Below are 55,880 nucleotides of genomic sequence, written 5' to 3'. Positions count from 1 at the left end.
CTCCGCCTGGTAATGCGGGCCGAATGAGCCGTGGTTCTCCACGATGAACGTGTCGTAGACGTTCCGGGCGGTGTTCCGCGCCACCGGAACGCCGTCCACGCGGGCCGGGTTGGCCAGGTCGGCCTCCGGCAGGCCGGCCTCGTTGCGCGACCAGGCGCCGTAACCGACGGCCCACTCGGCGCGCCGCCGGTCGTCCGGGGCCCAGGCCAGCGCGGGGGCCAGCGCCTGGGCGTAGATGCCCATCTCCTCCAGCTTGGTGTCGCCGACGTGTCCGCCCGCCGGACCGTTCGGCGTCCAGGATCCGGAGGCGGGGTCGTCCCCGGTGCCCAGGGCGTGCGTGTACGCGGCCTGCTCCCGGACGATCGTGTCGACCAGGGAGCGGGTCTGCGCGTCCAGTTCGTCCCACAGCAGCCGGGCGGCCAGCACGAAGTACGACTGGAACGTGGTGTCGAAGAACAGGGTGCGGCCCCACTGCGTGCCGCCGGTCAGCCGGTTGGAGGCGGCGAAGTGCCGCAGCGTCGCCAGGGTCCGCCGCCTGAGGGTGTCCCGGTCCACGCCGGCGAGCTCGGCGTCGTAGCTGCCCCGGGTCAGCAGCACGGCGTGGCCGAGCACCACCGCGAAACCGAAGGACTTGTCGGTGTAGATGCCCCGGGCCTCGTCCCACTGCGTCTCGGACCAGCGGGTGTGCCGCAGCAGGACCCGGTAGTACGTGGCGGCGACCACGTCCTCCGGGGCGCTCTCACCCGCTGTTCCATGAGGGGGCGCCGCTGCAGGCAGGGCACCTGCGCCCAGTGGCAGGGATACCGCGGCTCCGGATGCACCGAGGATCTGGAGCAGACGGCGGCGGCCGAGGGGCAGGGAGGTCGGGCCCATGATGGTTCTCCTCTGACGGGCTCTCGCGGCGGTCCTGGGGCAGGCGTACGCGTCGTGCGACGGACCCGCGTTGGACAACGTTGTCAATGGTTGAGGGCCACCCTTGGCCGGACGACTGCCTTCCGTCAAGGGAAAACGCACGATCGAGCGGAGAAAGGGCGGCGGTGGGGTGTGGGACGTTTTCGGTCGCGCCCGTTTCATCGGCAGTGAGTCCGCCGCCTCTGACGGGAGCGGAACGTCGTGGACCCGGCCGCACCGGGCGATGCGCGCCGGTGTGCCGGAAACCGCTGCCACCCGGATCAGAAGCCCCGGAAAACGCCCTCGTCGGCGGCGTTGACGAAGTCCTCCCAATCCATGTTGGCGAGGGAGATGTTGTTCTCGATCGACCAGAGCTCCGCGGCTATGACGCGCAGTTCGCCGTGCTCCTGCTTCGTCTCGCCGTCCTCGTCCTCGTCCTCGTCATAGTCGTCGTCCTCATCCCCGTCGAAGGGCAGGACGGCCAGCAGTGGCATCTCCGGCCCGGTGAGGGCGGTCGTGTCGGCCACGATCAGCAGATCGCCCCGGGCGCGGGCCACCGAGACGGCCTGTTCGGTCGTCAGGTCGCTGTAGGCGACATCGTCCACCACGTGGACGTTCGCGAGGAAGCCGTTCTTGTTCGGCGTGGTGACGGCCGTGAGCAGGGCTTGCCAAGCGGCCTGGTCGGAATGGTCGGTACGGATCAGCAGGGTTTCGTCCGTGTCCGGCAGGTTCTTCATGGGACTTCTCTCTCGGTGAGCGTGTTCCTCGGAGGGGTGGGCTGTCCGGCCCGGGAACGCGCCTCCGCCGGAAACGCTATCTGCCGGGTCTGACACGAGACCCTGCCGCCGGCCGCCGGTTCCCCGTCCCCGTCCCCGTCCCCGTCCCCGAGAAACTGCCCGATCGGCCTACGAGTTGCCGTCACGGACCACGCTCACCCCGGTGACGAGGCCAGGGTGGAGGCCGCTCGCGAAGGGGGACCAACTCCTCGTGCCCTTTACGCGCGCGGCGCATCCCCTGCCGCTCGGGGTCCCGCTGTGGTGACAGGTCAGATCATGCCCAGGGGTACGTACGGGTGTCCCGTCTCACTCCGGGGCGAGACGGGACACCCGTACGCGGTCGGCCGCTCCCGGCGGGGGCGTGCGGGCGCGCCGCGCTTTTCCGGAGCCCCGCGACGCCCGGGCCCCGTGTGGCGGGGTCCTCGCACAGCTCTTCGGGCGCCGGCGCTTCCGCCGCCGCTGCGCGCCCGGGCCGGGGCAGGTGTTCGTTCCCTCGGCGCCACCTCACCGGGCGAGGTGACGCACGGCGGCCCGGGTGTTCAGCGTCCGGCCAGCGCGACGAGGACAGTGGCCGCCAGTGCCGCCCGCTCGACCATGCCGGACACGGAGGTGTTCTCCGATCGGGCGTGAGCGCCGCTGCCGACCGCGCCGATGCCGTCCAGGACGGGGATACCGGCCGCGGCAAGGAAGTTGCCGTCGCTCGCTCCTCCGACCGATGCCTCGGAGAGGCCGAACCCGAGCAGTTCCGCGCACGCGGTGGCGAGGTCCGCGAACTCCGCTACCTGGGCGCTGCGTTCGAAGACGGGGCGGTTCCAGTCTCCCGTGACCTCCAGCCGGGTACGGGTGTCGGCGGGGCGCAGACCGGCGAGGGCGCGCGTGATGCGCTGCCGTTCGGCGTCGGACGCCACGCGTATGTCGAGGTGGGCGCGGGCCCGGCCGGCGGTGACGTTGCTGCGGGTCCCGCCCTCGATGACCCCGACGTTGACGGAGGTGCCCGCCTCGTGGTCGCGCAGCCGGTTCACGTGCAGGATCTGCTGGGCGAGTTCGTCGACCGCGCTGGCGCCGGCGGTGGGGTCGAGTCCGGCGTGGGCCTCGGTCCCGGTGACGGTGAGGGTGAACAGGCCGACGCCCTTGCGGGCGGTTTTGATGGACCCGTCGGCCGCCGCTTCGAAGACCATGGCGAGCCGGGAACCGGCTGCCGCCTCGACGACGGCCTCGTGGGAGGCGTGGCTGCCGGTCTCCTCGTCGCCGTTGAGGACGAGCGTGCAGGCGGGCCGGGGCAGGCCGAGCTCGTCGAGCGCGCGCAGGGCCCATACCGCCTGGACGAGGCCGGCCTTCATGTCGAAGACGCCGGGGCCGGTGATGCGGTCGTGCTCCCGGCGGAAGGGCCAGGTGTCCAGCGTGCCGGTCGGCCAGACGGTGTCGTAGTGTCCCACGAGCGTGACCGCGCGGCTGTCGGCCGTGGTCGCGCCGCGGACGGGGTAGCGGCGGACGAGGATGTCTCCGGCGTCGGCGCGCGGGAGGATCTCTTCGTCCTCCGGAGTGCCCAGCCGCCGGTCGAGCCAGTCGCGCAGCCAGGCGAGGCAGTCGGTCAGGGCGTCCAGGTCGTCGCTGGAGCTGCCTTGCGCGGTGTAGGCGGCGAGGTCGGTGACCATCTCCTCGCGGTGGTCGTCGAGCCAGCGCTGTACGGCTGCGGCCTGGCTGCGCGCAGGCAGCTGCGGGTGGTCGGGCTGCTGGACGAGGCGGTCGAGTGCGTCGAGCCGGGCCTCGGACATGGTGTGCGGTGCGCACTCCAGTTCGCGCAGTCCGTCCAGGACGGCCCGGAGGCGGATCGTGGGCAGTCCTTCGCCGGCGGCCTGGGTGATGACGTCGGCGTAGTGGGTGGTGACCTCGACGGGCCGGTGGCGTACGGCCAGGTCGCGCCAGATGCCGCTGCGGTCCTTGGTCTGGGTGCGCAGCCAGGCGGTGAGGCGGTCGAAGGCGGTGTCGCGTGCCGCGGGGACCGCTCCGTGCCGGAAGGGCTCGGGGTCGAAGGCGTCGAACGCCTCGAGTGTGACGCCGCGCCGCTCGGCCACGGCGAAGATCTCCTCGGCGAGCCCGGCCATGGACGGACGGTGGCGGTCGATGAGGTCGGCCATGGGTGCGTCGGTGAGGGCGGTGGCGGCGAGCATGGCGCCGAAGCCGGCCTTGGCCCACAGGTGGCCCTCGACGTTGTCGTCGGCCCGGGCGGGGCCCCAGCTCTGCAGGTCGGCGACGAGGTCACGGACGCGGTCGCTGACCGGGGCGCCCCACTCGCCGATGACCAGGGCGCCCGCGCCGCCGTCCTGGACCACGCCCGGTTCGACGACGTCGGCGAAGATGTTGACGAAGGCGGCGACGGTGCGTTCAGGGCCGACGAGTGAGGCGATCAGGTCCTCGTTGAAGCCGTTCTGCACGGAGACGACGTAGCCGTCCGGGGCCAGTCGGGGGGCTATCCACTCGACGGCGCTGCGGGTGGCCTGGGCCTTCACCGCGAGCAGGACCCGGTCGAGTGGGCCCGCGTCGTACTCCTCCGGTGTGGCGGCCCGCACGGGGACGCTCGTTCGCTTGTCACCGCGGGCGACGACGAGTCCGTGCGCCCGGATGGCGTCGACGTGGGCGCGGTCGGTGTCGATGACGGTGACCGGGTGGCCCCTGCGGGACAGGGCGTGGGCGAGGGTGCCGCCGATGGCACCCGCTCCGACGACGGTGTAGGCGGCGCGTTCGGGGCTCTGGTCGTTCATCGGGTGTGTTCCTCCGTCGTGGTGCCGACCGCGATGGCGCGGGTGTCGTCGGTCTGCCATATGCGGGGCAGGTGGTGGGCTCCGGTGCTCGACCCGCCGTCGACGCGGAGGACTTCCCCGGTGATCCAGGACGCCTCGGGGCCGGCGATCCAGCACACGGCGCGGGCGATGTCCTGCGGTGCGCCGGGGCGTCCCAGCGGGTTGACGCCGATGGCTCGGGCGTACTCCGCGGAGACCGGGTTGCAGTCGCTGTCGACGAGGACGAAGCCGGGGCTGACCGCATTGACGCGGATGCCGTGGCCGCCCAGTTCCAGGGCCGCCGCCCGGGTTGCCATCTCCAGGGCTGCCTTGGAGCTGGCGTAGGGGCCCCCGCCGGGTCGTGAGCGTTGGGCCGAGCCGGAGGAGATGTTGACGACGGCGCCCGGGCGGTGTTCGGCCATGGCGCGGCGGGCGAAGGCGGCGGTCGTCAGGACGGGGGCGCGCAGATTCACCGCGAACAGCCTGTCCCAGGAGGCCGTGTCGACGTCGGCCATGTCCAGGGACGGGTACAGTCCCGCCGCGTTGACCAGGATGTCCACGGGGCCGAGAGCCGACCAGGCCCGGTCGACCAGGGCTGCCGGGGCTTCGGGGTCCGCCAGGTCGGCGGTCCGGACGGCGGTGGGCACGTCGCAGCGGGCGGCCGTCGATTCGAGCGCGGTGAGGTCGCGGTCGGCGAGGGTCAGGGTGGCCCCCCGGGCGGCGAACGCCTCGGCGATGGCGCTGCCGATGCCGCCGGCCGCGCCGGTGATGAGTACGTGCGGCATCAGTTGAACTCCTTGTCCTTGGTCTCGGGCATCGTGAGGTAGACGACCAGGGAGATGAGGGAGGCGGCCGACACGTACACCCAGAGCAGGTCGCTGTGGCCGCTCTCGTGCATCCAGGTGGTGACGTAGGGGGCGGTGCCGCCGAAGACGGCGACCGCGAGCGCGTAGGGCAGGGCGATGCCGGTGGCGCGCACCTCGGGCGGGAACTGCTCGGCCATGACGACGGCGCAGTTGGCGGAGTAGCCGAGAATCAGCAGCATGCCCACGAGCTGGACGAGGAACAGGCTGAGGAAGCTGTTGCCGAGCAGGTGCAGCAGCGGCCAGGCCAGCACCACGAAGCCGGCGGCGAACCCCGCCATCGTCGGCTTGCGCCCGAGGCGGTCCGAGAGCAGTCCGGCGAAGGGCAACGCGACCACGAAGACGATCAGGCACAGGGTCTGCGAGAGCAGTGCGGTCTTGAGCGGGATGCCGGTGGTCAGATTGGCGTACGTAGGGAGGTAGTTGACCCAGATGTAGTAGGTGAGGGTGCCTGCGATCGTGATGCCGGTGACCCGCAGTGTGGCGGCCGGGTGCTCGACGAACATGGCCTTGACGGGGTTGGTGCGGGTGCGTCCGCTGCTCCGGGCCTCGGCGAAGGAATCGGTGTCCTCGACGGAGACGCGCAGCCACAGGCCGACCAGTCCCAGCAGTCCCCCGAAGATGAAGGCGACGCGCCATCCCCAGGAGTGCAGGGCGTCGTCGCTGAGAACGGACGTGGTCAGGGTGCCCAGCAGCGAGGCGATCAGGACGCCGCCGGCAACCGACACCTGCTGCCAGGATCCGGCGAAGGCACGTCGCCCCCGGGCGGCGGACTCGACGAGGAAGGCGGAGGAGGAGCCGAATTCGCCTCCGGCGGAGAATCCCTGGACAAGCCGGGCGACCAGCAGGAGGAGCGGTGAGAACACGCCGATGTGCTCGTAGGAGGGGGTGATGGCGATGATGAAGCCGGCCCCCGCCATCAGGGCGACGGTGAGCGTCATGCCCTTCTTGCGGCCGCGCCGGTCGGCGTAGGCGCCGAGGACCGCCGCGCCGACGGGGCGCATGACGAACCCGACGGCGAACACCGCGAGGGTGGACAGCAGCGCCACCGCGCCGTTGCCCTTCGGGAAGAACTCATCCGCGATGATCTTCGCGAAGATCGAGTAGAGCGCCCAGTCCACCCATTCGACGGTGTTGCCGATGGTGCCGGCGACGATGGCTTTGCGCTGGGCACTGTTGAGTTTCGTCGGGGCGGTCGTGCTGTCCTCGTCCCTGCTCGGGCCGGCGGGCATGACAGATCCGGTGTTCATCAGGGGTGCTCCGGGGCGTCAGGGGCGGGGCTGGAGGGGGAGGTGTCGTCCAGGCAGGTGCGTGCGGCGTCGCAGAGTTGCGCGTGGGTGGCGAACCAGACGTCGCGGTGCGAGCCGATGTGGTCGAGCAGTTCACGCAGTACGACCAGGCGTGAGCGGTGGCCGATGACGTGCGGGTGCAGCGTGAGCTGGAAGACGCCGCCGTCGCGGTAGGCCGCGTCGAACTCGTCCCGCCAGATCTCGCCCACGTCGCGGGGGCGGCTGTGCGGGCGGACCGATCCGTAACGGTCCATCGTGAAGTACGGCGCGTCGTCCCGGATCCAGTCGACGGGGATCTCGACGAGGCCGGTGGGCCGGCCGTGGGCGACGATCTCGTAGGGCTCGTCGTCGGCCATCAGCGAGGAGTCGTAGGCGAATCCGAGGTCGAGCATGATGTCGAGGGTGGACTCGGAGAAGTCCCACGAGGGGGTCCTGATGCCGACGGGGCGCTGTCCGGTGAGCGTGGTGAGCGTGTCCAGGGCGCGTGCGGTCAACTCGCGCTCGTCGTCACGTCCCAGGAGCATGTTGCGTTCGTGGATCCAGCCGTGGACGGCGAGTTCGTGCCCGTCCCGGGTGTAGGAGCGGGCCTCCTCGGGGTGCAGGAGGGCGGAGACGGCCGGCATGAAGAACGTGGCCGGCACGCTGTATCGGGCCAGCAGGTCCAGGATGCGCGGAGCGCCGGCCCGGGCACCGTACTCGCCCTGGGCCAGCCGCCCCGGGCTCGTCTCGCCGTCGCGCAGCGGGATCGTCTCGTGGTCGGAGTCGAATGACAGGGCCACGGCGACACGGGCTCCGCCGGGCCAGCGGTCCGGGGTGAGGCGCCGTCCGGCGCGCACGGAGTCCACGTGCCCGCGCCATGTGGACTCGGGCCACTGCCAGCTGCCTGCGGACAGGTCGAGGTCTTCTGAGGGCATGACGACTCCACGGAGGGATGAGGGCTGGGGTAAGGGGATGTTCAGGTGTGCGGCAGGCGACGGTGTGCGAGCGCCCCGGGCCCGTGATTTCAGGTGGGGCGGACCATCCGGTGCCAGGAGTACTTCATGGTGACGAGATGCAGCGTCACGTCGGAGGCGAGGAGCCCGGGCAGGGCGCCGATGACTTCCCTGGTGTAGGGGAAGAGATCCGCACGGCGGGGCAGCACCACGTGCCCGACCAGGTTGAAGCGACCGGTCGACGCGCTGACGAACTTCGTTCCCGGGTGCTTGGCGAGCTGTCTGCCCGCGGCGTCGAGCCGGTCTGGCTCGATGGAGAGCCAGACCATGAACTCCGCGTCGAAGCCGAGGAGTGAGGGTTCGACGAGCGTGCGGAACTGGAGGATGCCGCGGGAGATGAGCCGGTCCATGGCGCGCGCGACGCTGGACTGCGCGTGCTTCAGCCGCCGGGCCAGCGCACTGACCTGGATCCGGCCGTCCTCCCGCAGGGCTGCGGCGATCTCGTGCTCCAGCAGGGTAAGCGCTTGTGGCGCACGGTCCCTGCCGGGGTCGCAGAAGGGCGACACCGGGTCCGGCCTCAGGTCGGCGACCGCCGCGGGGGGCAGCAGCCCGGTGTCCCACATCCCCGCCGTGGTGAACGCCCGGATGACGGGGACCGCCTCGGTGCTCGTGATGAGGTCCGCTGCGGGAAGGTCGGTGAACAGCATCCGCATCATCTCCTCGTTGTCACGGGCAACGAAGTCGACGATCAGGTCGGCGGCACCGGTGACCACCGCCACGAAGCGGACGTCGGGGCTCTCGGCGAAACGGGCCGCGGCCTCCAGCCCGCGCCCGGGCCTGGCCTGCACCCGGACCAGCATGGAGGAGCCCTCCCGCGTGCGGTCCAGCTCCAGGGTGCCGGTGACCCGCGCCAGCCCCCGCTCGCGCATAGCCGTGTACCGGCGCTGCGCGGTGGTCTCGCTGGCGCCGACCCACCGGGCGACCGCACTCCACGGCGCACGGCCGTTGAGCTGGAGTGCCGCGATGACGCGGCGGTCCAGCTCGTCGACGGTGTCCGAGAGTGCTTCCTGGGTCATGCCACGAAGCTAACCAGTGGTTTTCGGCCCGTCAATGGCGAAATCCTGCATCTGCGCTGGTCATCGCAGTGCAATCCGGCGCGGCCGATCGCGAGCTGACGCAGGAGGGACGGTTGCGGCGCTCACGTGTGGAGGAACGTGGACGAAGGATTTCGCCACGGCCCGGCGACCGGCCCACGTGAACGCGCAGAACCCGCCCGTTCTCCGGGCGGAGGCACGTCGCCCGTGGTTTTCCGCCGACACGGACGGCGGCACCGCGGCGATTCGCTCCTCTGCACCAGGTGCAGGCCTGCGAGCTGCGACGTCGTGGATCCGACGAGGTGGAGGCCTGCGGCTTCCGACCCATGCGGTACGGCGGTGGGTACGCCGGACGGGTCCGAGTTTCTTGCACGAGGCGATCCCTGCGGCTGGATCGTGTTCCAGGCCGGCCATGATCCGCTCTTGGTCATTCCTTCGTGGAGTACACGGGGGTCGGTCGCACGAACCCCTCTCCAAACAGTGGCAGGGCCTGGCCACTCGCTATGACAAGACCGCCACCATCTACCTCGCAGCTCTCGCCCTGGCAGGCATCTCCGTCCGGTCAGCAACGTGATCCGGAGGAAACGGCTTAGCGTCCTGCCTGTACCCGGACCACCCGATCGCCCGCGTCACCGGCCCGTCTCCGCCCGACTGGTGGCATACAGAGGCCGAGGCCGCGTTACGGGTGGCGGGAGATCAGATGGTCCTGGTCCGCACCATTGACGCAGTCATGCCTCCCCCGCATTATTTTGGGAGCGCTCCCACACCGCCGCACCGAAAGCACCCCACCGACCACACCGGGCGTCCCGTCGGCCGACGCGGCGCTCGCCCGAGGAGGACGTTCATGCCGCTCGCACACCTCCCTCGCACCAGTTGGTTAGGCCGGCCGTCCCGCGCAGTCGGAAGAACAGTGGGCAGACGCCCCGCAGCCGCGCTCGTCTGCGCCCTATCCACGGTCGCCGCCCTCGCAGCCGCTCCCCCGGCGCCCGCCGCGACCGGCCGGACCGCCGCGGCTCAGGCCTCCATGGCGACGACCGCCGACGAGGCGTCGACCGTCGAGGTTTCCGTCAACGCGGGGGTGGGCCTCGGCACCATCGACGCGGCGGCGTTCGGCGTCAACCACGCGCTCTGGGACTCGCACATGAACGACCCCGAGGTGACCGGCCTGTTGGGCGAGGCGGGCGTCGGCGTGATGCGCTACCCAGGCGGCTCCTACGGCGACATCTACCACTGGAAGGACCACACCGCGCCCGGCGGTTACGTAGCGCCCCACACCACTTTCGACGAGTTCATGAGCAGCGTACGCACCTCCGGCTCCCAGCCGATGATCATCGCCAACTACGGCACCGGCACACCGCAGGAGGCCGCCGACTGGGTCCGGTACGCCAACGTCACCCGCAGCTACGGGGCGAAGTACTGGGAGATTGGCAACGAGATCTACGGCAACGGCCACTACGGCAGCGGCTGGGAGGCCGACGAGCACCCGGACAAAAGCCCCCGTGAGTACGCCCGCAACGTCCTCTCCTACGCGGAGGCGATGAAAGCGGTCGATCCGACGATCAAGATCGGCGCCGTGCTGACCACGCCGGGCGACTGGCCGGACGGCATCGTCGGCGCTGGGGACTCGGCCGACTGGAACCACACCGTGCTTTCCACGGTCGCCGGGGCGATCGACTTCGCCATCGTGCACTCCTACCCGGGCGGCGCCAACGCCGACGAGGCCCTGGACCGGACCGCCCGGCTGCCCGGACAGCTCCGCGAGGTCCGCCGGCAGATCGACCGGTACGCCGGAGAACGCTCGTCGAAGATCGGCATCGCGCTCACCGAGGTCAACTCCAACGTTCAGATGAACAGCCGGCCCAACGGCCTGTTCGCCGCGGACACCTACATGACGGCGCTGGAGAACGGCGTCTTCAACGTCGACTGGTGGAACGTCCACAACGGGCCCACCAAAGTGGAGACGGTAGACGGTGACACCGACTTCAACGACTTCGGCCTTCTCTCCAGCGGCGGCTGCGTCGACGACGTCTGCCAGCCGGCCGTGAACACGCCGTTCCACCCGTACTTCGGCATCAAGTCGCTGACCAAGCTGGGTCGTCCCGGTGACACGATGGTCGCCTCCTCCACCGACAGCGACCAGGTCTCCGCGCACGCCGTGCACCGCGTGGACGGCACGTTGAGCGTGATGCTGATCAACAAAGACCCGCTGAACTCCCACACCGCGGACATCAGCTATGCCGGATACACGCCCACTGCCCAGGCGCCGGTCATGCACCGCTACGGCCGCGGCGACACCGATGTCACCCGCGTGGCCGCCACCGCCGGGGGCGACCCGGTGCTGCCGCCGTACTCGATCACCACGATCACCGTCGCCCCGCACGCCGCTGCGGCCTCGGTCGGCGCGCCCGGCGCACCGAAGACCACCGCCGTGGGCAGCTCGACCGCCACGGTGAGCTGGGCAGCCCCCGCGAACGGCAAGGCGGTGCGCTACGAGGTGTATGAACGCCTGGGCTCCAACGCCCAGTTGCTCGCCACCTCGACCTCCACCTCGGCAACGCTGCACAACCTGCCGCCGGGCTCCGAGCACACGGTCAACGTCCTCGCCCGGGACGCCGAAGGCCGCCTCTCGCGCCCCTCAGAGCCGCTGACCTTCGCCACCACGGCTCCGCGCGACAGCAGCTGTCTGGTCAACTACCGGGTGGACAGCGGATGGGGCAACGGATTCGTCGCCACCGTCACGGTCTCCAACGTAGGTGACTCCCCGATCGACGGCTGGACCCTGGACTTCACCTGGCCGTCCACCGGCCAGACCGTGCAGAGCTTCTGGAACGCGAACGTCACCAGTTCGGGCACGCGCGTACATGTGACCGACAACGGCGCCAACGCCAAGCTGGCTCCGCGTAGCGGCTCCACCGCCACCTTCGGCTTCGTCGGAGCCAACGACGGCGCCAACCCCACCCCGACGACGTTCACCCTCAACGGCACGGTCTGCCGCACCTCCTGATCCACCGCCCGCGGCCCGGCTCGGCCTTCCGGCCGGCTGGGCTGCAGGGGTGCGGGATGCGGGCGCGCCGGGTCAGATCGCCGTCGCCCACGGAATGCAGGATCGGTGGACTGCTCCGCCATCATCGTCATTCTCTGGCGTGGTCTCCGTGCTGCTCTTTGCGATCAAGGGGCTCTTGGACCAGGTCCCCGATGTGATCGACCGGTCAGTCGGCGGTCGGCGCCCCAGGCCAGGGGCTCGCGTTCTCGCACGGAAGACCCGAGGGGGTGCCCGCGGGCAGGAAGCGTTTGCGCTCCTCTTCGGTGTAATCACGCCCGGCCGAGGAGCAGAGGTGGGGGAACCAGTTCGCGCGAAGTAGGTCGTAGGTTTGCCGCCAGCCCTTGGCGTAGGCGACCAGGCGGTCTTCGTGGACGACCGCTGTCCGCCTGATGTCGAGCACGGTGGGGAAGGCGCCGATGTGACGGCCCGTTCGAGTCGCCCACAGGTCGTAGCCGTCGGCGGATTCCGTGATCGCTGTGCCGTCCGAGGCCAGAGCGATCACGTTGTCCAGGTGGTCCACGGCCATGGGGTGTCCGGTGGTTTTCTGCTGGTTCACCGACCACCGGCGGACGGTGCCGTCCGCGCTCTGCACCAACAGACTTCGCCCGTCGGCCGAGAAGATTGCCGTCGGAGCTGATCTCGGAGCGTACGTCGCCGGTGCGCGTCCCGCGCAGTGCGTAGGACCCGGGAGAGCCGTCCATTGCCCCTGTCACAACGGAGAGCACGACGGGCGCGGCGCCCGCCGGCTTGGACCACACCACCAGGGTGCGACCGTCCGGTGTGGCGTCAAGACGCGTTGCCCGCCCCGGCCAGAGGTCGACGTGACTGGCGCGCAGGTACTCCCCGGTGACATGGCTGTGCAGCAGCGCTTCCTGTGCCTGTGGGGTGTCGTCTGCGTTCCAGGCAGCCAGGGGGCCAGCTGGATCGAGCTCCCTGGATCATGGTGTGCCCTGTCGCTGGACTCGTCGGCGAGTGCGCGGGATGCGAGGGTGCGCAGTTGTCGTTCGGCCGTCTGGCTGCTGTCGAGTGCCATATTGGCGAGCACGCCGGTGCCTACCAAGAGAGCCAGAAGTGTTGCTACCAGCGCCCGCCAGCGCCGGAGTGCCCGCCGTGCGAACCTTCGGCTTGCACCGATGTACGCACGCTCGAGTGCGGTGATCTCGGTAGGTCGGTGGTCGGCTTGCTCGACGGCCACCTCGAGCACGCTGCCACGCAGCAGGGCGCCCGTCTCCTCACCCGCCTCTTTCCAGCGTGCCAGGTCTCGGCGCAGTTCCTCCTGCCAGGACCGGAATTTGCGGCTGTCGTCCAGCCAACCTCCCAGCCGCGGCCAGTGGCGGGTCAGGGCCTCCTGCGCGAGGTCCACGATCTCCGTGCCCCCATCGGTGCGGCCGAAGACAATCAGCTTTCCGGGTGAGAGACGGCGTGCGAGCGCCAACGCGGCGGGGTTCATGTCCGTAACCGGTGCGGGACGCCGGGTATAGCCGCCTTGGTCTGCCGGGCGTGCCAGCTGGACGAAGAGCGCCTGCGCGAGGGGGATTTCCTCTTCCCGGACCACGGCACGAAAGGAATCCTCCGCATACCCGGCAAGAGCGCCGGCAATTCCGCCGAAGTCCTGGTAGGCGCCGTGGGTCAGCATTGACCGCTCGCGCTGGTCCCACAGACGGGTCAGTGCGAACTCCACGAGGGGCATGCGGCCCGGCTCATCCGCCGCGTCACGCACGATCCGGTCGGCGAGTCCGTGCTCCACCCACAGTCCGGGCACCGCGTCCACGGGCCGGGTAATCGCGTCTCGCAGGTCGTCGGGGCCGAGCGGGGCGAGGAACATGACCGCGTCGCTGAGCGCAGAGGAGGTCGCGGCCGTCATCAGGGCGCCGATGGAGTCGTGGCGCGCCGTGACTACTGCCCGGGGGACGGAGCCGGACTCCCCGTCCACGGTGCCGCACAGGTGAATCTGCAGGTGAAACAGCCTTCGGGCGGCGTCCGGTGCGACACCGGCGTACTCCTCCATCTGGTCTACGACAAAGAGGTGGCCGGCCCGGCCGCCCGTGAGGAACGAGAGGGATGGGCGTCCTCTGCTTCTGCTCGATATGGACGGCCCTCTGAATCCGTACCGAGCAGCACCGCACGAGCGGCCCGCGGGGTACAGCACGCACCGCATGCGCCCGGCCGGATGGGAGAACCCGTGGGACAAGCCCTTGCGGGTCTGGCTCAACCACGACCACGGAGCGGACCTGGATGCCCGAGGACCAGAAGCCGGGTATGAAGCAGGCCCGGGGCATGCTGAACGAGTACAAGAAGACGTGGGCGAAGCGGACCACGGTGCGTAAGGCGCCCCCTATCACGGACGAACTACTGCGGGCTATGGCCGCCACGTGCGACCTGCGGGGCGCCGCGACCGATGCATGCTCCTCCTTGGCCGGGGGGCCCTCAACCGCAGGATCCAGGTCGCCGATCTGTCCATCGCCGACGTCGCGGTCGACGACGACTTCGTCACCCCTGGACATCCGGTCCTCCATGACCGACCAGGAGGCCAAGGGGCGAGCCCACCGGCATCCCGCCGACCACGACCCGCTCCTCGACCCAGTCGCGGCCGTGAGGAACTGCCTCACAGGCCTCCACGCCCTCGGCATCCGCGAAGGCGCGCTCTTCCGGGCCCTCACCTCCCGCGGCACCCTCCAGAACCGGGTCGTCGCAAAGGAACGCGGCGACTACGTCACCGGGGACGCCGTCAACGACTGGGTCCGAAGCTATGCCTGCCAGGGCCGACCGGGCCGTTGAGGAACGCCCATATCGCTTGCATGTCAGGCCGACCGCCGCCAGCGGCGTCCGTACGTACCGGACTTCCCGTCCCAACACCTTGCTCGGCGACGCCGCCATCTGCTCGGGGTGAGAGCATCACCGGCCAGCTCGATTCCAGCGCGAACTGACCTACGACGGACTGCGCGCCGCCGATGTCGTGGGCAGCAAGGGCGGGCGCCGCCCCGCGGTGGCGGCCGCGAAGACCGCCGACGTACGCGCCGCGCACCTGGGCGGCCGGTCCATCGCCGCCCAGGTACGCGGCCACCACGTCAGCCGCGGCGCCATCTGCACGGCCGTCGGCGACCTCCTGCCCTACCACACCGCCAGCGTTGAAAACGCGCTCGCCCCGGAACTTCCGGTCACCCTCGATATGCCGGGCACGGTCGCCGACTGCCTCCGCATCACCGAGCTGGAGCCCGCCGAGCGTGCCGCGCTCGACCAGGGGACGACCGTACGACGCGGCCAGGGCTACACCCTGCGGACGGCACCGTCTCCCCCGTACACCGAGGGCTCCTCGCCCGCTGCCAGCCGCTCGATGGCGGCCAGGGGCCTCCCCGCGGTCCCTCTCGAGCTCCGCGGTCGTGCAGTGCGCATGGTCGCCGAGGTGCGCGACGACTACCCGAACGAGACGGCCGATTTGCAGGCGGTGACCGAGAAGCTCCGCATCGGCTCCCGCGAGGCGCTGCGGAACCGGCTGAAGCAGCACGAGATCGAAGCGGGCAGGCGCCCGGGCACGACATCAGAGGCGCGTCGAGCCGATCTGCCGGCTGTATCAGTCCGAAAGATGCCGGACGGAGTGATGTGCGCTTAGATTGTGGAAGGTCCGATCAAAGGACGGGAAGACCGGTGTGGTGTGCATCCCCACCCGGCACGCGGAGTCCCCTATCAGGTGGCCTCTACAGCAGTCAGTCGACCCCAGGCTCAAGCCCTCCTCCGTAGGGAACGAGGAATCGCTATGAACTCCGTACGCATTCGTACCGTTGCCATCACAGTGGCAGCGGCGCTCAGCCTCCCTCTGTCGCTTGGCATAGTGACGGCCCAGGCATCGTCCTCCGACTCGTCGCCGAGTGCCACCAACGCAGCGTCGCCGTCAGCAAGCGAGCAACCCTTCGGTCCAGGCTGTTCCAGCCTGCCGCAGAGCGGCAACGGAAGTGCCGCACAGATGGCGCACGAGAACGTCACCACCGCGGTGAACAACAACCCCAACCTGTCCATGCTGGCCGACGCCATCAAGAAGACCGACCTGGCGAACACCCTGAAGGGCCTCAAGGGCAGCACTGTATTCGCACCCACCAACGACGCGTTCAACAAGCTCGGCACCGCCAAGAGGGACGCGATTCTCAACGACAGTGCTCAGCTCAAGAAGGTGCTGACCTACCACGTGGTCGAGAACAAGAAAATCACCAAGGCGGAACTGCCCCACGGCACGTTCACCACGCTTGAAGGCAGCACCCTCACCACCTCCGGCTCAGGTGACTCCTTCAAGGTCAACGGCAGTGTGCCGATCGCCTGCGGCAACATCCCCACGCAGAACGCGGCCGTATACATCGTCGACGGTGTTCTTGTCCCGCCGACTGCCACTCCGTCGACATCGCCATCCGCATAGGTCCTGCTCGGTGCTCGGCCGCTACCGCTTCACCGCCTCCACCCCGGCCGCCGGCGGACCTGGACCCGTCGGCATCTGATCGACGGCATACGGTGGCGGACGCGGACCCGGGCGCCCTGGCGTGACCTGCCGGAACGCTACGGGCCGTGGCCCCGCCGAAAGGGAGCCCGCGGCTCGGGTCTTCCGGCAGCGATCGCACCTTCCGGTTCCCCGAGAACCCAGCCCGCTGGTGACCTTGTGTGATCGCCGGAGACGTATGGGGTCCATGCTCCGCAGGTCTCGCTACGGAGCCTGGTGGTGGTCGATACCGTCGATCATGTTCGACACCGAACTGACAGGCGCCCTGGCACCATGGATTGGTGCCCGCTCCCTTCGAATGTCCTGTCATCAGGCAGCGGAACCTGGCCGTGTTGCTGCTCGGCCTGGCAGGCAACCCCTCCGCACCCCCAGAGGCTCTTGTTCGCCTCGCGGCGGCGAACATCGATCGAAACGAGCTCGCACGGCGCCGTGACCTGCCCGCGCAGGCCGCGGTGATCCTTGCCGACGACAAGGATGCGAACCTGCGGTCGGAGCTGGCTGCGAATCCGAATCTCCCCGCCGAGGTCCAAATCGTCCTCGCCCGAGACGTCGACGCGCAGGTGCGTGGTCGGCTGGCTGAAGGTGCCGAGTACTTCACCACCGTCGGCGTGCACGCACGTCGCTTCCCGGGGCCGTTGTCAGACGACGTCTACGAACTACTGGCCCGAGACCCGGAGCCGAAGGTCCGCCGTGCCCTGGCGTTCAACCGCCACCTACCAGACGACATTCGGGCCAGGATGCTCGACGACGACGATGCGCGAACGGCCGCCATCGCCGCCGCCGAGTGGAACCCTGCGCCGACCGCCCGGATCAGCGAACTGCTTTCGCGGGCCACGGGAGCCTTCGGCCGGGAGCTGCTCTTGCTTCGTCTGGACGGTCCGCTTCCCGCCGAGGCCGCCCGTGGCATGCTCGCCGACATCGACTCCTCCACAGATCCGGCGAACAGCGCGGGTCTCCTGCGACAGATCGCCGCGACCGCGGCCCTGGACGCCGACCTGACCGGCCGCTTCCTGACGGACCCGCCGCTGCGCGCCGCGGTTGCAGCCAATCCGACACTGGACCCCGAGCATGTCGCCGCTCTGGCACACCATCCCGACAACCAGGTCCGCGCTGCAGTCGTCGCACGCCGCGGCCTCGATCCGGCGCTACGGGAATCGGTATCGGTCGAGTACGACGACCGCAGCAGCGGCAACGCCGTCGAGTGGCTGCTGGCCGAAGACATGTCCGAACCCGATCAGCTCGCCTTCGCGCGAAGCCGTCATCAAGTCTTCCGGAAGACGCTGGCCATGCGCACCGATCTGTCTGACGAGGCCGTCGGGATCCTCTCCGCCGACGAGAGCTTCGCCGTGCGACTGTTCGTGTGCGAACGCCAGCCGAACGCACCCGGCTGGCTGCTGGCACACATTGCTGCCGGCTGGAAGAGCTACAGCCGCTGGGACATGCTCGCCCACAAGAACTTCCCCGCCGATGCCGCCACTGCCCTGGCCCGCTCCGACGACCCGCATGACCGGGTCGTCGCCGCAGCACATCCCGGGCTTCCGTTCGAAACGATCGAGGCGTTGCTGGCCGACGACACCGACTACGTGCGACGTCGAGCAGCGACCAACCCGTCGCTCCCAACCGACCGGCTGATGACTCTCCTCGAGGCCGACGAGCCGGCCGTCGTCTCCGGGGCAGCCGCGAATCGGACGCTCCTCGTCGTGACGATGCACCAGGTGCTCGATCAAGCCCGGCTGTGAGGATGTGACGCCTGTTGACGGGTGTGGTCTACTCGTGGGCCCTCGTATTCAACTGTCGTCACGTCCCCCGAGAAACCGCCGAAGTTCTCCGCCATCACTGCACTCGACCAACTCCTCGACAGGCTGGGCGCGGCACGGCCCATGGGCGTCAGCTGCACATGGTCTGTGGCGAGCTGGACCGGGCGCTGGAGCGAGGCGCGCTGCCGGTCAGTGCCGGCTGCGCGAACGTCTGCCCACGGTCGGCTCCGTACCAAGAATCAGCTCGCGTCGGCCCAGGTGTGGGTGGCCCAGTACTCGAAGCTCGTCCAGGGGATCTCTGGGTGAGCATCGTGCAGTGCGGGGATGTCGACCCGGTATCCGGGGCCGTTGAGGAACGTCCACATCGCGTGCATGTCAGGATTGCCGACCGCAGCCAGCGGTGTCCGTACGTGGTGGACTTCCCGTCCCAGCGCCTTGCTGAGCGACGCCGCCATGTGCTCGGGGGTGGGAGCATCGCTGGCCAGCTCGATGCGCTGCCCCACGTAAGGAGCGGGGTTGAGCATGACTTCCGCCGCGAACGCACCGAGGTCGGTACGGGCGAGCTGCTGCAGAGGCCGGTCCGGAGGCAGCGGCAGGTCGAGAGATCCGTGCAGGATGCGCTCCTGGCCACCCAGCGCGTTGTCGAAGAAGTAGGTCGGCCCAAGGACCGTGTAAGGCACGTCCCCGGAGGCCAGGTCTGCCTCGATTCGCGCCTTGCTCTCGAAGTGCGGTACCCCGCTGTCCTGGTCGGCTCCTGCCACGGAACTGAACACAAGGTGCCCGATGCGCGCCCGCGTCGCGGACGACAGGATCGCGCGCCCCTGGCCCACCTCCGCCTCCAGCCCCGCCTCGAAGGGGGTGGTGAACGCGAAGACACTGGCCACTCCGCGCATGGCCGCGACAAGGGAGTCCTCATCGCTCAGCGAACCTGCCACCACTTCGACACCACGTCCGGCCAGTTCACGCGCTGCTCCACGTTCCGGATCACGGACCATGACCCGGATCCGGGCCCCACCGCCCAGCAACGCGTCCGTCACGGCCCTGCCCTGACCGCCGGTTGCCGCCAGTACCAGTACCGGTGCGTCGACCATCGAAGCCTCCCTCTCTCATCGGTATCTGCGCAGCCCGTCAGCGGGCCCAAGGCAATGATCAGCCGCGATCGACCGCATGCGCTTCAGGGACGCACCGAAGGGCCGAAAGAGTGCGCTGTCAGGCATGTGATGTACGCCCGCAGTCATACGACCCCTCTGCTGCGGACCCGATCCGCCGGTAGATCGGCTCTCAGGTACCGGTGCGCTGCACCGGATGAACAGGTTACGCAGTCCGCAGCTGGCTGAAGCGGCGTCGTAGGCAAAGGGGACGAACAGGCTTCTGGGTCAGGGCCCGGGTCTGCGGCGCCCTCGGCGAGACGCCGTAGAAGAGCGTTTGCACGGCATGCTGCAGCAGGCCGCCCGTCGTTGTCTGTCCGGCGCTGGCGGAGCCTGTCAGCGCCGTTGGCTACTCGCGTGCGTCGATGATGCCGGTGAGGGCGCGTAGGCCCGCGACGATTTCAGAGGCATCGGGAGCCTGGTCGGGGTCGGTGAGCCACTGCGTCATCAGGCCGGTGAAAAGGGCCATCTGCGCTGCGCCGAGCCTACGGACGGCGGTGTCGCCGACCTCGTCCTCGGGTGTTCCGAGCAGAAGCGCGGCCAGCCCTTGGCGGCCCAGGGCCTGACTGCCGGCCAGGTAGCGGCGCAGATCAACGACCTCGGCTACGCAGGCCGCGACCACTTCGACCACGTCACCGACTACCTCGCCGTGTACCGCCCCGACCTGGCCCGGCGCATCGAAGACCTCTACGCGGGATTGAAGCCGGCGGCCGGGACACAGGCGGGACCGTGGGTGACCGGCCAGCTGACCAAGGGACTGCCGGCGCGCCGGGCCGAGGCCGACCGGGCCGACGCCACCCTTGCCCTGCTCCGTGACCACGGCCGCCCCCGCATGGCCAACCGCGACACGGAGTGGGGCACTCCTGGGCCCTGCAGAACGCCGTCGCCATCACTCAGAGCTTCATTTGGACTTCCAGCTCACCGACGAGCAGATGGCCCGGACCGCCACCCTCGACACCGGGAGCTGCCCACCATGGTCCCGCCGCAGCACCACGGCGCCCTGTCGGGCCGGTGCACCGTTCTGCGCGGCGCGCCGCTGACCGCAACCGCCGTCTTGAGCGCGATCCATCTGACGGGCTGTTCACCGTCCTCACCGAGGCCCGGCATCCCCGCCGTCGCGTCGGCGCAGGCCTCCGAGGCGGCTGTCGTGGTGCCGGCCGGCTGGGCTTTCGAGGCCTGGGGGATGGAATTCGGCCAGCGTCAAAGGGTGTGGCGAAGGGCCTCGGACCCGAGCTCACCGACGAGGAACCGGAGCCGTCTGGTTCAGTGACTCGTCGCGGATGGCTCCCCAGGCCGACGTGCCGTAGCTGTCAGCGGCCGGGGGCCCCGGCGCGCAGTCCGTTCATCACGAGGTCCAGCAGGCGGGCGGCCCTGGGCTGCCAGTCTTCCTGCGGATCCAGCTGCCAGAGGCCGGCGATGGCCAGGAAGAAGTCGTCCGGCGTCACTCCTGGCCGGATGGTGCCGGCCTCTTCGTTGGCGCGGAGCAGCGTTGCGGCGGCTTCCATCACCGGGGCGGGTCCGGGTTTGGCCGGGCCGCCCGGTGTGCTTGTGACCAGCCGGATCGCGTCGGCCAGCCCGGCCTTGGTCATGGCGAACCGGGCGAGTCGGTCCATCCACTCGCGCAGGGCCGCATCGGGTGTGCGGCCGCACAACAACTCGGCCGCCGCGGTGGCCACCTGTTGCATCTCGTAGCGGTAGATCTCCAGGACGAGCGCTTCGCGGTTCGGGAAGTTCCGGTAGAACGTGCCCTGTCCGACGCCTGCCTTCTTTGCGATGGCGCTCAGCGGGACGTCCGGGCACACCGTCAGTTCGGTCATGGCGACCTGCAGGATGCGTTCGCGGTTGCGCACCGCGTCCGAACGCGCGGGCGTTTCCTTCATCGGTCGGGACACGCATCCTCCTGACGGATAGCGGAGTTCCGCCCTTGTTAAGCGGACAGCTGTCCGTTACGTTGGTCAACCCAAGCGGACAACAGTCCGTTTAGGTCTACCTTAGCGCGGCCCGGTGCCGGTACGCATCGGGCCGTGTATCCGGCCGCTGCTGTCGTGCCGATCTCTCTGTCACCGGACACCGAAGAAGGCTGATCATGGCCCCAACACCCTCCTCGACCACCAGTACGCTCACCCTGGACATCAACGGCGAGAAGCACCACCTGTCCGTCGACCACCGCACCACACTCCTCGACGCCCTGCGCGAGCGCCTCGGACTCACCGGCACCAAGAAGGGCTGCGACCAGGGGCAGTGCGGGGCCTGCACGGTCCTGCTCGACCGGCGCCGTGTCGTCTCCTGCCTCCATCTCGCGGTGGCGGCCGAGGGGCGCGAGATCACCACCATCGAAGGCATCGCCGACGGCGATGACTTACACCCCGTCCAGCAGGCGTTCCTCGACCTCGACGGCTACCAGTGCGGCTACTGCACGCCCGGTCAGGTCTGCTCGGCCATCGCCGTAATCGAGGAACACGCGGCCGGCTGGCCGAGCGCCGCCACCGAGGACGTGCGCCCCGAGTCGGTGCCACCGCCACTGACGCCCGACGAGATCCGCGAACGGATGAGCGGCAACCTGTGCCGCTGCGGTGCGTACGTCTCCATCGTCCAGGCCGTCGCCCGTGGCGCCCGGGCGCACGAAGAGGCCCGTACGGCAACAGCAGAGGAGGCCGCCGCGTGAAGGAGTTCGACTACCGGCGCGCCCAGGACGTCACCGGCGCCGTCGCCCTGCTCGCCGCCGCAGCGGACGCGCGGTTCCTCGGCGGTGGCACCAACCTGGTCGACCTCATGAAGAGCGGCGTCGAACGCCCCGACCTCCTCGTCGACGTGCGGGAACTGCCGCTGGACCGGGTCGAGTCCACCGCCGACGGTGGCCTCCGTATCGGGGCGACCGTCACCAACAGCGACCTGGCGGCCCACCCCGACGTCCGCCGTCGCTACCCGGCGTTGACCCAGGCCGTGCTGGCCGGAGCCTCCGGGCAGCTGCGCAACATGGCCACGGTCGGCGGCAATCTGCTCCAGCGCACCCGCTGCGGTTACTTCACCGATGTCAGCGGACCGTGCAACAAGCGTGTACCGGGCAGCGGATGCCCGGCCGTCGCCGGTGAGCACCACAACCACGCGGTCCTCGGTGCCTCCGGCCACTGCGTCGCCGTGCACCCCTCCGACATGGGCGTGGCCCTGACCGCGTTCGACGCCCAGGTCCGTTACGAGACGCTCGACGGGCCGGGTGAGGTGCCGCTCACCGACCTCTACCTCCCCGTCGGCGACACCCCGCACCGAGAGACGACCCTGCCGCCGGGCGCACTGATCACCCACATCACCCTGCCCCCGGCGCCGCTCGCCGCCCACTCCCGCTACCGCAAGGTGCGCGAGCGCGCCTCCTACGCCTTCGCCATCGGATCCGTCGCCGCCGCGCTGGACATGAAGGACGGTCAGGTACGCGAGGCGCGGCTCGCCCTGGGAGCCGTCGCCTCCCGGCCCTGGCGTGCCCGTGCCGCCGAAACCGTCCTGACCGGCGCACCGGCCACCGGCGAGACCTTCGCCGCCGCCGCGGACGCCGAACTCGCCGCCGCCGCACCGCTGCCCGACAACGGATACAAGGTGACCCTCATGCGCAACCTCATGGTCTCCGTGCTGACCGAACTGGCGGAAGGCGACGCCCGATGACCACCACCACGCCGGGCCCTCCGGCACTGCGCACGGCCGTCGGCACCGCCCGCACCCGCGTGGAGGGCCGCGAGAAGGTCACCGGCACCGCGCGTTACGCCGGCGAGATCCCCTTCGCCGACCTGGCCCACGGCTGGCTGGTCCTCTCCCCCATCACCCGGGGGCGCATTCGTGACATCGACACCGCCCCGGTCCTCGCCATGCCGGGCGTCCTCACTGTGCTCCACCACGGCAACGCCCCCCGCCTGTACACCGATTACGTCGGCATGCTCGGCACCCCGCCGGATCCGGCCGCCGTCGTCTTCCAGCACGACAAGGTGCCGTTCGCCGGCTGGCCGGTCGCCCTGGTCGTGGCCGAGACCCCGGAGGAGGCGAGGGAGGCCGCCGAGACCCTGGCGGTGACGTACGACCGGGAGCCGCACAGTACCGTGCTGACCGCGGACGATCCTGACGCCTATCCGGCAGCCGGTTTCATGCCGGCGGCGACCGAGAAGGGTGATCTGCAGGGCCGGCTCGCCTCCTCCGCCGTCGTAGTGGACGAGGAGTACACCACCCCTGAGGAACAGCACAGCATGATGGAGCCGCACGCGGCCACCGCCCGGTGGGAGGGCGGACGACTGGAGGTCGTCGACTCCAACCAGGGCGCCGGCTGGGTCCAGTCCGAACTGGCCACGCTCTTCTCCCTGGACGCGTCCTCGGTACGTGTGCGCTCCGAGCACATCGGCGGCGGGTTCGGCAGCAAGGGCCTGCGCGCCCACCAGGTGTCCGCGGTCATGGCCGCCACCGCACTCCGGCGGCCGGTCCGCGTCGTCCTGACGCGACGCCAGACGTTCTCGCTGGCCGGATACCGCAGCCCCACAACTCAGCGGGTCAGGCTCGGCGCGGACGCCGACGGCAGGCTCCGCGCCCTGGACCACCGCTCGCTCAACCAGACGTCGACCGTCTACGAGTTCGTCGAGCCGAGCGCGGGCGTCGCCCGGGTCCTCTACGACGCCGACGCCCACCGCACGGCCAACCATGTCGTACGCCTCGACGTACCGTCCCCCACCTGGATGCGGGCGCCGGGAGAGGCACCGGGGTCGTTCGCGATCGAGTCGGCTCTGGACGAACTGGCCGAACGCGCCGGTATCGACCCGGTCGAACTCCGCCTGCGCAACGAGCCCGAGACCGGCCCCGTCTCCGGCCTCCCCTTCAGCAGCAACAACCTGGCCGCCTGCCTCCGCGAGGGCGCCCGTAGGTTCGGCTGGGCGGACCGCGACCCCCGCCCAGGCATCCGCTACGACGGCCGCTGGCTGCTCGGCACGGGGATGGCGGCAGCCTCTTTCGGCGCCGGAGCCATGCCGTCCACGGCTCTGGTCACGGCGGAGGCGAGCGGCTCCTACACCGTACGGATCGCCGCCGCGGACATCGGTACCGGTGCCCGCACGGCACTCACCCTGATCGCCGCCGACGCTCTGGAGACCACCCCGGAACGGGTCCACGTCCGCATCGGCGACAGCGACTTCGGCCCCGCGATGATCGCCGGCGGATCCATGGGCACCCGCTCCTGGGCCTGGGCGGTCACGGCGGCCGCCACCGAACTGCGGGAGCGGCTCGCGGTGACCCAGGACATCCCACCGGAGGGGATCACCGTGCGCTCCGACACCACCGAGGCGCTCGGTGCCCTCGCACAGAAGGAACGGCACTCCTTCGGCGCCCAGTTCGCAGAGGTCGCCGTGGACACCTCCTCCGGTGAGATCCGGGTCCGCCGCATGCTTGGCATCTTCGCGGCCGGCCGGATCGTGAACCCGCTCACCGCCCGCAACCAACTGGTCGGCGGAATGACCTGGGGCATCTCCATGGCCCTGCACGAGGAGGCGGTCCGCGACCGGAACACCGGCCGCCACTACTCCCCCGACCTCGCCGGCTACCACGTGGCCACACACGCCGACGTACCCGACATCGAGGCGGACTGGGTGGACGACCACGACCCGGACGATCCCATCGGGATCAAGGGAGTGGGCGAGATCGGCATCGTGGGCGCCGCCGCGGCCGTCGCCAACGCGGTCTGGCACGCGACCGGCGTACGCCACCGGAATCTGCCCATCCGCCCCGATCGCGTCCTCGCGGCAGCCGCACTTCCGCCTTCGGACAGCGGACCGGCGGATGCTTGACATCGCCGACACGCTGAACGCCTGGATGGACGCGGGCCGGGAGTTCGCGGTCGCCACCGTCGTCGCCGTGGACGGCAGCGCCCCACGTGGCCCTGGAGCCGCCCTCGCGGTCGACAGCCACGGCACGGCGATCGGCTCGGTCTCCGGCGGCTGCGTGGAGGGCGCTGTCTACGAACTGTGCGCCCAAGCCCTCCAGGACGGCCGAACCGTACGCGAACGCTTCGGCTACAGCGACGAGGACGCCTTCGCGGTCGGTCTGACCTGCGGCGGAGTCATCGACATCATGGTCACACCGGTCCACGAGGACTCACCCCAGCGTGACGTGCTGCGAGCCGCGATCTCTGCCGCAGCCTCGGGCGGGCAGGCGGCGCTCGCCCGGGTCGTACGCGGCCCGGCGGAGCTGCTCGGGCGTGCCCTGCTGCTCCGTCCCGACGGCAGCCAGGAGGGCGGGCTCGGCGGCCATGCGGAGCTGGACCGCACGGCGGCGGCCGAGGCACGGGCCCTGCTGGACACCGGCCGGACGGGCACCGTCACGCTCTCCGAGGACGGCTCGCACTGCCCCGGCGGGCTCACCCTGCTCGTCGAGTGCAGCGTGGAACCACCCCGCATGATCGTGTTCGGTGCCATCGACTTCGCCGCGGCCCTGGTACGGGTCGGCAAGTTTATGGGCCACCACGTCACGGTGTGCGACGCCAGGGCCGTCTTCACCACCCGGGCCCGCTTCCCCGAGGCGGACGAGGTCGTCGTCGACTGGCCGCACCGCTACCTGCGGAGCACCAGGACCGATGGACGCACGGTGCTGTGCGTCCTCACCCATGAAGCGCGGTTCGACGTACCGCTACTCACCGAAGCGCTGCGGAGACCGGTCGCGTTCGTCGGCGCGATGGGCTCGCGCGGGACCCACGAGGACCGGCTGCGGCGGCTGCGCGAGGCAGGGCTGAACGATCACGAGCTGGCGCGGCTGCGATCACCCATCGGACTGGACCTCGGAGCCCGCACGCCCGAGGAGACGGCCCTGTCCATCGCAGCCGAGATCATCGCGGCGAAACGCGGCGGAACGGGGCTGCCACTGACCGGCAGCGCGCACCCCATACACCACGACCTGAAACAGACAACGGAACAGACAGCAGCCTGACAACCGACCTCCGCGCACCGTAGGACACCGTCCCGGCCGATGCTCGAAGCCCCGGCACGACCACTGGGGACGAGCCCGGCCTCATCGGCGGGACGCCGCCCACATGTGCACCGAAGAAGTTCGAGTCGCGTTCGACGCCCTGGCACGACCCCGCGCTCACCCGTGCCATGGTTGCTGCCATGACAGTTGGCGCGGTTCCGGGCAGTGAGGTCGTACTCGAGACAAGTCGTCTGTTGCTCAGACCTTGGCGGGTAGCCGAGGCCGTCATCCAGCATGAGCTGTGGACCGAACGTGATCCACGAGTGCCGCCGCACCGCCGGATCGACGCGGACGGACATCCCACGGTCGCGGAGCTCGAGAGTTCGATCCGCACCGATCAGCTGTGGTCGAGCGGGTTGCTGGCGATCGAGCGGAAGGCATCTCGTGACGTCATCGGCTACTGCGGGCTGGTAGACAGCGAGCGAGGAGCGGCAGGAGAACCTGAACTGGCATTCGAGCTGCTACGCCGAGTTCAGCGTCAGGGATACGCGACCGAGGCATCGTTGGCGGTTCTGGAATGGGCGAGATCATCCGGTTACGAACGTCTGTGGGCCACGGTCTGGGACTGGAACACCGCTTCTCGCCGTGTGCTGGCCAAGGTCGGATTCACCGAAACCGAGCGGAAGGAGGTGGACGCAGTGCACGGAACCAACCTGTTCACCACGAGGCGGCTCTGACACACCCCCTGTCGACCTTGCGGACCGCTCCGCGTCGACCCGCTGACGCGTCGGCGCCGGCTCGCTGCCTGGAAGGTGGACCGGTGTCCGGTAGGTTGCACGTCTTGCCACCGGCCCTCAACGTGAACGCGCGCGGCTCGGATTCGACCTGGGCCGCATCGAGGCTGCCGACCACGACGGACCAACCTGCACGGTGACCTTGGACAGCTGGAGCGGGGTGAGGTTCAGAAGCCGCAACAGGGCGGCTGTCTGCCGCTCGTCACCGGGCCACACTCCCTGCTCTTCCGCCCGCTCGTAACGGACCGTGTCCATTCCGACGGAGCGAGCCAACTTGGCCGTGGTGAACTGTCGCGCCAGACGGTACTGCGTCAACGTGCGTGGTTCCCCGATCCCCATCAGCTCCGTGGTCCGGCACCAGAGCACGTCGGCCAGAGCAATCAACTCATGCTCGGCCGGACCGTATTCGCCGCTCTCCCATGCATGAACGAGAGAGACGTCGGTGGGCACCCCGCACACGTTCATCTGCTCCGCCACCTCCTGAGGCGACATCCCCAGTGCCCGTCTGGCCGACAGGGCGACATCGGGTGAGAACGGCGGTCGGTTCAAGGGAGGCCTTTCCTGTTCGTCAACGTCGCGTACCGATGTGAACGCGTCCCGGTCGGCCCGACGGCCGCTCGGGAAGACACGACGGTCCGGCGACCCGGCTCGGGCACGGGCCATCTCGGTGATCACAGTGTCGCCGCCGCTTAACCATTCTTTTGACAGATGCGCCAGACATATACACATACGCCCCTCGCACACTGCCCGGTCAGCCCGCACGACGTACCCCCCGATGTCCCGCAAGGGCATGTCCATCATGATCGACAGGGCATCACGAACGGGAGCACGGTCGGTCACGTTTCTCCCTGCCCGGCCAGGCGAACGGGACGAGGCTCCGCCGGACAGTCCGGGCCACCTGCTCCCTGCACCGCCGTACCGCCATGGTCATCGCGCTTTTCGCCCCAGTCCCGGGGGTGGGGATCCACGTGCCGCCAGCCGTAGTCGAAGGGGGCGTTGTAGACCAGTTGCCCCGGCGAGCGCAGTCCCGCAGCGGGCCCGCCCGGACCTCGGACGACTCGCGACAGCCGCCCGTCGCGGCGAGCCCGAGCGAGCGTTCAGTAGTCCTGTGAGCCGTCGCTGGACGCAGCAGCCGCAGAGTGGGACCAGAGCGCCCGGGAGTGAACGCGCTGCAGGTGCAGGTGCCGGGTGAGACGGATCGCGGGCCGGACCAGTAGCTCGATGCTGCCGGCGAGGAAGCACCATGTGCCCGCGATGGTCCACCGCTCGGAGAAGAACATGATGCTGCCGGTGACGAACCACAGGGCGATGAGAGCGTCATTGGCGATACTGGCCACTTCGTAGCGTCGCTTGATGACGAGTTCTTCGCGGCCCACGTGGATGACCAGAGGCGTGCTGTCCGGTGCGTTCTTCATGCCTCCACGTTACGGAAGCCGCGCGGAACTCGGCGGCGAGCAGCGCCGGATATCTCGGCGCGCCCAGCCCGTCCCCGCGACACCGCCGGCCTGAGCGCTGGGCAGGCCGCGCACTTACTCTCAGTACCCCCAGCTGGCATAAATAGTGACGCTCTCACCGTTGTCCCTGGCTCCGACGCACACGTCCCGCCAGTCGAGCAGCCAGCCGCTGGCACGACAACGCTCCCGCTGGAGGCCCAGTTCGCGGATGACTTCCGGGTGGGAGAGGCCGGTATCGCTGGTGACAGTGGCGACGCGCGAGCAGCCGCCGGAACCACAGCTGGTGCCTTCGTCGACCATGGTGATGCCTGGCGGCAATGAGGGGAGGGCCTTGGACGACGGGGCGTCCGAGCCTTCGCTGATCATCAGGGCGTACAGGAGCCCGACCACCAGGGTGAGGGCGAATTGCGTCCCCAGGAAGCCGATCGCCCCGTTTCGACGGGAGATCCATTCCTGGGGAGGGCGTTCCTCGTGCCGGCCTTCCAGTCCCGCGCCGCAGGCGATGAGCAGGGGCGCGAGAGCCGTGAACACGAGATGGGCATCGGGTCTGGGAGCGTCGATCCAGCTCTGCTGGACGCTGATCAGCAGACCGGCTCCGGCGAGCAGAGCGCCGCCCACTATGCACCCGACGGAACGGGTGCGGGTGATCGTCAGCCAGACGACGGCGGGCGCGACGGCGAAGAGTATCCCCAGGATGGTCAGCATGCACGGGAGACGTGCGACCCCGAGTGTTCGGTTCCCCTCGGCTGGGGCGCCTCACTGTGGCGGGGTGCTGTGGCCGGCCACGTCGCCCTGACGGCGTCCAACTGCCCATCGGGCAGCACGGCATCCGTGTGATCGGAACACGGTCAGCGGCGCGAGACCCCGGCAGAGAGCCCACTCGTTCCGGTCTCTGTCGGAGCACGGTTGGCCCGGAGCAGGCGATGACGGCGCCCCCTGCACCACCCTCGCCCGGTGCACGCTCCAGGCCAGGCCTTGTTGGGCGGACATCCGCGGCACGGTTTCGGCGCTCCGGTGGGAGGCCGTGGCCTCGGCGACCTACTACAGGGCAGGGGTCACAAGGCCTACTCCGGGGACCGAAGGTCCCTGGGCCACGCAGTTGTCCAGCACGCCGAGGTACCCACTCGGCCCTGTACACCCGGTGCGGCTGCACGCAAGCCTGGACGTGGAGGTCCCTCCAGGGCCGGGCGGGGCCCGAGACCTGTCGATGAGAAGTGGTACCCCCCATGTCGCATGCCACCACCACGGATCTGTACGAGGCGACGATGGCGCTCTCCTATCTACGGGAGGGCATGACCCGGCAGGCGACGTTCAGCCTGTTCGTGCGTGATCTGCCCCGCGACCGTGGCTTTCTGGTCAGCGCGGGGCTGGAGCCCGTTCTCGGCTTCCTCGCCGATTTCGAGGTGACCGAACAGGACGCCCGGGATTTCGCTTCGGCTCTGGGACGCAGTGAACAGGATGTGCAGGCTCTCGTCGGCCTCCGCTTCGACGGCGAGGTCCGAGCGGTACCCGAAGGACGGATCGTCCTGGCCGGTGAGCCGCTGCTCGAGGTCACTGCTCCCCTGCCTCAGGCACAGATCGTGGAGACGTGGCTGCTGAGCCAGATCAGCCACCAGACGGCTGTCGCGTCGAAGGCTGCCCGGTGTGTCCTGGCCGCAGCAGACCACCCCGTCATCGACTTCTCGCTGCGCAGGAGCCATGGCCCGGAGGCGGGAATGCAGGCCGCCCGGGTCGGCACCATGGTCGGATTCGCCGGCACGAGCAATGTCGCAGCCGCGCTCCGATGGAGGACACGCGCGTCCGGCACGATGGCTCACTCGTACATCGAGGCGTTCGGCGACGAGGAGGCAGCGTTCCTGGCTTTCGCGCGCAGCACTCCAGGACCTGTCACGCTCCTGGTGGACACCTACGACACGGTCAACGGAGTCATGACGGCTGCCCGTGTGCTCAACACCCTCCAACTGGGCACCGGTTGCGCAGTCCGTCTGGACAGTGGTGACCTGGGAGCCCTCGCCCGCGAGGCGCGCGGTGTCCTGGACCGGTCAGGCCTTCCCGAAGTCGCTGTCATCGCGAGTGGCGGCCTCGACGAGTACCGCATCAACAGCCTCGTGCGATCGGGCGCTCCGATAGACGTCTATGCCGTCGGCACGAAGGTCGGAACCTCGTCCGACGCTCCGTATCTCGACTCGGCGTACAAGTTGGTGGAATACGACGGAATGCCTGTCATGAAGCTTTCCGCCGCCAAGATCACGGCGCCCGGACGCAAGCAGATTCTGCGGGCGGACGGCCTGGACGACGTGATAGCGCTGGCTGACGAAGAAGTACCCGACGGCAGGGAACAGGTACTGCGGAAAGTGATGTCGGCGGGTCGTCGCATCGCGGAGCCAGACACGTTGGCCGCTGCGCACCAGCGCTTTCTGAAGGATCTGGCTGCACTCCCCCGCGATGCTTGCACAATCGAGGGCCCCACACCGCCCCTTCCCGCCACTTCCGCCCGGCTCAGGGAACTGACTTCCGGTCTCCGCAGCCATCTCGAGAGGGAAACCGAGCAGCGTCGCGCTCGGAATGCCCGCAAACCGCACACGACTGTCTCGCACCCTTCGCCGGCAGCGGCTGAGGCGGACCGAATCCCTTACGGACGACCAGGGCGGCGGTGACGTATTGAGGACCGAAGCCCGAGGTGGGCAGGTCCGATGCAACTCCTCAGGACCGGACGTTCCTTCGCTGAGAGAAGGGCGACATGCCAGGCAATGTGACGGTGGGACTGAATGGTTCGCCCGAGAGTTTCGCGGCCGTGAAATGGGCGGCGAAGGAAGCGGTACTGCGGGAGGTCGCGCTCCGAATCGTTCACGTTCAGGAGTGGCCAGTACCGCCTGAACACGTCAAGCACATCGCGACGCGGCCTCCGTTCAACGATCACCCGACAAAGCCGAGGGCCTCTTCCAGGTACGAGGGGCTGCTGGAGGTGGCAACGGCGGAAGCCGAAAGCGCGCATCCAGGTCTGACCGTCAGCGCGGAGAACGTGAGCGGCGCGGGTCTCGCTTCCAAGGCCCTGCTGGCCGAAGCCGGCACTCCGGGGAGCACGGACCTGCTGGTGCTCGGGTCCCAAGGGCTGGATCGCTTCACAGGCTTCGTCATCGGCACCACATCGCTGCCCGTGGCAGCGGCCTCGCCCTGCCCCGTCGTTCTCGTCCGCGGTTGGAAGACCGCCGGAGGGAAGCAGGAGCCGCTCATCAAGCATCCGCCGGGACAGCTGCTTCTCGGTATCGACATCAGAGGTACGGAAGACTACGAGGCCCTCCTGGAATTCGGCTTCAGTGAGGCAGCGCGGCGTCACTGCAGGCTCCGGATTCTGCACGCCTGGGCGCTGCCGCCTACCTACGCGCCCGCACAGACCGCCGATCCGGGTCTGGGAAATGAACTCGCCGGAAGGATCGTGCAGGCTTTGGAGCAGGTCGTGGAACCGTGGCGGCAACGCTTCCAAGAGGTCACCGCACAGACCGGAGTAGTGATGGGAGCCCCCGGGGCGGAGCTGGTGTACGCCTCGTCCGAAGCCGATCTGGTGATCGTGGGTCGACGCGAGCGATCGCTTCCCGTCGGCCCCCGGCTCGGCCATGTGACGCATGCGGTCATCCATCACGCCGCCTCACCTGTCGCGATAGTTCCGCATCCGTGAAGCGGTCGGAGGGGATTCTGTTCGGAGTCGTCGGAGTCGGAGGGATTCTGCCGAAGTCATCGGTCGCAGGCGCCGCCCCGTCTATTTCCTCTCCTCTCTTCCTGGGGGCCGCCATGACTTCTCACTTCCCTGGGCTCAAGCCCGGTACCTCCGGCTAGCTGTGCGGTACGACAGCCACGGGTGCTGCCGTGTGGTGCAGGACGGCGTGGACAACCGGCCCGATGTGGCTTCCGAGCCGCGCGTCTCGGTGCCGCAGCCCGACAACGACCAGCCCGGCTCCAAACGAAGCTTCGACCAGGTCCTGCGTCGGATGCCCCTGACGGCAGTCACGCGTCACCGGCACGTGCGGGTAGGTCTCGGTCCACGGCGCCAGCGCTTCGGTCATCTCCTTCTGACGCTCGTCCGATGTCTCCCGCATCAGTGTGGGAACCACATCTGTGGCACCCATTCCGTATACCGGGGGCAGGGACCAGCTGTGGACGACCTTCACGCCGCAGCGGTACCGGTCTGCTGCGGCGAAGGCGAAAGCCAGCGCGTCGGTGCTCGCCCGCGGGAGGTCGAGTCCGAGAACCACGTCACCGCGGTCCGGTGTCGGCGCCGCTTCCCTGTCCGGCCGGTTACGGACGAGAACCAGAGGGCTTCGCATCCGGGCGAGTACCGCCAGGGACACCGATCCTGCGACGAATCCCCTGATGCCGCCGAAGCCACGGGATCCCAGCACCAGAAGTTCTGAGCGGGCGCCTTCGGCGCTGAGCTCGTCCGCCGGCTGCCCGGACTTCTGCTGGGTCTCGATCCGCAGGTGTGGATGTGCCGCTCGAAGGTGTTCCGCCGCCGCGTGCAGCAGGGCTTCCGCCGCACGGCGCTCGACGTCGGGGTCGGAGGCGTAGCCACCGCCGCCGGCCATGTCACGCCACACGTACACGAGGCGCAGAAGGCATGAGCGCAGTGCGGCTTCACCAGCCGCCCAGTCGGCCGCGTCCAGGCCTTCTTGTGAGCCGTCGATTCCGGCAGTGACGACGCGGGACATGGTCAGCTCCTCCTGAGGACGACGCCTTGCCACAAGCCTCACTCACCTCGACCGCGTGGAAGGAGGGCCGGCAAGCCAGGGTCGACGGCGGCGCGGTCGACGCCGTCCTCGCCTGGGAGTCACCCACTTCCTGGTACGGCCTGACCCCGCCTTCCGACGAGGAGATGCGCACGTATGCGTCCCGTGCGCAAGAACTCCTCGACCAGGCTGTCGAGGACGCACTGGGGCCTGGGCCCGGTCGGCCTGTCCCCTTGCGCTCGACCGCGGTACAGGGGCACGCGGCCGCCGTGCTGATCGAAGCAGCCGCAGGTGCCAAGATGCTGATCGTGGGCAACCGCGGGCGCGGAGAGTTCCGTGAGGCGCTGCTGGGCTCGGTCAGCATGCACTGCGCACAGCACGCTCCGTGCCCGGTCGTCATAATGCGCTGAACGGCAGGCGGCACACGGGACGTCCAGGCTGTTACCGTCCTCGCCCGGCGGCGGGAACCGGTGCGGTCGGTATCACCCGTACGTCTCCTGGAGGAAGGCGAGTGCACTGTCCAGGCGGCGGGTCGCCTCCTCGGCGACGGGCACCATGGCGTCGAGCTCTGTGAGGGTGACCATGGTTCCGGGGTCGATCGCCTGGACCAGCACCCGGTTGTCCGCGGCGCGGACGACGACGTTGCACGGGAGCAGCAGTCCGACCGCGCGGTCGGCCTCGAGCGCCCGGTGGGCAAGGGCGGGGTTGCAGGCTCCGAGGATCAGGTAGGGCTCCATGTCGTGGCCGAGCTTGTTCCTGAGGGTGGCCTGGACGTCGATCTCGGTCAGGACGCCGAAACCCTGCTCGGCCAGGGCGTGCCGAACGGCCTGTGCGGCCTCCTCGAACCCCGTGTGCAGCTGGACGGTGCGGTCGTAGGGCATGGTCTCCCACCTCGTTCTCTCGGCCTGCCGGTGCCTCCGGCGGGCACAGCACTCGGATGACGGAGGCAGGGCCCTCGGGACGTACCACGGAGGCCCGGGCGTCAGGATGGGAACGCTACTCACGAGAGGGCGCTTCGCGCGGGACGACGCTCCGCAGCGATCCCCGCGGGCCGTCCGGCTGTGCTCCTACGGCTCCCGTACGGTTCGTGCCGGCGACACGTTTCTCACGAGCCGTACCGGTGGAAGCCCGTCGTGCGCCACTCTCCGCCGTCGGGTGTGACCGCGAGCGCCTCGTAGCCGTGCAGGCCCTCCAGCCAGTCCCGTGCGCCGTCGCCCCTCGCGAACGCGGCGGTGGCGTAGGTGTCCGTCAGCGTCAGGCGCGGTCCCACGAGGGTGAGTGAGGCGAGCGCGGTAGCGGGTCTGCCGGTGAACGGATCGACGATGTGAGCGCCGCGCTCGGCGGTGCCGGAGGTCGCGACCGCCAGGTCGTCGTGGGCGGTGACGACGGTGACCAGTTCGCCGGGGCGCAGTGGGTGCGCGACTCCGATGCGCCAGGGCGTGGCGGGGGCGGCCCGGCCGCGGATCTGGATGTCCCCGCCTCCGTTGACGCAGGTGTCGTGCGCGCCGGCCTCGTGGAGGATGCGGGACGCCGCCTCGACGGCCCAGCCCTTCACGAGACCCGAGGGGTCCAGGGTGCCCTCGGGGACAATGCTGAACCAGCCGTCGCTGACGCGCGCGGCGTGTGCGCACAGGAAGAGGACTTCGAGGACTTCGGACGGGCAGTCCTCGCGTCGGATCTCGCCACGGCCGAGGCGGCTGATGCAGCTGTCGGGGCGGTAGGTGGAGAACACTTCGTCGATCCGGTGGAGGTGGTGCACCGCCTCGTCGAGCGCACGGCGGACAGCAGGGGTGGGCTCGTCCCGGATGTCGAAGGAGAAGACGCTGCCCATGACGTGTTCGACGTGGCGGAGACCGGCGGTGGTGTCAGACATGGGCTTGGTCCAGGGCGCTCTGGAGGGACTGGGCGTATCCCTGGCTCGTGTAGCTGGCGCCGGAAACCGCGTCGATGTGGGCGCTCTGGGCCTTGATCGCCTCCTGGGTGAGCTGTGGCAGGGCCTGTGAGGAGATCTGCTGGTCACGGCCGTTCTGGTCCGGTGCCTGGATGACCTTGACCGCTGTGATCCTCCCGTCGGTGACGGTGACGGCGACCTGCACGGTCCCGTACCGGGTGTCGACGGGATCTCCGGTGTACGTGCCCATGCCGGCGGACGTGCCGGTGGACGCGCCCGTAGAGGTGGGGGAGGGCACAGGAGAGCGAGCGGCCGACGTGTCCGGGCCGGGGATCTGGTGGGGTTTGAGTGCGAGCAGGGCGACGACCAGAGCACTGGACCCGGTGCCGACGAGGACGGCTCGGCGCATGACGGTTTCTCCTCAGAACTCGAAGGACTCGTGGTGGATGCGCCGGGCCGGGACGCCGGCTCGGCGCAGAGCCTCGGTCGCGGTGCGTGCCATTCCGGGCGGACCGCAGAGGTAGACGTCGTGCGCGGCCAGGTCAGGGACCATGTCGCTCAGGCCACGGGCAGTCAGGGACGAGGAGTATCCGGCCGTTCCGCTGGTGACGTAGTGCACGGTCGCCTGTCTGCGGGCGGCTATCGCGTCGAGTTCACCGCGCAGTGCGAGATCTTCGGCGTGGCGTGCCCGGTAGACGAGGGTCACCTGGCCCGGCAGGGTCTCGAAGAGTGTCCGGAGAGGGGTGATTCCGACGCCGCCTGCCAGGAGCAGCACCTTGGGGACGGTGCGGCGACGGGCGGTGAAGCCTCCGTAGGGCCCTTCGGCCCACACCCGGGTGCCGGGGCGCAGACGGGCCAGCGCGGAACTGTGGCCACCGGCGCTCTTCACGGTGATGCGCAGGTGACGGGGGTGGGCGGGTGCGGAGAGGGAGTAGGGATTGGCCGTCCACCACAGCTCGCGGGTCAGGAATCGCCAGCGCAGGAACTGGCCCGGTACGCCGCCCAGCTCGTCGAGGTGTTCACCGGTGAGGTGAACGGACACCACCCCCGGCGCTTCGGGGTGGACCGCGGCCACGCGCAGACGGTGGCGCATCCCGCGCCGGACGGGCAGGACGAAGCGGTACCAGGCCACCAGGGCGGCGACGCCGACGTACAGCGTGTACCAGGCGATCCGGGCCGGGCGGTTCCCCACGAAGTCGGCTCCGTCGGAGAGCTGGTGGCCGAAGGCGAGGAAGACGGCCAGGTAGGTGGCGAAGTGCAGGTAGTGCCAGGTCTCGTAGGACATCCTGCGGCGTGCGGCACGGGCCGAGAGGACTCCTGTGGCCAGGAACAGGAGGAAGCCGATCGTGCCCTTGAGCATGTCGGGGTAGTGCAGCACCAGCGTGGACGTCTGACCGACCACGTTCGTGTGTGACGTCAGTGAGTAGCCCCAGATGATCAGCAGGGTGTGTGCCAGGACGAGTGAGATGGTGCAGCGGCCGCCCCAGGCGTGCCATCGGGCGAGCCGGTCGGTTCCCACGGTGTGGTCCAGCAGAGGGAGACGGGCCATGAGGAGCAGCAGGATCGCGCAGCCGTATCCGGCCAGGAGTCCGGTGATACGTCCGGCGCCGGTGATCCATCCCGCCGGTCCCACCACCGAGGACGTGTCACTCCACCAGAGGGCCAGCACGCCCGCGACGCCCGCCCAGATCACCGCCGGTACGAGGACGGGCGCGACGCTGCGCCGCGGGCGTCGATGACGTATGCCACGGCTCGCATCCGTGGTGGTGAACGTGCTGGTCATAGATCTCCTCCAGCCAGGACAGGCTTCCAGTGACGGGCGTCCATGCTCACAGCGCGAGCTTTGAGAACCCTCTGAAACCTGCCGGTCCGGCCTCTCAGATGGCGATTCAGAGAAAACGCATAGGCCCGGTTCCTCTCTCTCCGGCTGACGACCGGCGATGCTGAAAGGACCATGGACGATCCGCGCACGACACCGCCTCTGCACCGCCCTGACGGAGCACCCGTACGGGTGCTCGTCGTGGATGACGAGCCCGACGTGACCGATGTCCTGGCGAACGTGCTGACGGGTGAGGGCTGGCAGGTCCGTACGGCAGCCGACGGGACGACCGCACTGGCCACCGCCCGTACCTTTCGCCCTGACGCAGTGGTCCTGGACTGGATGCTGCCCGACCTGGACGGCCTGCAGGTCATGCACGGCTTGCGGCGCGAGGCACCGCAGGTGTGCGTACTGTTCCTGACCGCCCGCGACGCCGTGGAGGACCGCATCGCGGGTATCACCGCAGGCGGCGACGACTACGTCACCAAGCCCTACAGCCTGGAGGAGGTACTGGCCCGGCTGCGCGGCCTGCTCCGCAGGGCGGGCATGGCCGCCGTGCCGGGCGCGGACCAGCTCATCGTCGGGGACCTCACGATGGATGAGGAGGCCAGGGAGGTGCGACGAGGTGATGTCATCGTCGATCTTTCCCGGACCGAGTTCGAACTGCTGCGATACCTGATGCGCAATCCGCGCCGGGTGCTGTCGAAACAACAGATTCTCGACCGGGTCTGGGCCTACGACTTCGGTGGTCGCGCGCACATCGTCGAGCTCTACATCAGCTACCTGCGGAAGAAGATCGATGCAGGACGGGCTCCGATGATTCACACCGTACGAGGTGTCGGATACGTCCTGAAGCCCGAGTCCCCGTGAGGCGCCCGGCTCCGCGTACGCTGCGAGGCCAGCTCACCGCCGGGCTGGTGACGCTCCTCGCCGTCGCCTGTCTCGCGGTCGGCATCACCACCGCGCTCGCTCTGCGCGGATTCCTCATCGGCCGCGTGGACGAGCAGCTCGCGGTGTCCGGCGGCCGGTTCGCCGCAAGCCTCGAGCACGAGGCGGAGCCCGACGCGGACAATCGTTCCGACACGCGCGGGCAGGCCGAGGGCACGTTCGGCGCCCGGCTTCTCGACGGCGTCGTCACCGAGGCCTCCGTCGTCGACGACACCACCGACCGGCCCCTCTCGCTCAGTGCCGGGGATCGCCGCACGCTGGCGCGGATCCCCGTGGACGGAGACGGTCACAGCATCCACCTCTCCACGGCTCCGGGCCGGTACCGCGTCATGGCGGTCAGGGGCGACGACCAGGACATTCTGATCACAGGCCTGCCTCTGCACCCGGTGGAGGAGACGGTGCACCGTCTCCTGGCCGTGGAGGCCGCGCTGTTCGGCGCGGCGCTGTTGGTCACCGGTCTCGCCGGGGCCCTGTGGGTACGCGTCTCCCTACGTCCTCTCAGGCTGGTCACCGCCCAGGCCGCAGAGGTCGCCGACCTGCCGCTCGCCAGCGGCGAGATCGCCATGCCAGGGCCCCTTCCCCACGCGGATCCGCGCACCGAGGTCGGCCAAGTCGGCCAGGCTGTCAACCACATGCTGGGGCATGTGGAGGACGCCCTCGTCCGACGACAGGCCGGCGAGGAGCGGCTGCGGCACTTCGCCGCCGACGCCAGCCATGAACTGCGCACCCCGGTGGCCAATATCCGCGGCCACTGCGAGCTCGCCCTGCGCCGGCCCGGCCCCGTCCCCGACGAGGTCCGGCACGCCCTTGAACGCATCGACGTGGAATCACGGCGCATGACACGTCTCGTCGACAATCTGCTCCTTCTCGCACGCCTGGACGCCGGACGCCCCCTCGAACACGAATCGGTCGACCTGACCCTGCTGGTTCTGGACGCGACGGACGACGCACGTGCCGCGGGCCCGCAGCACCACTGGTTTCTGGACCTGCCCGAGGAACCGGTCACTGTGAGGGGGGACGCCCACCGACTTCAGCAGGCCGTCGGCAACCTGCTCGCCAACGCCCGCACCCACACACCGCCCGGCACCGACGTGACCGTCACCCTCACGTCCGCACGCACCCAGGTCACCCTGGAGGTGAGTGACAACGGGCCGGGTATCCCCGACGAACTGCAGGACGAAATCTTCGGCCGCTTCGTGCGCGCCGATCACGCGCGGTCCCGGAACACCGGCAGCACCGGACTTGGCCTTGCGATCGTCAAGGCCGTCGTCACCGCGCACGGCGGAACCGTCTCCGTCACGAGCGACCCCGGGCGCACCGCCTTTCTCCTCGTACTCCCCGTCTGACGCATGCACGAGACCGTGCACGTCCGGCGCGCGGCTCGGCCTGACAGGCCGGGCGCCGAGCCTGGCCGGCGCCGATGAGGGCGAAGGTGGTGAAGGCGTTCCTCCTTATTCAGGCGGTGGCCGGGGTGGCGCGGTACTCCTCGTCGGTGACGGGGTCCAGCCAGTGCACGACGTCGTGGTCGTGGTCGCCCTCGTTGATGGCCACGTGGACCATCAGCCGGGTCGGGGCGGCGCCGTGCCAGTGCTCCTCGTCGGCCTCGAACAGGACGCGGTCGCCGGGCCGGATGACCTCCACCGGCCCGCCCCGGCGCTGGCACAGGCCGACGCCTTCGGTGACGAAGACGGTCTGCCCCAGGGGGTGGCGGTGCCAGTGGGTGCGGGCACCGGGCATGAAGTGCACCAGGGACGCGGTGACCCGGGACGGGGCCGGAGCGGCGGCGACGGGGTCGATGTAGACGTCGCCGGTGAACCAGTCGGCCGGGCCCTTGACGGTGTCGATCGAGCTGCGGGTGATCTGCACGGTTGCTCCTTGTGCGGTAGGGGGTCAGGGCTTGAGGAGGGTCTTGACGGCGCGGCGCTCGTCCATCGCCTTGTAGCCCTCGGCGACCTGCTCCAGGGGCAGAGTCAGGTCGAAGACCTTGCCCGGGTCGATCCGGGCCGTGAGGACGCGGTCGATGAGGTCGGGGAGGTAGCGGCGCACGGGTGCGGGGCCGCCGCGCAGGCCGACGTGGGAGAAGAACAGCTCCTGCCCGTCGATCGCGACCTCGTGGGGGACGCCGACGAAGCCGACGTTGCCGCCGGGCCGGGCCGCGTGCAGGGCCTGGCTCATGGCCTGAGCGGTGCCGACGCACTCCAGGACGCTGTCCGCGCCGATCCCGCCGGTCAGTTCCCTGATCCGCTCGACGCCCTCCTCGCCGCGCTCGGTGACGATGTCGGTGGCGCCGAACTCGCGCGCCAGCTTCTGGCGGCTCTCGTGCCGGGACATGGCGATGATCCGCTCCGCGCCCATCTCCTTCGCGGCGATCACCCCGCACAGGCCGACCGCGCCGTCGCCGACGACCACGGCGGTCGAGCCGGGCCTCACCTCGGCGGCGTCGGCGGCCCACCAGCCGGTGCCCATGACGTCGGACACGGCCAGCAGACCCGACCACAGCCCTTCGTCCGGCACCTCGGCGGTGGCGACCAAAGTGCCCTGGGCGTTGGGGATGCGTACGTATTCGGCCTGGCAGGTCGACATGAACTCACGGTGCAGACAGTTCGACTGAAAGCCGTTCCGGCAGTTCACGCAGGTGTTGTCCGAGGTCGCGAAGGAGCCGACGACGAACTGGCCCGGCCGCAGCGAGGTGACGGCGGAGCCGACCTCCTCCACGAAGCCGACGTACTCGTGGCCCATGGGATGCGGATCGCCGATCGGCTCCGCGCCGCGGTAGGGCCACAGGTCCGAGCCGCACACACAGGTGACGGCCGTCCGGATGACCGCGTCGGTCGGGTGAAGGACATGGGGATCGTCGACGGTCTCGAAGCGGACGTCGCCGGGAGCGTGGATCACTGCGCCGCGCATGTGCAGGACTTCCTTCGGTGCCGGGGCGGCGGCCGCCGGATGACCGGGACCGTCGCCGTATGCAGGGTGGGGTGCACGGCCGTCCCGTCGGGACGGGCGCAAAGCACCACGTCACCCAGGTAACCCGGTCCTCGCGCCGGTAGCGAGACACCATCAAGAGGTGTACTGCCAGTACATCCCTATGGACGCGGGCAGGACGTACCGTCGGATGCGTGGACAACCGGAAAGAGGTCCGCGAGTTCCTGACCTCGCGGCGCGCGAAGATCAGCCCCGAGCAGGCGGGACTGCCCGCAGGCAGCCGCCGGCGGGTACCCGGCCTGCGCCGCAGCGAGGTAGCCGCGCTCGCCGATGTGAGCGTGGAGTACTACGCCAAGCTGGAGCGCGGAAACCTCGCCGGAGCCTCCCCCGCCGTTCTCGAAGCCGTCGCCCGCGCCCTCCAGCTCGACGACGCCGAACGCGCCCACCTCATCAACCTGGCGCATGCAGCCGAGGGCTCCGACGCCCTCACCCGGCCGCGCCGCCGCACCACCCGGGGCTGGGCCGCTCACCGGAGCCTGCAATGGGTGCTGGACGCCTTCAGCGCCGGACCGGCCTTCGTCCGCAACGGCCGCATGGACCTCCTCGCCACCAACCAGCTCGCCCTCGCCTTCTACGACGACGTCTACGCCTCGGCCGGCAACCAGGCCAACCTGGCCCGCTTCCAGTTCCTCGACCCCGCCTCGCGCCGCTTCTACCCCGACTGGGACCTGGCCGCCGACATGGCCGTTGCCATCCTGCGCACCGAGGCCGGCCGCAACCCCCACGACAAGGACCTCCACGACCTGGTCGGCGAGCTGTCCACCCGCAGCGACGACTTCCGCACCCGCTGGGGCGCCCACAACGTCCGCCACCACGGCACCGGCACCAAACGCTTCCACCACCACACCGTCGGCGACCTCACCCTCGCCTACGAGGGCCTCGAAATGGCCGCCGAACCCGGACTCACCCTCACCGTCTACGCAGCCGAACCCGGCTCGCCCTCCGAAGAGGGCCTACGCCTGCTCTCCACCTGGGCCGCCACGCCCCAGGCCCTCGCACCCCACTCGGACTCGAACTCAAGCTCAAGCTCAAGCTCAAGCTCAAGCTCAAGCGAATGACAACTCCCAGCCGGCGGCCGCCGTCGTCGGACACGAGCGGTCCATGGGCGATCAGCTCGTCGCGGTCGGGCGGCAGCGCGATGTCAGTGGCCCAGTCCTGCGTCGAGGCAGATCACCAGGTAACGGTTGCCTCCGGTCCGGCGTAACGAGGAGCGGTGTGCGGCGGGAATGACTTCTGGATCTTCGGGCAGGTGAACCGCGTTGCAGAACAGTCCAGTTGGAGGATGACATGCGTGCACGCACATGGCAGATGATCCCGTCGAGCCGTGGCATCAGTGCCCTCTACCTGGTGGGCGGAGTCCTGCTCGCCCTCAGTGCGGCGAATCAGCTGACGAAGGAAATGGCCGTGCTTCCCCTGCTCTCCGGCCTTGCCGCCGTGGCGCTCGTGATCACCGCGGTCGTAGGCCTGGTCCGTCCCAGCTCACGCAGCTCCGCTCACTGACCCCGGACCCCCTGCCGCTCGACAAGCGGCAGGGTGTCCTCCGCATGCCGGACCACGTCACACGTCACGACGCGCAGTCCGTGCATCGTCGGGTCGCAGTCACCGGACACGGTGTGCGCGCTCGGCGTCATGGACCTGAACCGTATCCCTGAATGCTCGGTGGAGACTCGTGACGAATCCTCGGCTCCAACTGCGCGTCTTCGCTCATGAGAAGGGCTCAACGCGCCCCCTGAGATGATCGCGCTGGATCTGGTGAGCGACCGAGCGGCGTACCGATGCCGATCCGGCCGTGATGGTGACCTTCGAGGGAAGGTCGAGGCCGCGGCTGATCTCGTCGTACGCGGCCTGGTGACCGCCGGACAACTTCGCCCGGTGCAGCCTCAGATCCTCTTCGACGAGACGCCGCAGCTCGTCGACGTTCTGGGGCGTGAACTGCCGTCAAGCGGGTCCCGGGGACCCCGCCACCCCCGCGGCCGCACCTTCGACGGCGGGGTTGGCGAGCGACGGTCTCCCACTGTCCGTCCGGGACAGTCCAACGAAACGTTCTCTCCACGGCCGCCCCCGACGCCCGACCCACGCAGGGGCCATGATCTCAAGCGTCGAATTGACTCTGCGCCCATGCGGACAGTGCCGGGTCTGCAAGGCTGTCCACCCACAGATCAGCTTGCTCAGCCTCGATGCCGTTCGGGCGGGGTCCGATCGCCAGTACTCGGAGCCCCGCGCTACGGGCCGATTCCATGCCCGTGAGCGAGTCCTCGACCGCGAGGGCCTCCTGTGGCGGAACGCCGCACAGTCTGGCAGCGGTTCGATAGACGTCCGGCTCGGGTTTCGGCCGGGTGTTCTCGCCTGCGACCACCACGTGGCTGAAGTAGGAGAGCAGACCGGCACGGTCGAGACATGTCTCGACCATGCTCCTCGGGCAGTTGCTCGCGACGGCCAAGGGGCGGTGACGTGCCACCTGCCTGACCAGTGCTGCGGCTCCAGGCATGGTCACCGGGTCCTCGTCGACGAGTGCTGTGAAGTGTTCGAGGAGCGCGTCCGTCAGTTCCTCGGTGAGGTCGGGCTTTCCGGTCTCACGGGCCATGAGGGCTCCGCACTCGACGTAGTGGACGCCCTTGGCGCGCTCAGCGAACCCGGCGGGCGGCTTGAGGCCGAATGACCGAAAAGTGATGTTGCGGGCCTCCTGCCAGTGCTGCTCCGTGTCCAACAGCGTTCCATCGCAGTCGAACACGATAGCGGACGGGGACCAGGCGAGGATGCGATGTGCTGTCATTTATCCGCCGTTCTCTCGGCAGTCGCGCCATCTGTTCGATTCGCGAGTGCGGCAAAGGTTCGGCTCCACAGGATCCACCTGCCGTAATCGGCGATGGAACACCGTCCCACCGCATCGGCAACGCATGCTCGACGCGGCAGTAACTACCCCGAACCAAAACATCGTGACCGTTACGTTAGTTTGCCGTTTCCAAATTCTGCAATCACTGATTCGAGTGCAAAAAAGGGAACGCCGCCGCAGGGCGCCCCGCCGGAAGAATCCAGCCGCAGGACGCCACGGGAGGCGACGAACTCCCTACACAGGCCCTCGGTGACCTGCGCGATCGCCCCGATCAGGACGCGGTCCAGTTCGCAGCACCATCGCCCTTCAGCGACGTTTCCGCTCACAGAACTGTCAGATTTCGTCATCCCGCCAGATCAAGCACACCGTCGAAGAATAATAAAATCGCCATGTGCTGCGGCTGGTCCTGCGACGACGAGCGTCATCGAGGCGCGCGCAGCCACGGAACACGAGATCGAAGGGGAAACACATGCAGGAGAGGGCGCGCGCCACCCGCAGAGCCCTGCTGGAATCCGCGGCATACCTTTTTCTCGAACAGGGGTACGCCGGGACAAGTGTTACCGATATAAGCGTTCATTCAGGAAAAACTAGCGGCGCTATCTACTTTCACTACTCCAGCAAAGAGAATCTCGCACTCGCCGTCGTCCGGGAGCAGTTCGCGAGCTGGCCTCAACTCGTCACCCCGTATGCGGCCCCCGGAGTGCCCCCACTGGAAAAGCTGGTGGCGCTCAGCTTCAGCGTCGCGCAAGCCCTCAGTGAGGACACGGTGGCGCGCGCCGGAGCTCGGCTGTGGGCAGAACGCCGCAGCATCGACGCCGCTGTCCCCACACCGTTCGATGCCTGGGTACCGGCGGTCACACGGCTTCTCGCCGAAGCCAGGATCCGAGACGAACTCGCCGATGGAATTCAACCGTCAGAGACCGCCGCGACCCTGGTTTGCGCGTTCTTCGGAGTATGTGCGCTGGGTGATGACGTGCCCGGCGGACGTCACTGGTCCGATCGGCTGGAACGATGGTGGTCGCTGGTGCTGTGCGCGCTGCAGGCGCATCCGGACCCCGACACCCTGATCGCCCAGGCGCAGATGCGAACTCCTGCCCGCCAGGAAGCTACGACTCAGCTGGTTCGCGAGAGGGAGTAGCGTCGGCGTAGTGAGGGAGTGAGAAGGGGAACGGCGGCCTGGCCTGATCACGGCACGAACGGGTGCAGACGTATGCGCCGCCGCGCTCCCAGCGGGAAGCATGTATCCAGGCGCGGTGGCCCGCACGCTGCCGCCCCACCCGCCGGCGGCCCCTGTCCACGGCTGCGGTTACGGGACGCCCCTGGGGCAAGGCGACACACCGTCAGCGACGAAGCTTTATCCGCCTTCACCGCGTACACCGACGAGTCGGCGTACGCGTGCCGTTCGCCCGGCTTCCGACAGCCCCATGTCTCGTGCAGCGGTTGGCCTTCGGATAGGTCGCGTCCACAGGAAGCAGCCCCTTGTACCGAGGGAAGCCCGGGTGAGCGCCATCCCGATCCGCGTGGCCGCGCATCGGCCGGCCGGGAGGACCGGGGCCGCGGTGACCTGAAGGGGCGGGCTGCGCCGTACGGCTGGACGAGACGGCGCGGTACGGGAAGATCTGCGGGTCGCGTCGTGTCGGCTGCGGCTGGAGTCACAGACTGCGGCCGCAGCCGCATACCCGGGCGGACGAGGCGAGCGAGGGCGGTCATGGCCGGTGCGAGCGGACGCGTAGGACAGCCGGTGGACAAGCCCACAGCCAGGAGCTGGCTGTCGAGGATCTCGCGGTTCGACCCGACCGGTCTCAACTGGCCGCGTGCCGTGCTGTTCCTGGACATCGCGTTGGTGCCGCTGGTGGTCTTCCGGGCCATCGGGCACGAGCAGTACCTGCTCAGCGCGCTGTTCGGCCTGTTCTTCGCCTGGCTGGACGACCCGGGCGGAAGTTTAGCGAACCGTGCCTCGCACATCGCGGTGTTCACCTTGATCGGCGCCGGGGTCACCGCGCTGGGATTCGGCATCGGCGGTTATGCCTGGGGCTGGCGGGTCCTCGCGGCCTTCGCGATCACGCTGGTGGCTGGACTGGCGGCCGCGTTCGGCGTGCGCAGGTTCGTGAATGCCATGCTGCTGAACGTCTGGTTCCTCGTTACCCTCGGGCTCGCGTCCAGTTTCCACCATCACTCCCGCATCACCAGCTACACCTGGGCCCAGGTCCTCGCCTGGGTGGGCGGAGCGGCCCTGTGGCTGTCGGCGACGTTCACCGCCCGCCTCGTCCGCGGACGCGGTGACCGACCCCGACCGATCACGGAACTCCCCGGCGACACCGCACGAAAGCCGCTCACCCGGCCCCTGGTCATGTTCGCACTCATGCGCGCCCTGGTCACCGCCGGAACCATAGCGCTCGCCTTCGGTCTGGACCTCTCCCACGGCTACTGGATGCCGATCGCGGTCATGGTCGCGATGAAACCAAACCTCGAACAGAGCACTCTGACCGCGGCGCAACGCGTCGTCGGCGCGCTCATCGGCGCCGTTACTGCCGCCTTGCTGTTGCTGATCCCGGCAAGCGAACACGGGCTGAGGCTGTTCCTGGTCGAGCGCGCACTGGAGGTGGTCGCGCTCGTTCTGTTCATGCACGGGGTGGCGATCCGCTTTGGGAACTACGCGCTCTACTGCGCGGCCGTCGCCGCAGGCGTGCTGATCCTGGCCAGACCGGTCGTCAAGGGTAACGACGGCGACAGCATTGGCGGCCCTCTGGGTCCGCAGCAACAGCTCAAGGCGTGCTAGTCCGTGGACAGGGACCGTCTAACGTCCCTTGAAACGCCAGAAGACGAGCAGCAGAGCCACGATCACGATGAAGGCGACCGTGAAGATCACTGCCGACTGGCCGTCCTGCAAGAGAGGAGGCGCGGCGAGCACGCTCATCATCCCTGCCCCTTCTTCTGGCTGACAGCTGCGAGCACCAGGGTTGCCAGCCGCGCCTGCTGCGCACAGTGCGGTGATGCCGACGTCGGCGATCATGGCAGCTGTGGCTGTCTCGGCCGCCCCGGTGCCCCCCCGGTAAAGCCTTCTGGAGGATCGTGCCGATGCCGAGCGAGTTCCCGATGCTGCCGAGGCTGAGCGTGCGCTGTGGGTCGATGCGGATGACGGGGTCGCCTTCGGCGTAGAGGTAGGGGTTCTCCTCCTGGCCGGACGGGTCGGGGCTGGTGAAGCGGCCGATGTTGGGGTCGTAGTAGCGGGCGGCGAAGTGGTAGAGGCCCGTGGGGGGCCTGGTAGCCGCCTGCGAACCTGTACGGCTGGGTCACCTGTACCGAAGTGGTCCCGCGCTGGACACCGCGAGGGCTGTAGCCGTAACTGCTGACCTTCGTGCCGGACTCATCGGTATGAGGGACGACCGAGCCGAGCGCGTCGGTCAGATAGTAGTAGGACGTCCCCCCGGTGGTCATGGAGTTGAGGGTGCCCCCGGGCTCCCGGTTGAATCCCTTACCCACGCCGGCCATCGAGGTGGCGGAGAGACCGAGGGAGCCGTTGTGGAAGGGCGTGTCGCCGAGACCCTGGCGAAGGAGTTCGGCAACGAACCCTGTACCGAGCCGGCACAGGGCTACGGACATGTTCTTTCAGAAGGCGATGCCCCAGCTGATCGGAAGCCCCCTCCCGCTGGGACGTGTCCCCGTGCTCGCGGATTCCGTACGGCGCAGCTGAACAACTAGGACTTGTCCGGCCGATCATGTCCGGAGCGGGATGATCCCAATCGCTGCGATGGTGGTACCGAGGAACACATAGCCGCGTCTGCCGTAACGGGCGGCTACGGCCCAGGCGCGAACTCAAGCACCGCCCTGCCCCGCCTGCTGATCAGCGGGGACTGCATGATGGGGTTTATGGAGTCTCTCACCGCGGCGGGGCTGCGCATCGTAGAGGAGTGGACCGCGCCCGACAGGCTCGTTCCGCCCACCGTCATCGGACAGGCGCCGAGCGTCCCGTTCGAGGGCGGGCGCGTCGAGGTCTTGAGGGACTTCCTCGATCCGCTCCTCCAGCAGAAGGCGAACGCCGACTGGTACCGGCTGGCGGTCGAAGGAGGACTTTTCTCCGAGACCGACCGCAGGTTCCTGATCGCCCTCAGCCCCGGCCGGGACCGCCTCTCGCGATGGCACTGCGTCGAGCTGCAGAGCGAGTGGGACATCATGAGCAAGGGCGCTGACGGGCTGCTCGGCAGCGCCCCCTACCGGCCCGAGTTCAGCATGCTGTCGCTCGACGGGAACGTGCTGTGCTTCGCCACGACGTGGGAGTACGCGATCAGCACCTCGGTGCTGAAGGCGCCGCACCGTTCGCATGTCCTCCGCCACTGGGCGGAGGGGCTGACGGACGGCTCCATGGATGACATGGGCGATCCGAACGACCTGCCGCTGAGCGTGGCGGCACGCCGCTGGCTCGACCACCACTAGGAATTTGTCCGACTGATTACGTTCGGAGCCAGATAGCAAGGGCTGCCGCTATGGCGGTGCCGAGGAAGACGTAGCCGCGCTTGTCGTAGCGAGTGGCGACCGCCCGGAACTGCTTCAGGCGGTTGATCGCCCGCTCGACGGTGTTGCGCTTCTTGTAGCGGTCCTCGGCGAAACCGGGTGGCCGTCCGCCACGTGAGCCCTTGCGCAAGCGGGCGGCCTGGCTGTCACTCTTCTCCGGAATCGTGTGGCGGATGCCCCGCCGTCGCAGGTACTCGCGGACGGGGCCATTGCTGTAGGCCCTGTCGGCCGCGAGGCTGTCGGGCTTCTTGCGTGGTCGTCCCAGGCCCGGTCTGGGCACCCGGATCTTCTCTAGGACCGGCTTGAACTAGGTGCAGTCCGCCCGCTGACCTGGAGTGACGACCAGAGACAGCGGACGGCAGCGGCCGTCCGCACTCAGGTGGAGCTTGCTGCTGAACCCGCCGCGCGAGCGGCCCAGGCCCTCACCTCCCGCACCACCTCCACCAGGCGGGCGTGCAGGCTCTGCCAAGGTGTCTCGTCCTGGTGTTCTGCCCTTTGGGCCCCCTTTGAGCCGGGCGCCGGCGGTGGGTCGGTGCGGGCGCCGGCCGCATGCTGATGCGCACGGACGATGGTGGAGTCGACCGAGATGTCCCAGTCGATCTCACCTGCCGCGTCGGCCGCGGCCTGGACCTGCTGGAGCAGACGCTCCCACGTCCCGTCCGCCGACCACAGTCGATGGCGTTCGTAGACGGTCTTCCACGGCCCGGACCGCTCGGGCAGGTAACGCCACTGCACCCCGGTCCGCACCCGGTGCAGAATCCCGTCGATCACCTGCTGGTGGTCACGCCACCGGCCACAATGCCTGTTGCTGACCGGCAGGAACGGCCGCAGCCGTTCCCACTCGGCATCACTCAGATCGCTCCGCCCCATACCCGCATCAACGACCCAGGGGCGGCGCAGTCACATGATCGGCCGGACAAGTCCTAGGACTTGTCCGGCCGATCATGGTAGTGGGCTGTCGGGCATGATGTCCGGGTGAGCATCATCGTGAAGTTCTTCGTCGCGCCGGACGACACGTCAGCGAGTCTGGCCCTCCAGACCGGGCCGGGACGGGCATTCGAGTCGCTCTCCTTCGGCAACTTCGATCCCGAAGAGGCCGTGGTCGAGTGGGAGTGCCTTCTTGCCGACGGCAGCTTCGAGGACCTCGTCGAGGCTGGTGAGCCTCGCATCATCGCCGGTCTGGACGACGAGGGATGCGTCGTCTTCGCGATCTCGCCTCGCCTTTCCTCTGCACTCGCGGAAGCCACGCACTCCAGGTTGAGCGACGTCGCCGCCTCGTGGACTCAGCTGCGTGCGGAGGACGGCGAGGTTATCGACACGGAGATCGCCGACGTGATCGTGGGTGACCTGGCTGCCTTGGTCACCAGCGCCCGGCGCCAGAACCAGAGTGTCTACTGCTGGGTCGCGTAGGAGCTCACGTCCGAAGCCAGATCGCGACAGCCGCGGCGGTTGCGGTGTGGAGGAAGACATAGCCGCGCTTGTCGTAGCGAGTGGCGACCGCCCGGGACTGCTCCAGGAGCTGGATCGCCCGCCCGACGGTGTTGATGGTATGGCAGACTCCCCGCCGCCGTAGGTACTCGCGGATGGGGCCGTTGCTGTAAGCCCTGTCGGCCGCAAGGCCGTAGGGCTACTTGCGCGGCCTGCCCAGGCCAGACCTGAGCACCCGAATCTTCTCCAGGACCGGCTGGAACTGGGTACAGTCTGACCGCTGACCTGGTGTGACGGTCGGGGACAGAGGCCGGCAGCGGCCGTCCGCGCCCAGGTGGAGCTTGCTGGTGACCCGCCGCGCGAGCGGCCCAGGCCCTCGTTTCCAGCACCACCTCCACCAGGCGGCCGACGGGACTCTGCCACGGCGTCGCGTCCTGGTGTTCCATCCCTGCGGCCTCTTTCGACCCCCCGGTGCCAGAGGCGGGTCGGTGCGGGCGCGAGCCGCGTGCTGATGCGTGCGGACGATGGTGGAGGCGACCGAGATGTCCCAGCCGATCTCGCCTGCGGCCTTGCGTCTCATGGGCTGCTCAACAGTCTCACGCGGCTTCCTCCAAGGTGTCGGGTACAGCGACCCAACCCGCGTTGAGGACGAGTCGGGAGGTGCGGTGCAGAGCGAGGAACCCGAAGGGGCGGTCGAAGCGGACGGTGATCTCCCGGGCTCGGAAGGGGAAACGCGGCACGCCACCGACCACCGTCGTGAAGGCGGTGGCCGCCGCGGAGCGGAAGCCGCGTGCGCCGAACGTCGCGGTCATTGCCTGTGCGGCGGCCTGGACAGCAAGTGGTTTGGCACTGATACCGGGAAAGTGCCCCTGCGACGTATCTGTCGCCGTGCCCAGACCGAACAAGTCGTGATGGTTCAGCAGGTCGTGGTGAGATGTGACGGTAAACGGAACGGTGGATACGCGGAGTACGGACTCACCGTCGACACTAAGGACGCGGGTCACCGACAAGCCGGGGCCTGGAGTGCCGTGAGGCAGGTGATCGCCGGGGACCATTGCCCGGCGGTTGTGGAGTGCGCCCACTGCGGCAGTCAGTACCTGGCCTGCGCTTGCTTCGGGTGTTCCGAGGTACAGGTGTACGTCGATGCCGTGGGTACCGATGATCTGAAGCTCGGTGAGGGGGCCGGCTGCCGTGTCCACGACGCCGACCCGGTTCAGGAGACGGGTGGTTCGGTGCAGGCCAGCCAGGTTCATGTCGCGCCATGGCCCCGTTCCGGCTTCCATTCCGCCCGGAGTGAAGGGCCGGATCCAGTCGGTGCGGAGGGTCAGGGCGCTGGCCAGTACCAGCAGAGTCTCGTCGTTCACGGTGACAGGCATCGTGTAGATCTGCCCTTGGGTGCGGTTGGCTGCCCATGTGTCGAGGTGCGCCTGGTCACGCACGGGGTCGCCGGTGAGATACCCGTGTGCCTCAGCGGGCAGTTGGTCCAGCCAGGCCGGCTCGACGGGCAAGGTGCTGCGACTCCACAGTCCCAGGGCTGCGCCCAAGCCATGCGTAGCCCTGAGCATGGCAAGCAGATCTCGTGCGGCGGTTGCGGCACCGTCCGCCGGGATACTGAGTGCATCGGAGAGTTCACGCCGGGCGGCACCTGCGGCCCCGTGGGCGAGAAGGCCGAGCAGCGGCCACACCCCGGCTGCGGCAAGTACCGTGCCGGCGTGGGGCAAGACCGCAGTCCAACGCATGGCAAGTTCATTGACGGCCTTGACCGTGCCGTGACTGGCCATACCTGCCCTTCCTCTACTCCCGATCCTCGCGAGAGTAGAGCCGGAAGTGCAGATCGGCGAGCGAATTGAACGTCACGCGGTGTCGGCGTACGGACTTTTCTCCCCAGTTGCGTACGGACGAACGTCCCCAGTTCTGATCGCGGGCGGCAGTGGTGCTGCAGAGATCTCGGTTGAGATCGATGCTCCAGAGAAGGGACACTCGCGCGATGAGCCGCAGAACATCGTCTGAAGCGATCGAGCGAGGATGGGACGAGCCCTGGTATCGGGTCCGTTTGGAGGGTTTCGAAGCGTCGTTCCTGCCCAGCGACGGCGAGGACCTGGACGAGGTCTGCAACATCGATGTCTTCGTGGCTCTGGAGGATGGATCACGGTGGACCGCGACTGTGTTCACCGTCACGGAAGTCGAGCGACTGATGAAGCTCTGGGCAGGAACCGACGAGGCCCTCGGGGGGCGCTACTTCTGGGTCTCGGACGGCTTGATCGTCAGGGATCCGGGCATCGACTGCATGACCGATGTGATTGCCGGACTGATCGAGAACGGTGAGTTCTCCGAAATCTTTCAGCCGGTGATCAACAACTGATCCGACCGCATCAACTGCTGAGCAACGGCTTCATGCTCAGCCGTGGCGCTGCTCACCGGCCCACCATCCCGACGCGTCACGGCTCCCTGCCGCACGGTTCTTCGGCGTCGCGCCTGACGCCCTCACCAGCGGAACTCTCACCACTTGGTCGCGGCCGTCACTCGAAAGGAACCGCGCCCATCGGGTTTCGCAGCTACGGGCCATGATGAGGCCAGGCCTCACCACTTTGGTGCCGCATCTTACGGGCGTGCATCGAGACGGTGCTGAATGCTGCCGTCCGGCCCGAACACGTCCATGAGGTACCCCTTGCCCAGATTCACGTTCTCCTCTCGCTCCAGATAGTCGGTGAGCGAGACCTTCAAGCGGTCGAAAGGTTCGGCGTCCTCGTCCGCGCTGTGTGTCCAGACCGTCAGCAACGGCACACCGGAGGGACCGTCGGCACGCTGAATGCCGTATACATCCTTGTTTCCGCTCGATATTCGGTAGCGGTCGGCAAGCCGCACGGCAGGGTCTGGGGCGACGGTGGTGGTGGCGGTCGGCTGTGGGGACTCGGTGGGCCGACCGCCGGCAGTGCCGGAGTCCAGGGTGCAGCCGCCCACCAAGGGCAGGGCCACGGCGATCGGGAGGACAGCGAGTCGGACCATTCTTCTCATGACGCCATAGTCCCAGTCGGCTCAGCTCGGCGGAACCGCTTCGGCCTCGTTTGCCGCCGAGCTGTCCGGCGACACCGGTGCTCCAGAATGCCGCCCTTACCTCAGACGCGACACCGGCCGCTCCGCATGTGCGCGGCGGGCCGGGAGAGGCCCTTGAGTACGACCGGCAGACGGTCGACTGCTCAGCCTACGACGCCGAAGCCACCTGTCCAGGGATTCCTTTCGCCAGCGGCGAGAGTGAGCTGCAGAAAGCCCAACGCCTCCAGCTCGCGTGCCCGCTTGAGGGAGCCGGCGTCGACGGCCCGCAGACCGCCGGCGGTGACGACATCGGCCAGCAAGGACTTGGCGTCAGCATCGTCACCGATGATGAGGACCGTGGTGGGAGGTCCGCGGCGCCCGCTGGGCCTTCAGCGCGCAGTACCGGGGCCTGACGCTCGATGCATACGGCGATACGGCGGGCCGGAGCGGCGGGCACCAGGATGCCGCGGGCCTGGCCGGCATCGGCCTCAGCCGCGCCCCCCCCTCACGCTCACTGGGCCAGCTACCTGCGCGGTCGTCCTGCGCGGCATCGACCTCTTCGGCTACCCGACCGCCGAGGTCTCGGACGCCTTCAGTGACAGCCTGCCCCCAACTCTCCGGCTCAGCGGCGGTGGCCTCTACCTCACCAGCGTCTCGGTACACGCGAAATCCGTACCTGCCGAGAGTTGATCACGACGGGCGAACCGGATCGGGGCGCAGTTCACCGTCCTGCATGACTTCACCCTCGACGGCATCAACCACGCAGGCCACAAGTATCAGGGCAGCATGATCCGCCGTTACGTCATTTGGTCAAGCCACCGCACTACGATCAGCAACCACGAACCGTAGTCGACAAGACCAACATCCCCTGACGCGGTGCTAGAGCGGGATCACCCGGACTCGCACCGCAAGCTCGGTACCGACCTGACGTGCGATCGTAGCCACCAACTCCTCAACCACGGATTTGTCCGATACGCCGTGAACAGTGACCTGAAGGCCGGGCATTTCCCAAGCGAACTCAATCTCCATGCCCTCGACAGCGATCCGGTAGTCGCCATCGCCAGCCACCGGCACCGCTCCCCAGCCCGTTGGCCGAAGCACATCCGGGGACCTATTCGATCGCATGGGCCCGAGGAAATCGTCGTCATCGGTCGCAAGCAAGTATTCAAGCACACCAACAGTATGCTGACCTGACAGAGCGAATCCTGTCGGGCGGTCGACTACTTGTCGGCGGAGACCAGCTCGTAGACCAGGTTCGCCACCTAGGGAACATTCCTGACAGAAAATCAGATCTTGTATGACTTCGACCTGTCAGAAATCGACATCGGATGTGATTGGATTCGCATCCCAGCGAACCCCTGATCGCACGGCTTCATTCGAGGCGTCCGGGTTGATGTAGTGGGGACAGGCTGTTGTCTGCCGTCGGTGAAACACCACCCCGAGCGGGCGCATCAGCCGTTAACGTCCGGCCGCATGACGACGATCACAACCCGTACGGTCGACTATCCGGCCGACAACCTGACGATGATCGGACACCTCGCACTCCCGGCCGGTGACGAGCGCAGGCCCGCAGTCCTGATCGGACCCGAGGGGATGGGGCTCAGCGATGTCGAACGCCGCCGGGCCGACGCTCTGGCCGAGCTGGGGTATGTAGCGCTGGCCTTCGACCTCCACGGCGGACGCTACTTGGAAGATCCAGAGGAGATGCTGGCCCGTTGCATGCCTCTGCTCGCCGACCCCGACCGGATGCGAGGAATCGGTCGCGCCGCACTGGACGTGTTGCGTGCCGAACCACGGGCCGACCTCAACCAAATCGCCGCCGTCGGCTACGGCACCGGGGGTGCAGTCGCACTGGAACTAGGCCGCGATGGCATCGACCTGCGCGCGATTGGAACGGTCAACGCGCTGACCACGGGCCGACCGGGCGAAGCGGCACGCATTCGCTGCCCGGTATGGGCCGGGGTCGGATCGGAAGACCCGATCATGTCACCCTCGCAACGGGACGCGTTCAGCGCAGAGATGCAGGCCGCAGGCGTCGACTGGCGCCTCACGGTCTATGGAGGAGCCCTTCACGGCTTCCACCACCCCACCGTCGACCACACCGTGGTACCCGGCGTCGGCTACCACCCACGACACGCACAGCGAGCCTGGCGTGACATCGTCGCCCTGCTCGCCGAGTGCCTTCCCGTCACGGATTGATCCGAGGTGCGCGGGCCGAGCACCCCCTGGGCACCCGGGAGGCTGTTCGCGTGGAGCTCGACCCGGCCGGAGGGGTGCACGTGCGTCCAGGACAGCGGGGGCACCGCCCGCGCGAGTTCCTTGGTCGCAAGGTAGTTGAGGTCCTGGGGGCCGTCGCGGGTGACGCGGTGAAGGACCTGCTCCGCCTTGGCGGTGCCCAGGCGGAGCGCGATGGCGTACACCGTCTGGTCGTCTTGCGGGTGCGTCAGGTGCGTTGCGCACTGTCGTCGAACTCGTCGGAGCCGCCTGGTTCACGGGGCGGCAGCCGGACAAGGCGCGGCGCGGAACGCCTTACGCCTTGCGGTGCCGGCCCGGCTTCATGCGTCCCGGCGCTTGCCGTCCACGTCTGCGAGCATGAGTTCGGGGTCGAACATCACGACGGCCGAAGCGAGGACGAGGAAGACCGTCGGCCCCAGCAGCATGGGAACGATCAGGGCGTTGGCGGGCGTCCCCGAGGCGTGCGAGATGTGGTCGGCGTCCACTCCCAACGCGCTCATGCCCGTGTAGTGCATCGCTGCGACGGCAACGCCGAAGATCAGGCTGGCGACAGCGCTCGCCTTGATACCCGAGGTGGACACCGCCGCTCGCAGGGCGACGGTCGCGGCGACGACCGCGATCACGACGGAAACCACCACCAGGGGCACGGAGTAGTGGAGCCTCATGCCCACGTGCATGCCCGCCATGCCCATGTAGTGCATGCAGGCGATACCGAGGCCCATCAGGGCTCCGGCGGGGAGAAGATTCGCCCTGCCCGATCCCCTGTACCCGACGAGGACCACGCCGGTCAGAACGACGAGTACCGCCACGCCCAGGCTGCCCACGGTCAGGCCCATATCGTAGGAGACCCGCGCGCCGACGACTTCGAAGCCGAGCATGGCCACGAAGTGCATGGTCCAGATTCCGACACCGATGGACCCGGCGCCGAGTGCGAGCCAGCCCGCCTTCGAGATGCCCGACGAGCTGCGTGACCGGTTCGTGCAGCGCAGGCCCAAAGCCCCGCCGAGCCAGGCGACGAGGAACCCCGCAGCGGGAGTCAGGAAGCCGTGACTGAAACCATCAATGGTGGCGGACGCCATGGTCCGTTCCTCCTAGGGCCTGTCTTCAAAGGCTGTTGATGGGGCATCATGTGACGCATGGTGCGGCGACATGAGCTCTCGGATGAAGAGTGGGATGTTCTGTCGGGGCTGCTTCCGCGGACGGAAACGGGGCGGCCCCGGCGGGACGACCGGGTGGTGCTGAACGGAATC

The 55,880-nt window shown here is 68.9% G+C and carries 52 protein-coding genes and 4 pseudogenes (1 of these 56 running past the window's edge); 24 read left to right on the top strand and 32 right to left on the bottom strand.

Going from position 1 to position 55,880, the window contains the following annotated elements; translation table 11 throughout:
• The 7 genes from IA22_RS0131120 to IA22_RS0131090 all read right to left on the bottom strand — a co-directional run.
• Positions 1-873, bottom strand: partial view of a discoidin domain-containing protein gene (locus IA22_RS0131120; RefSeq protein WP_030125528.1) — the 5' portion only. Its footprint begins 2,259 nt before the window's first position; only the first 873 of its 3,132 coding nucleotides appear in the window; it begins with the start codon at positions 871-873; the stop codon falls past the left edge of the window.
• A 299-nt stretch (positions 874-1,172) separates the two neighbouring features.
• Complete coding sequence (locus IA22_RS0131115; protein ID WP_030125527.1) at positions 1,173-1,628, bottom strand: DUF6924 domain-containing protein; 456 nt, start codon at positions 1,626-1,628, stop codon at positions 1,173-1,175.
• A gap of 578 nt (positions 1,629-2,206) precedes the next feature.
• Positions 2,207-4,429 (bottom strand): 2-dehydropantoate 2-reductase, encoded by a 2,223-nt coding sequence (locus IA22_RS0131110; RefSeq protein WP_030125526.1) that lies wholly within the window; start codon positions 4,427-4,429, stop codon positions 2,207-2,209.
• Positions 4,426-5,232 carry an SDR family NAD(P)-dependent oxidoreductase gene (locus IA22_RS0131105; protein WP_030125525.1) on the bottom strand — a complete coding sequence of 269 codons (807 nt, stop codon included), beginning with the start codon at positions 5,230-5,232 and terminating at the stop codon, positions 4,426-4,428. Before IA22_RS0131105 ends, IA22_RS0131110 begins: the two co-directional genes overlap by 4 nt.
• Positions 5,232-6,542, bottom strand: coding sequence for an MFS transporter (locus IA22_RS0131100; protein ID WP_386185750.1), 1,311 nt, complete (start codon positions 6,540-6,542; stop codon positions 5,232-5,234). Before IA22_RS0131100 ends, IA22_RS0131105 begins: the two co-directional genes overlap by 1 nt.
• 17 nt (positions 6,543-6,559) lie before the next feature.
• A complete protein-coding gene (locus IA22_RS0131095) occupies positions 6,560-7,513 on the bottom strand; it encodes a polysaccharide deacetylase family protein (protein WP_030125524.1) in 954 nt (317 codons plus the stop codon).
• A gap of 89 nt (positions 7,514-7,602) precedes the next feature.
• The gene (locus tag IA22_RS0131090) at positions 7,603-8,607 is read right to left on the bottom strand and encodes an Lrp/AsnC family transcriptional regulator (protein ID WP_014158263.1); all 1,005 of its coding nucleotides are present in this window, start codon (positions 8,605-8,607) and stop codon (positions 7,603-7,605) included.
• Positions 8,608-9,469: 862 nt separating this feature from the next.
• On the opposite strand from IA22_RS0131090, the gene IA22_RS0131085 reads away from it, so the two are divergent.
• Positions 9,470-11,629: a cellulose binding domain-containing protein gene (locus tag IA22_RS0131085; RefSeq protein ID WP_030125523.1), complete on the top strand. Its 2,160-nt coding sequence runs from the start codon at positions 9,470-9,472 to the stop codon at positions 11,627-11,629.
• A gap of 205 nt (positions 11,630-11,834) precedes the next feature.
• Here IA22_RS0131085 and IA22_RS0131080 read toward each other — a convergent pair whose 3' ends face one another.
• Both IA22_RS0131080 and IA22_RS0131075 read right to left on the bottom strand, forming a co-directional pair.
• Positions 11,835-12,260, bottom strand: a complete 426-nt coding sequence (locus tag IA22_RS0131080) for a hypothetical protein (RefSeq protein WP_167337647.1) — start codon at positions 12,258-12,260, stop codon at positions 11,835-11,837.
• 117 nt (positions 12,261-12,377) lie between these two features.
• Positions 12,378-13,826: an nSTAND1 domain-containing NTPase gene (locus IA22_RS0131075; protein ID WP_413251702.1), complete on the bottom strand. Its 1,449-nt coding sequence runs from the start codon at positions 13,824-13,826 to the stop codon at positions 12,378-12,380.
• Positions 13,827-14,182: 356 nt separating this feature from the next.
• Between IA22_RS0131075 and IA22_RS37350 the strand changes: the two genes are divergently transcribed.
• From IA22_RS37350 to IA22_RS0131055, 5 genes and pseudogenes are all read left to right on the top strand, one after another.
• Complete coding sequence (locus tag IA22_RS37350; RefSeq protein ID WP_030125520.1) at positions 14,183-14,446, top strand: hypothetical protein; 264 nt, start codon at positions 14,183-14,185, stop codon at positions 14,444-14,446.
• Positions 14,447-14,624: 178 nt separating this feature from the next.
• Complete coding sequence (locus IA22_RS37805) at positions 14,625-15,278, top strand: hypothetical protein (RefSeq protein WP_237691289.1); 654 nt, start codon at positions 14,625-14,627, stop codon at positions 15,276-15,278.
• Between the two features lie 144 nt (positions 15,279-15,422).
• Positions 15,423-16,073: a fasciclin domain-containing protein gene (locus tag IA22_RS0131060; protein ID WP_030125519.1), complete on the top strand. Its 651-nt coding sequence runs from the start codon at positions 15,423-15,425 to the stop codon at positions 16,071-16,073.
• 3 nt (positions 16,074-16,076) lie between these two features.
• Positions 16,077-16,223: pseudogene (locus IA22_RS38360) on the top strand (transposase); the annotation flags it as partial.
• 257 nt (positions 16,224-16,480) lie between these two features.
• Positions 16,481-17,890: a hypothetical protein gene (locus IA22_RS0131055; RefSeq protein ID WP_030125518.1), complete on the top strand. Its 1,410-nt coding sequence runs from the start codon at positions 16,481-16,483 to the stop codon at positions 17,888-17,890.
• Positions 17,891-18,147: 257 nt separating this feature from the next.
• Here IA22_RS0131055 and IA22_RS0131050 read toward each other — a convergent pair whose 3' ends face one another.
• The 3 genes from IA22_RS0131050 to IA22_RS0131035 form a co-directional block, all read right to left on the bottom strand.
• Complete coding sequence (locus IA22_RS0131050) at positions 18,148-18,999, bottom strand: NmrA/HSCARG family protein (RefSeq protein WP_030125517.1); 852 nt, start codon at positions 18,997-18,999, stop codon at positions 18,148-18,150.
• Positions 19,000-19,405: 406 nt separating this feature from the next.
• Positions 19,406-19,876, bottom strand: a complete 471-nt coding sequence (locus tag IA22_RS34800) for a hypothetical protein (protein WP_051694864.1) — start codon at positions 19,874-19,876, stop codon at positions 19,406-19,408.
• Between the two features lie 490 nt (positions 19,877-20,366).
• On the bottom strand, positions 20,367-20,948 hold the full coding sequence (locus IA22_RS0131035; protein WP_015575654.1) for a TetR/AcrR family transcriptional regulator: 582 nt from the start codon (positions 20,946-20,948) through the stop codon (positions 20,367-20,369).
• 194 nt (positions 20,949-21,142) lie between these two features.
• Between IA22_RS0131035 and IA22_RS0131030 the strand changes: the two genes are divergently transcribed.
• The 5 genes from IA22_RS0131030 to IA22_RS0131010 all read left to right on the top strand — a co-directional run bounded on the left by IA22_RS0131030 (position 21,143) and on the right by IA22_RS0131010 (position 26,714).
• Positions 21,143-21,721: a (2Fe-2S)-binding protein gene (locus tag IA22_RS0131030; RefSeq protein WP_014158249.1), complete on the top strand. Its 579-nt coding sequence runs from the start codon at positions 21,143-21,145 to the stop codon at positions 21,719-21,721.
• Entirely contained in the window at positions 21,718-22,710 is a 993-nt protein-coding gene (locus tag IA22_RS0131025) for an FAD binding domain-containing protein (protein WP_030125514.1), read from the top strand. The genes IA22_RS0131030 and IA22_RS0131025 overlap by 4 nt, the downstream gene beginning before the upstream one ends.
• Positions 22,707-24,863, top strand: coding sequence for a xanthine dehydrogenase family protein molybdopterin-binding subunit (locus tag IA22_RS0131020; RefSeq protein WP_030125513.1), 2,157 nt, complete (start codon positions 22,707-22,709; stop codon positions 24,861-24,863). The genes IA22_RS0131025 and IA22_RS0131020 overlap by 4 nt, the downstream gene beginning before the upstream one ends.
• Positions 24,856-25,998 (top strand): XdhC family protein, encoded by a 1,143-nt coding sequence (locus tag IA22_RS0131015; protein WP_015575657.1) that lies wholly within the window; start codon positions 24,856-24,858, stop codon positions 25,996-25,998. Before IA22_RS0131020 ends, IA22_RS0131015 begins: the two co-directional genes overlap by 8 nt.
• Before the next feature lie 179 nt (positions 25,999-26,177).
• The gene (locus IA22_RS0131010; RefSeq protein ID WP_030125512.1) at positions 26,178-26,714 is read left to right on the top strand and encodes a GNAT family N-acetyltransferase; all 537 of its coding nucleotides are present in this window, start codon (positions 26,178-26,180) and stop codon (positions 26,712-26,714) included.
• Between the two features lie 117 nt (positions 26,715-26,831).
• Here the strand turns inward: IA22_RS0131010 and IA22_RS37795 are convergent, their stop codons facing one another.
• From IA22_RS37795 to IA22_RS0130995, 3 genes are all read right to left on the bottom strand, one after another.
• The gene (locus IA22_RS37795) at positions 26,832-27,611 is read right to left on the bottom strand and encodes a helix-turn-helix domain-containing protein (protein ID WP_234434636.1); all 780 of its coding nucleotides are present in this window, start codon (positions 27,609-27,611) and stop codon (positions 26,832-26,834) included.
• Between the two features lie 257 nt (positions 27,612-27,868).
• Positions 27,869-28,186 carry a YrhK family protein gene (locus IA22_RS0131000; RefSeq protein ID WP_030125510.1) on the bottom strand — a complete coding sequence of 106 codons (318 nt, stop codon included), beginning with the start codon at positions 28,184-28,186 and terminating at the stop codon, positions 27,869-27,871.
• Positions 28,187-28,306: 120 nt separating this feature from the next.
• Positions 28,307-28,930, bottom strand: coding sequence for a hypothetical protein (locus tag IA22_RS0130995; RefSeq protein WP_030125509.1), 624 nt, complete (start codon positions 28,928-28,930; stop codon positions 28,307-28,309).
• A gap of 521 nt (positions 28,931-29,451) precedes the next feature.
• Between IA22_RS0130995 and IA22_RS0130990 the strand changes: the two genes are divergently transcribed.
• Both IA22_RS0130990 and IA22_RS0130985 read left to right on the top strand, forming a co-directional pair.
• Complete coding sequence (locus IA22_RS0130990; protein WP_030125508.1) at positions 29,452-30,882, top strand: nicotinate phosphoribosyltransferase; 1,431 nt, start codon at positions 29,452-29,454, stop codon at positions 30,880-30,882.
• A gap of 83 nt (positions 30,883-30,965) precedes the next feature.
• Positions 30,966-31,901 (top strand): universal stress protein, encoded by a 936-nt coding sequence (locus IA22_RS0130985; RefSeq protein WP_030125507.1) that lies wholly within the window; start codon positions 30,966-30,968, stop codon positions 31,899-31,901.
• Positions 31,902-32,055: 154 nt separating this feature from the next.
• Here the strand turns inward: IA22_RS0130985 and IA22_RS0130980 are convergent, their stop codons facing one another.
• Complete coding sequence (locus IA22_RS0130980; protein ID WP_030125506.1) at positions 32,056-32,928, bottom strand: universal stress protein; 873 nt, start codon at positions 32,926-32,928, stop codon at positions 32,056-32,058.
• A 26-nt stretch (positions 32,929-32,954) separates the two neighbouring features.
• On the opposite strand from IA22_RS0130980, the gene IA22_RS0130975 reads away from it, so the two are divergent.
• Positions 32,955-33,356 carry a universal stress protein gene (locus IA22_RS0130975; protein ID WP_051694862.1) on the top strand — a complete coding sequence of 134 codons (402 nt, stop codon included), beginning with the start codon at positions 32,955-32,957 and terminating at the stop codon, positions 33,354-33,356.
• Positions 33,357-33,428: 72 nt separating this feature from the next.
• Here IA22_RS0130975 and IA22_RS0130970 read toward each other — a convergent pair whose 3' ends face one another.
• The 4 genes from IA22_RS0130970 to IA22_RS0130955 form a co-directional block, all read right to left on the bottom strand.
• Complete coding sequence (locus tag IA22_RS0130970; protein WP_030125504.1) at positions 33,429-33,827, bottom strand: DUF302 domain-containing protein; 399 nt, start codon at positions 33,825-33,827, stop codon at positions 33,429-33,431.
• 224 nt (positions 33,828-34,051) lie between these two features.
• Positions 34,052-34,819 (bottom strand): FAD:protein FMN transferase, encoded by a 768-nt coding sequence (locus IA22_RS0130965; protein WP_030125503.1) that lies wholly within the window; start codon positions 34,817-34,819, stop codon positions 34,052-34,054.
• Positions 34,812-35,246 (bottom strand): FMN-binding protein, encoded by a 435-nt coding sequence (locus IA22_RS0130960; protein ID WP_030125502.1) that lies wholly within the window; start codon positions 35,244-35,246, stop codon positions 34,812-34,814. Before IA22_RS0130960 ends, IA22_RS0130965 begins: the two co-directional genes overlap by 8 nt.
• A 12-nt stretch (positions 35,247-35,258) precedes the next feature.
• A complete protein-coding gene (locus tag IA22_RS0130955; protein ID WP_030125501.1) occupies positions 35,259-36,620 on the bottom strand; it encodes a ferredoxin reductase family protein in 1,362 nt (453 codons plus the stop codon).
• 171 nt (positions 36,621-36,791) lie between these two features.
• Here IA22_RS0130955 and IA22_RS0130950 point away from each other — a divergent pair, with 171 nt between their 5' ends.
• Both IA22_RS0130950 and IA22_RS0130945 read left to right on the top strand, forming a co-directional pair.
• A complete protein-coding gene (locus IA22_RS0130950; RefSeq protein WP_030125500.1) occupies positions 36,792-37,526 on the top strand; it encodes a response regulator transcription factor in 735 nt (244 codons plus the stop codon).
• On the top strand, positions 37,523-38,950 hold the full coding sequence (locus tag IA22_RS0130945; RefSeq protein WP_030125499.1) for a sensor histidine kinase: 1,428 nt from the start codon (positions 37,523-37,525) through the stop codon (positions 38,948-38,950). Before IA22_RS0130950 ends, IA22_RS0130945 begins: the two co-directional genes overlap by 4 nt.
• A gap of 109 nt (positions 38,951-39,059) precedes the next feature.
• Here IA22_RS0130945 and IA22_RS0130940 read toward each other — a convergent pair whose 3' ends face one another.
• The gene (locus tag IA22_RS0130940) at positions 39,060-39,470 is read right to left on the bottom strand and encodes a (R)-mandelonitrile lyase (protein WP_030125498.1); all 411 of its coding nucleotides are present in this window, start codon (positions 39,468-39,470) and stop codon (positions 39,060-39,062) included.
• 24 nt (positions 39,471-39,494) lie between these two features.
• Entirely contained in the window at positions 39,495-40,511 is a 1,017-nt protein-coding gene (locus tag IA22_RS0130935) for a zinc-dependent alcohol dehydrogenase family protein (protein ID WP_030125497.1), read from the bottom strand.
• A 212-nt stretch (positions 40,512-40,723) separates the two neighbouring features.
• Between IA22_RS0130935 and IA22_RS0130930 the strand changes: the two genes are divergently transcribed.
• Entirely contained in the window at positions 40,724-41,647 is a 924-nt protein-coding gene (locus IA22_RS0130930) for a helix-turn-helix transcriptional regulator (RefSeq protein ID WP_030125496.1), read from the top strand.
• A gap of 4 nt (positions 41,648-41,651) precedes the next feature.
• Here the strand turns inward: IA22_RS0130930 and IA22_RS38455 are convergent.
• Positions 41,652-41,787 (bottom strand): annotated as a pseudogene (locus IA22_RS38455) (YciI family protein); the annotation flags it as partial.
• Positions 41,788-41,876: 89 nt separating this feature from the next.
• On the opposite strand from IA22_RS38455, the gene IA22_RS0130925 reads away from it, so the two are divergent.
• On the top strand, positions 41,877-42,089 hold the full coding sequence (locus IA22_RS0130925) for a hypothetical protein (protein WP_030125495.1): 213 nt from the start codon (positions 41,877-41,879) through the stop codon (positions 42,087-42,089).
• Here IA22_RS0130925 and IA22_RS36870 read toward each other — a convergent pair.
• A complete protein-coding gene (locus tag IA22_RS36870) occupies positions 42,083-42,220 on the bottom strand; it encodes a hypothetical protein (protein ID WP_157840944.1) in 138 nt (45 codons plus the stop codon). The two genes, IA22_RS0130925 and IA22_RS36870, sit on opposite strands and share 7 nt — an antisense overlap.
• 461 nt (positions 42,221-42,681) lie before the next feature.
• Positions 42,682-43,362: an HAD family hydrolase gene (locus IA22_RS0130910; RefSeq protein WP_014158224.1), complete on the bottom strand. Its 681-nt coding sequence runs from the start codon at positions 43,360-43,362 to the stop codon at positions 42,682-42,684.
• 529 nt (positions 43,363-43,891) lie between these two features.
• On the opposite strand from IA22_RS0130910, the gene IA22_RS0130905 reads away from it, so the two are divergent.
• Both IA22_RS0130905 and IA22_RS0130900 read left to right on the top strand, forming a co-directional pair.
• The gene (locus IA22_RS0130905) at positions 43,892-44,560 is read left to right on the top strand and encodes a ScbR family autoregulator-binding transcription factor (RefSeq protein WP_030125494.1); all 669 of its coding nucleotides are present in this window, start codon (positions 43,892-43,894) and stop codon (positions 44,558-44,560) included.
• A gap of 603 nt (positions 44,561-45,163) precedes the next feature.
• The gene (locus tag IA22_RS0130900) at positions 45,164-46,201 is read left to right on the top strand and encodes an FUSC family protein (RefSeq protein ID WP_030125493.1); all 1,038 of its coding nucleotides are present in this window, start codon (positions 45,164-45,166) and stop codon (positions 46,199-46,201) included.
• A gap of 18 nt (positions 46,202-46,219) precedes the next feature.
• On the opposite strand, the gene IA22_RS37790 is transcribed toward IA22_RS0130900, so the two are convergent.
• Positions 46,220-46,435: a hypothetical protein gene (locus IA22_RS37790; protein ID WP_245229632.1), complete on the bottom strand. Its 216-nt coding sequence runs from the start codon at positions 46,433-46,435 to the stop codon at positions 46,220-46,222.
• 70 nt (positions 46,436-46,505) lie between these two features.
• Positions 46,506-46,965 (bottom strand): annotated as a pseudogene (locus IA22_RS35635) (RHS repeat-associated core domain-containing protein); the annotation flags it as partial.
• A 327-nt stretch (positions 46,966-47,292) separates the two neighbouring features.
• Here IA22_RS35635 and IA22_RS0130890 point away from each other — a divergent pair.
• Complete coding sequence (locus tag IA22_RS0130890; RefSeq protein WP_245229630.1) at positions 47,293-47,856, top strand: hypothetical protein; 564 nt, start codon at positions 47,293-47,295, stop codon at positions 47,854-47,856.
• Positions 47,857-47,872: 16 nt separating this feature from the next.
• Here the strand turns inward: IA22_RS0130890 and IA22_RS35630 are convergent.
• Positions 47,873-48,804, bottom strand: a pseudogene (locus tag IA22_RS35630) (IS5 family transposase).
• 105 nt (positions 48,805-48,909) lie between these two features.
• Between IA22_RS35630 and IA22_RS0130875 the strand changes: the two are divergent.
• Positions 48,910-49,344 carry a hypothetical protein gene (locus IA22_RS0130875; protein WP_030125490.1) on the top strand — a complete coding sequence of 145 codons (435 nt, stop codon included), beginning with the start codon at positions 48,910-48,912 and terminating at the stop codon, positions 49,342-49,344.
• A 614-nt stretch (positions 49,345-49,958) separates the two neighbouring features.
• On the opposite strand, the gene IA22_RS0130870 is transcribed toward IA22_RS0130875, so the two are convergent.
• Positions 49,959-51,143, bottom strand: coding sequence for a serpin family protein (locus IA22_RS0130870; protein ID WP_030125489.1), 1,185 nt, complete (start codon positions 51,141-51,143; stop codon positions 49,959-49,961).
• Between the two features lie 206 nt (positions 51,144-51,349).
• Between IA22_RS0130870 and IA22_RS0130865 the strand changes: the two genes are divergently transcribed.
• The gene (locus IA22_RS0130865) at positions 51,350-51,724 is read left to right on the top strand and encodes a hypothetical protein (RefSeq protein WP_030125488.1); all 375 of its coding nucleotides are present in this window, start codon (positions 51,350-51,352) and stop codon (positions 51,722-51,724) included.
• A 239-nt stretch (positions 51,725-51,963) separates the two neighbouring features.
• Here IA22_RS0130865 and IA22_RS0130860 read toward each other — a convergent pair whose 3' ends face one another.
• Positions 51,964-52,338, bottom strand: a complete 375-nt coding sequence (locus IA22_RS0130860) for a hypothetical protein (RefSeq protein ID WP_245229629.1) — start codon at positions 52,336-52,338, stop codon at positions 51,964-51,966.
• A gap of 936 nt (positions 52,339-53,274) precedes the next feature.
• Positions 53,275-53,568, bottom strand: a complete 294-nt coding sequence (locus IA22_RS0130855) for a hypothetical protein (RefSeq protein WP_030125487.1) — start codon at positions 53,566-53,568, stop codon at positions 53,275-53,277.
• Positions 53,569-53,868: 300 nt separating this feature from the next.
• Between IA22_RS0130855 and IA22_RS0130850 the strand changes: the two genes are divergently transcribed.
• Positions 53,869-54,594, top strand: coding sequence for a dienelactone hydrolase family protein (locus IA22_RS0130850; RefSeq protein WP_030125486.1), 726 nt, complete (start codon positions 53,869-53,871; stop codon positions 54,592-54,594).
• A 356-nt stretch (positions 54,595-54,950) separates the two neighbouring features.
• Here IA22_RS0130850 and IA22_RS0130845 read toward each other — a convergent pair whose 3' ends face one another.
• Positions 54,951-55,709 (bottom strand): MHYT domain-containing protein, encoded by a 759-nt coding sequence (locus IA22_RS0130845; RefSeq protein WP_030125485.1) that lies wholly within the window; start codon positions 55,707-55,709, stop codon positions 54,951-54,953.
• Positions 55,710-55,880: the final 171 nt, after the last annotated feature.

The organism is Kitasatospora papulosa, assembly GCF_000717245.1.
Classification (GTDB): Bacteria; Actinomycetota; Actinomycetes; order Streptomycetales; family Streptomycetaceae; genus Streptomyces; species Streptomyces papulosus.
The sequence above is the reverse complement of the archived record's forward strand: the minus strand, read 5'-3'. Positions and strand labels throughout refer to the sequence as shown.

What these genes read in the sequence shown, in the direction of transcription:
- IA22_RS0131115 (WP_030125527.1), bottom strand. Translation starts at nt 1,628, where the DNA reads ATGAAGAACCTGCCGGACACGGACGAAACCCTGCTGATCCGTACCGAC.
- IA22_RS0131110 (WP_030125526.1), bottom strand. Translation starts at nt 4,429, where the DNA reads ATGAACGACCAGAGCCCCGAACGCGCCGCCTACACCGTCGTCGGAGCG.
- IA22_RS0131105 (WP_030125525.1), bottom strand. Translation starts at nt 5,232, where the DNA reads ATGCCGCACGTACTCATCACCGGCGCGGCCGGCGGCATCGGCAGCGCC.
- IA22_RS0131100 (WP_386185750.1), bottom strand. Translation starts at nt 6,542, where the DNA reads ATGCCCGCCGGCCCGAGCAGGGACGAGGACAGCACGACCGCCCCGACG.
- IA22_RS0131095 (WP_030125524.1), bottom strand. Translation starts at nt 7,513, where the DNA reads ATGCCCTCAGAAGACCTCGACCTGTCCGCAGGCAGCTGGCAGTGGCCC.
- IA22_RS0131090 (WP_014158263.1), bottom strand. Translation starts at nt 8,607, where the DNA reads ATGACCCAGGAAGCACTCTCGGACACCGTCGACGAGCTGGACCGCCGC.
- IA22_RS0131085 (WP_030125523.1), top strand. Translation starts at nt 9,470, where the DNA reads ATGCCGCTCGCACACCTCCCTCGCACCAGTTGGTTAGGCCGGCCGTCC.
- IA22_RS0131075 (WP_413251702.1), bottom strand. Translation starts at nt 13,826, where the DNA reads ATGCGGTGCGTGCTGTACCCCGCGGGCCGCTCGTGCGGTGCTGCTCGG.
- IA22_RS37350 (WP_030125520.1), top strand. Translation starts at nt 14,183, where the DNA reads ATGACCGACCAGGAGGCCAAGGGGCGAGCCCACCGGCATCCCGCCGAC.
- IA22_RS0131060 (WP_030125519.1), top strand. Translation starts at nt 15,423, where the DNA reads ATGAACTCCGTACGCATTCGTACCGTTGCCATCACAGTGGCAGCGGCG.
- IA22_RS0131050 (WP_030125517.1), bottom strand. Translation starts at nt 18,999, where the DNA reads ATGGTCGACGCACCGGTACTGGTACTGGCGGCAACCGGCGGTCAGGGC.
- IA22_RS0131030 (WP_014158249.1), top strand. Translation starts at nt 21,143, where the DNA reads ATGGCCCCAACACCCTCCTCGACCACCAGTACGCTCACCCTGGACATC.
- IA22_RS0131020 (WP_030125513.1), top strand. Translation starts at nt 22,707, where the DNA reads ATGACCACCACCACGCCGGGCCCTCCGGCACTGCGCACGGCCGTCGGC.
- IA22_RS0131015 (WP_015575657.1), top strand. Translation starts at nt 24,856, where the DNA reads ATGCTTGACATCGCCGACACGCTGAACGCCTGGATGGACGCGGGCCGG.
- IA22_RS0131010 (WP_030125512.1), top strand. Translation starts at nt 26,178, where the DNA reads ATGACAGTTGGCGCGGTTCCGGGCAGTGAGGTCGTACTCGAGACAAGT.
- IA22_RS0131000 (WP_030125510.1), bottom strand. Translation starts at nt 28,186, where the DNA reads ATGAAGAACGCACCGGACAGCACGCCTCTGGTCATCCACGTGGGCCGC.
- IA22_RS0130995 (WP_030125509.1), bottom strand. Translation starts at nt 28,930, where the DNA reads ATGCTGACCATCCTGGGGATACTCTTCGCCGTCGCGCCCGCCGTCGTC.
- IA22_RS0130990 (WP_030125508.1), top strand. Translation starts at nt 29,452, where the DNA reads ATGTCGCATGCCACCACCACGGATCTGTACGAGGCGACGATGGCGCTC.
- IA22_RS0130985 (WP_030125507.1), top strand. Translation starts at nt 30,966, where the DNA reads ATGCCAGGCAATGTGACGGTGGGACTGAATGGTTCGCCCGAGAGTTTC.
- IA22_RS0130980 (WP_030125506.1), bottom strand. Translation starts at nt 32,928, where the DNA reads ATGTCCCGCGTCGTCACTGCCGGAATCGACGGCTCACAAGAAGGCCTG.
- IA22_RS0130970 (WP_030125504.1), bottom strand. Translation starts at nt 33,827, where the DNA reads ATGCCCTACGACCGCACCGTCCAGCTGCACACGGGGTTCGAGGAGGCC.
- IA22_RS0130965 (WP_030125503.1), bottom strand. Translation starts at nt 34,819, where the DNA reads ATGTCTGACACCACCGCCGGTCTCCGCCACGTCGAACACGTCATGGGC.
- IA22_RS0130960 (WP_030125502.1), bottom strand. Translation starts at nt 35,246, where the DNA reads ATGCGCCGAGCCGTCCTCGTCGGCACCGGGTCCAGTGCTCTGGTCGTC.
- IA22_RS0130955 (WP_030125501.1), bottom strand. Translation starts at nt 36,620, where the DNA reads ATGACCAGCACGTTCACCACCACGGATGCGAGCCGTGGCATACGTCAT.
- IA22_RS0130950 (WP_030125500.1), top strand. Translation starts at nt 36,792, where the DNA reads ATGGACGATCCGCGCACGACACCGCCTCTGCACCGCCCTGACGGAGCA.
- IA22_RS0130935 (WP_030125497.1), bottom strand. Translation starts at nt 40,511, where the DNA reads ATGCGCGGCGCAGTGATCCACGCTCCCGGCGACGTCCGCTTCGAGACC.
- IA22_RS0130925 (WP_030125495.1), top strand. Translation starts at nt 41,877, where the DNA reads ATGCGTGCACGCACATGGCAGATGATCCCGTCGAGCCGTGGCATCAGT.
- IA22_RS36870 (WP_157840944.1), bottom strand. Translation starts at nt 42,220, where the DNA reads ATGACGCCGAGCGCGCACACCGTGTCCGGTGACTGCGACCCGACGATG.
- IA22_RS0130910 (WP_014158224.1), bottom strand. Translation starts at nt 43,362, where the DNA reads ATGACAGCACATCGCATCCTCGCCTGGTCCCCGTCCGCTATCGTGTTC.
- IA22_RS0130905 (WP_030125494.1), top strand. Translation starts at nt 43,892, where the DNA reads ATGCAGGAGAGGGCGCGCGCCACCCGCAGAGCCCTGCTGGAATCCGCG.
- IA22_RS37790 (WP_245229632.1), bottom strand. Translation starts at nt 46,435, where the DNA reads ATGATCGCCGACGTCGGCATCACCGCACTGTGCGCAGCAGGCGCGGCT.
- IA22_RS0130890 (WP_245229630.1), top strand. Translation starts at nt 47,293, where the DNA reads ATGGAGTCTCTCACCGCGGCGGGGCTGCGCATCGTAGAGGAGTGGACC.
- IA22_RS0130870 (WP_030125489.1), bottom strand. Translation starts at nt 51,143, where the DNA reads ATGGCCAGTCACGGCACGGTCAAGGCCGTCAATGAACTTGCCATGCGT.
- IA22_RS0130865 (WP_030125488.1), top strand. Translation starts at nt 51,350, where the DNA reads ATGAGCCGCAGAACATCGTCTGAAGCGATCGAGCGAGGATGGGACGAG.
- IA22_RS0130850 (WP_030125486.1), top strand. Translation starts at nt 53,869, where the DNA reads ATGACGACGATCACAACCCGTACGGTCGACTATCCGGCCGACAACCTG.
- IA22_RS0130845 (WP_030125485.1), bottom strand. Translation starts at nt 55,709, where the DNA reads ATGGCGTCCGCCACCATTGATGGTTTCAGTCACGGCTTCCTGACTCCC.